The sequence below is a fragment of the Streptomyces sp. NPDC029014 genome (genome assembly GCF_055564695.1).
In genome coordinates this window covers 2,854-60,524 of sequence record NZ_JBVHVT010000052.1, presented here as the reverse complement: position 1 = coordinate 60,524, position 57,671 = coordinate 2,854, and the positions used below count along the sequence as shown (strand labels likewise).

General features: G+C 73.9%; 46 protein-coding genes and 1 pseudogene (1 of these 47 running past the window's edge). 29 read left to right on the top strand and 18 right to left on the bottom strand.

Translation table 11 applies throughout. From position 1 onward, the window contains the following. The 7 genes from ACZ4VL_RS26335 to ACZ4VL_RS26305 all read left to right on the top strand — a co-directional run. Nucleotides 1–655, top strand: the end of a protein-coding gene (locus ACZ4VL_RS26335) for a formimidoylglutamate deiminase (RefSeq protein WP_468204534.1). 779 nt of this gene lie to the left of the window's left edge; only the last 655 of its 1,434 coding nucleotides appear in the window; its start codon lies beyond the left edge, outside the window; the stop codon is at nt 653–655. Nucleotides 656–826: 171 nt separating this feature from the next. Continuing rightward, nucleotides 827–2,005, top strand: coding sequence for an imidazolonepropionase (gene hutI / locus ACZ4VL_RS26330; RefSeq protein WP_468204531.1), 1,179 nt, complete (start codon nt 827–829; stop codon nt 2,003–2,005). 128 nt (nt 2,006–2,133) lie between these two features. After that, a complete protein-coding gene (locus ACZ4VL_RS26325; RefSeq protein WP_468204527.1) occupies nt 2,134–2,823 on the top strand; it encodes an LPXTG cell wall anchor domain-containing protein in 690 nt (229 codons plus the stop codon). 17 nt (nt 2,824–2,840) lie between these two features. Continuing rightward, a complete protein-coding gene (locus tag ACZ4VL_RS26320) occupies nt 2,841–3,875 on the top strand; it encodes a hypothetical protein (protein ID WP_468204525.1) in 1,035 nt (344 codons plus the stop codon). After that, nucleotides 3,872–4,894: a neocarzinostatin apoprotein domain-containing protein gene (locus tag ACZ4VL_RS26315; RefSeq protein WP_468204523.1), complete on the top strand. Its 1,023-nt coding sequence runs from the start codon at nt 3,872–3,874 to the stop codon at nt 4,892–4,894. The genes ACZ4VL_RS26320 and ACZ4VL_RS26315 overlap by 4 nt, the downstream gene beginning before the upstream one ends. Continuing rightward, the gene (locus tag ACZ4VL_RS26310; protein WP_468204520.1) at nt 4,891–6,180 is read left to right on the top strand and encodes a hypothetical protein; all 1,290 of its coding nucleotides are present in this window, start codon (nt 4,891–4,893) and stop codon (nt 6,178–6,180) included. The genes ACZ4VL_RS26315 and ACZ4VL_RS26310 overlap by 4 nt, the downstream gene beginning before the upstream one ends. Before the next feature lie 183 nt (nt 6,181–6,363). Then, nucleotides 6,364–6,795: a hypothetical protein gene (locus tag ACZ4VL_RS26305; protein ID WP_468204518.1), complete on the top strand. Its 432-nt coding sequence runs from the start codon at nt 6,364–6,366 to the stop codon at nt 6,793–6,795. Nucleotides 6,796–6,981: 186 nt separating this feature from the next. On the opposite strand, the gene ACZ4VL_RS26300 is transcribed toward ACZ4VL_RS26305, so the two are convergent. Then, entirely contained in the window at nt 6,982–8,508 is a 1,527-nt protein-coding gene (locus ACZ4VL_RS26300) for a peptide MFS transporter (protein ID WP_468204516.1), read from the bottom strand. A gap of 497 nt (nt 8,509–9,005) precedes the next feature. On the opposite strand from ACZ4VL_RS26300, the gene ACZ4VL_RS26295 reads away from it, so the two are divergent. Together ACZ4VL_RS26295 and ACZ4VL_RS26290 are read left to right on the top strand one after the other, a co-directional pair. Further along, a complete protein-coding gene (locus ACZ4VL_RS26295) occupies nt 9,006–9,683 on the top strand; it encodes a response regulator transcription factor (protein ID WP_361100060.1) in 678 nt (225 codons plus the stop codon). 16 nt (nt 9,684–9,699) lie between these two features. Further along, entirely contained in the window at nt 9,700–10,965 is a 1,266-nt protein-coding gene (locus ACZ4VL_RS26290) for an ATP-binding protein (RefSeq protein WP_468204513.1), read from the top strand. A 99-nt stretch (nt 10,966–11,064) separates the two neighbouring features. On the opposite strand, the gene ACZ4VL_RS26285 is transcribed toward ACZ4VL_RS26290, so the two are convergent. Continuing rightward, nucleotides 11,065–11,589, bottom strand: a complete 525-nt coding sequence (locus tag ACZ4VL_RS26285; protein WP_468204511.1) for a GtrA family protein — start codon at nt 11,587–11,589, stop codon at nt 11,065–11,067. 215 nt (nt 11,590–11,804) lie between these two features. Between ACZ4VL_RS26285 and ACZ4VL_RS26280 the strand changes: the two genes are divergently transcribed. The 4 genes from ACZ4VL_RS26280 to ACZ4VL_RS26265 all read left to right on the top strand — a co-directional run bounded on the left by ACZ4VL_RS26280 (nt 11,805) and on the right by ACZ4VL_RS26265 (nt 16,009). Next, nucleotides 11,805–12,944, top strand: a complete 1,140-nt coding sequence (locus ACZ4VL_RS26280) for a 5-(carboxyamino)imidazole ribonucleotide synthase (protein WP_468204509.1) — start codon at nt 11,805–11,807, stop codon at nt 12,942–12,944. After that, nucleotides 12,941–13,486: a 5-(carboxyamino)imidazole ribonucleotide mutase gene (gene purE / locus ACZ4VL_RS26275; RefSeq protein WP_468204508.1), complete on the top strand. Its 546-nt coding sequence runs from the start codon at nt 12,941–12,943 to the stop codon at nt 13,484–13,486. The genes ACZ4VL_RS26280 and purE overlap by 4 nt, the downstream gene beginning before the upstream one ends. Further along, on the top strand, nt 13,483–14,679 hold the full coding sequence (locus tag ACZ4VL_RS26270; protein WP_468204505.1) for a dipeptidase: 1,197 nt from the start codon (nt 13,483–13,485) through the stop codon (nt 14,677–14,679). Before purE ends, ACZ4VL_RS26270 begins: the two co-directional genes overlap by 4 nt. A gap of 235 nt (nt 14,680–14,914) precedes the next feature. Next, nucleotides 14,915–16,009, top strand: coding sequence for a membrane dipeptidase (locus ACZ4VL_RS26265; RefSeq protein ID WP_468204503.1), 1,095 nt, complete (start codon nt 14,915–14,917; stop codon nt 16,007–16,009). A 51-nt stretch (nt 16,010–16,060) separates the two neighbouring features. Here ACZ4VL_RS26265 and ACZ4VL_RS26260 read toward each other — a convergent pair whose 3' ends face one another. Beyond that, nucleotides 16,061–17,404: a UDP-glucose dehydrogenase family protein gene (locus ACZ4VL_RS26260; protein ID WP_361100081.1), complete on the bottom strand. Its 1,344-nt coding sequence runs from the start codon at nt 17,402–17,404 to the stop codon at nt 16,061–16,063. Between the two features lie 277 nt (nt 17,405–17,681). Between ACZ4VL_RS26260 and ACZ4VL_RS26255 the strand changes: the two genes are divergently transcribed. Both ACZ4VL_RS26255 and manB read left to right on the top strand, forming a co-directional pair. Continuing rightward, a complete protein-coding gene (locus tag ACZ4VL_RS26255; protein WP_468204541.1) occupies nt 17,682–18,788 on the top strand; it encodes an acyl-CoA dehydrogenase family protein in 1,107 nt (368 codons plus the stop codon). Between the two features lie 387 nt (nt 18,789–19,175). Next, complete coding sequence (gene manB / locus ACZ4VL_RS26250) at nt 19,176–20,255, top strand: mannose-1-phosphate guanylyltransferase (RefSeq protein ID WP_468204500.1); 1,080 nt, start codon at nt 19,176–19,178, stop codon at nt 20,253–20,255. A gap of 91 nt (nt 20,256–20,346) precedes the next feature. On the opposite strand, the gene ACZ4VL_RS26245 is transcribed toward manB, so the two are convergent. Then, on the bottom strand, nt 20,347–21,717 hold the full coding sequence (locus tag ACZ4VL_RS26245) for an LCP family protein (protein WP_468204498.1): 1,371 nt from the start codon (nt 21,715–21,717) through the stop codon (nt 20,347–20,349). Between the two features lie 106 nt (nt 21,718–21,823). Between ACZ4VL_RS26245 and ACZ4VL_RS26240 the strand changes: the two genes are divergently transcribed. Continuing rightward, entirely contained in the window at nt 21,824–22,372 is a 549-nt protein-coding gene (locus ACZ4VL_RS26240) for an acyl-CoA thioesterase (RefSeq protein ID WP_404240880.1), read from the top strand. A 37-nt stretch (nt 22,373–22,409) separates the two neighbouring features. Here the strand turns inward: ACZ4VL_RS26240 and ACZ4VL_RS26235 are convergent, their stop codons facing one another. Further along, on the bottom strand, nt 22,410–23,936 hold the full coding sequence (locus ACZ4VL_RS26235) for an LCP family protein (protein WP_468204495.1): 1,527 nt from the start codon (nt 23,934–23,936) through the stop codon (nt 22,410–22,412). Nucleotides 23,937–24,123: 187 nt separating this feature from the next. On the opposite strand from ACZ4VL_RS26235, the gene ACZ4VL_RS26230 reads away from it, so the two are divergent. Continuing rightward, nucleotides 24,124–25,149: a glycosyltransferase family 2 protein gene (locus ACZ4VL_RS26230; protein WP_361100097.1), complete on the top strand. Its 1,026-nt coding sequence runs from the start codon at nt 24,124–24,126 to the stop codon at nt 25,147–25,149. Between the two features lie 153 nt (nt 25,150–25,302). Here the strand turns inward: ACZ4VL_RS26230 and ACZ4VL_RS26225 are convergent, their stop codons facing one another. The 4 genes from ACZ4VL_RS26225 to ACZ4VL_RS26210 form a co-directional block, all read right to left on the bottom strand. Then, nucleotides 25,303–27,015 carry an LCP family protein gene (locus ACZ4VL_RS26225; protein WP_468204492.1) on the bottom strand — a complete coding sequence of 571 codons (1,713 nt, stop codon included), beginning with the start codon at nt 27,013–27,015 and terminating at the stop codon, nt 25,303–25,305. An 89-nt stretch (nt 27,016–27,104) separates the two neighbouring features. Beyond that, complete coding sequence (locus ACZ4VL_RS26220; RefSeq protein WP_468204490.1) at nt 27,105–28,868, bottom strand: LCP family protein; 1,764 nt, start codon at nt 28,866–28,868, stop codon at nt 27,105–27,107. A gap of 224 nt (nt 28,869–29,092) precedes the next feature. Beyond that, nucleotides 29,093–30,331 carry an LCP family protein gene (locus ACZ4VL_RS26215; protein ID WP_468204488.1) on the bottom strand — a complete coding sequence of 413 codons (1,239 nt, stop codon included), beginning with the start codon at nt 30,329–30,331 and terminating at the stop codon, nt 29,093–29,095. Nucleotides 30,332–30,502: 171 nt separating this feature from the next. Beyond that, complete coding sequence (locus tag ACZ4VL_RS26210; RefSeq protein WP_468204485.1) at nt 30,503–31,255, bottom strand: TIGR03089 family protein; 753 nt, start codon at nt 31,253–31,255, stop codon at nt 30,503–30,505. 140 nt (nt 31,256–31,395) lie between these two features. On the opposite strand from ACZ4VL_RS26210, the gene ACZ4VL_RS26205 reads away from it, so the two are divergent. Beyond that, nucleotides 31,396–32,832, top strand: a complete 1,437-nt coding sequence (locus ACZ4VL_RS26205; protein WP_468204482.1) for a peptidoglycan recognition protein family protein — start codon at nt 31,396–31,398, stop codon at nt 32,830–32,832. A 507-nt stretch (nt 32,833–33,339) separates the two neighbouring features. Next, the gene (locus tag ACZ4VL_RS26200) at nt 33,340–34,353 is read left to right on the top strand and encodes a DNA-3-methyladenine glycosylase family protein (protein ID WP_468204479.1); all 1,014 of its coding nucleotides are present in this window, start codon (nt 33,340–33,342) and stop codon (nt 34,351–34,353) included. 230 nt (nt 34,354–34,583) lie between these two features. On the opposite strand, the gene ACZ4VL_RS26195 is transcribed toward ACZ4VL_RS26200, so the two are convergent. The 3 genes from ACZ4VL_RS26195 to ACZ4VL_RS26185 are packed head-to-tail and all read right to left on the bottom strand — an operon-like array spanning nt 34,584 to nt 37,502. Beyond that, nucleotides 34,584–35,909, bottom strand: coding sequence for a coenzyme F420-0:L-glutamate ligase (locus ACZ4VL_RS26195; RefSeq protein WP_468204539.1), 1,326 nt, complete (start codon nt 35,907–35,909; stop codon nt 34,584–34,586). 20 nt (nt 35,910–35,929) lie between these two features. After that, nucleotides 35,930–36,889 carry a 2-phospho-L-lactate transferase gene (gene cofD, locus ACZ4VL_RS26190; protein WP_468204477.1) on the bottom strand — a complete coding sequence of 320 codons (960 nt, stop codon included), beginning with the start codon at nt 36,887–36,889 and terminating at the stop codon, nt 35,930–35,932. Between the two features lie 40 nt (nt 36,890–36,929). Beyond that, nucleotides 36,930–37,502 (bottom strand): cysteine dioxygenase, encoded by a 573-nt coding sequence (locus ACZ4VL_RS26185; protein WP_468204475.1) that lies wholly within the window; start codon nt 37,500–37,502, stop codon nt 36,930–36,932. Nucleotides 37,503–38,139: 637 nt separating this feature from the next. Between ACZ4VL_RS26185 and ACZ4VL_RS26180 the strand changes: the two genes are divergently transcribed. The 3 genes from ACZ4VL_RS26180 (at nt 38,140) to ACZ4VL_RS26170 (ending at nt 43,817) form a co-directional block, all read left to right on the top strand. Continuing rightward, nucleotides 38,140–38,403, top strand: coding sequence for a WhiB family transcriptional regulator (locus ACZ4VL_RS26180; protein WP_003983763.1), 264 nt, complete (start codon nt 38,140–38,142; stop codon nt 38,401–38,403). Between the two features lie 195 nt (nt 38,404–38,598). After that, nucleotides 38,599–42,345 carry a glycosyltransferase family 2 protein gene (locus ACZ4VL_RS26175; protein ID WP_468204472.1) on the top strand — a complete coding sequence of 1,249 codons (3,747 nt, stop codon included), beginning with the start codon at nt 38,599–38,601 and terminating at the stop codon, nt 42,343–42,345. Beyond that, nucleotides 42,342–43,817 carry a DUF5719 family protein gene (locus ACZ4VL_RS26170; protein ID WP_468204469.1) on the top strand — a complete coding sequence of 492 codons (1,476 nt, stop codon included), beginning with the start codon at nt 42,342–42,344 and terminating at the stop codon, nt 43,815–43,817. Before ACZ4VL_RS26175 ends, ACZ4VL_RS26170 begins: the two co-directional genes overlap by 4 nt. A gap of 34 nt (nt 43,818–43,851) precedes the next feature. On the opposite strand, the gene ACZ4VL_RS26165 is transcribed toward ACZ4VL_RS26170, so the two are convergent. After that, nucleotides 43,852–44,331 carry a metallopeptidase family protein gene (locus ACZ4VL_RS26165; protein ID WP_468204466.1) on the bottom strand — a complete coding sequence of 160 codons (480 nt, stop codon included), beginning with the start codon at nt 44,329–44,331 and terminating at the stop codon, nt 43,852–43,854. A 138-nt stretch (nt 44,332–44,469) separates the two neighbouring features. Here ACZ4VL_RS26165 and ACZ4VL_RS26160 point away from each other — a divergent pair, with 138 nt between their 5' ends. Then, nucleotides 44,470–44,850 (top strand): DUF3499 domain-containing protein, encoded by a 381-nt coding sequence (locus ACZ4VL_RS26160; RefSeq protein ID WP_361100133.1) that lies wholly within the window; start codon nt 44,470–44,472, stop codon nt 44,848–44,850. A 160-nt stretch (nt 44,851–45,010) separates the two neighbouring features. Continuing rightward, entirely contained in the window at nt 45,011–46,381 is a 1,371-nt protein-coding gene (locus tag ACZ4VL_RS26155; RefSeq protein ID WP_468204463.1) for a phosphomannomutase/phosphoglucomutase, read from the top strand. Between the two features lie 84 nt (nt 46,382–46,465). On the opposite strand, the gene alc is transcribed toward ACZ4VL_RS26155, so the two are convergent. Beyond that, nucleotides 46,466–47,587: an allantoicase gene (alc, locus tag ACZ4VL_RS26150; RefSeq protein WP_468204460.1), complete on the bottom strand. Its 1,122-nt coding sequence runs from the start codon at nt 47,585–47,587 to the stop codon at nt 46,466–46,468. Nucleotides 47,588–47,589: 2 nt separating this feature from the next. Then, on the bottom strand, nt 47,590–48,930 hold the full coding sequence (gene allB, locus ACZ4VL_RS26145) for an allantoinase AllB (RefSeq protein ID WP_468204459.1): 1,341 nt from the start codon (nt 48,928–48,930) through the stop codon (nt 47,590–47,592). Between the two features lie 329 nt (nt 48,931–49,259). Between allB and ACZ4VL_RS26140 the strand changes: the two genes are divergently transcribed. Both ACZ4VL_RS26140 and ACZ4VL_RS26135 read left to right on the top strand, forming a co-directional pair. Then, entirely contained in the window at nt 49,260–50,063 is an 804-nt protein-coding gene (locus ACZ4VL_RS26140) for an IclR family transcriptional regulator (protein ID WP_468204455.1), read from the top strand. Nucleotides 50,064–50,253: 190 nt separating this feature from the next. Further along, entirely contained in the window at nt 50,254–51,765 is a 1,512-nt protein-coding gene (locus ACZ4VL_RS26135; protein WP_468204453.1) for a hypothetical protein, read from the top strand. 122 nt (nt 51,766–51,887) lie between these two features. On the opposite strand, the pseudogene ACZ4VL_RS26130 reads toward ACZ4VL_RS26135, so the two are convergent. Then, nucleotides 51,888–52,559: pseudogene (locus ACZ4VL_RS26130) on the bottom strand (ABC transporter ATP-binding protein); the annotation flags it as partial. Beyond that, nucleotides 52,556–53,650, bottom strand: coding sequence for an ABC transporter permease (locus tag ACZ4VL_RS26125; protein WP_468204451.1), 1,095 nt, complete (start codon nt 53,648–53,650; stop codon nt 52,556–52,558). The gene ACZ4VL_RS26125 and the pseudogene ACZ4VL_RS26130, both read right to left, overlap by 4 nt. Before the next feature lie 133 nt (nt 53,651–53,783). Here ACZ4VL_RS26125 and ACZ4VL_RS26120 point away from each other — a divergent pair, with 133 nt between their 5' ends. After that, a complete protein-coding gene (locus ACZ4VL_RS26120) occupies nt 53,784–55,043 on the top strand; it encodes a sensor histidine kinase (protein WP_468204448.1) in 1,260 nt (419 codons plus the stop codon). Further along, nucleotides 55,040–55,669: a response regulator gene (locus ACZ4VL_RS26115; RefSeq protein ID WP_468204447.1), complete on the top strand. Its 630-nt coding sequence runs from the start codon at nt 55,040–55,042 to the stop codon at nt 55,667–55,669. Before ACZ4VL_RS26120 ends, ACZ4VL_RS26115 begins: the two co-directional genes overlap by 4 nt. Nucleotides 55,670–55,710: 41 nt before the next feature. On the opposite strand, the gene yczR is transcribed toward ACZ4VL_RS26115, so the two are convergent. Next, nucleotides 55,711–57,198 (bottom strand): MocR-like transcription factor YczR, encoded by a 1,488-nt coding sequence (gene yczR / locus ACZ4VL_RS26110; protein ID WP_468204446.1) that lies wholly within the window; start codon nt 57,196–57,198, stop codon nt 55,711–55,713. 88 nt (nt 57,199–57,286) lie between these two features. On the opposite strand from yczR, the gene ACZ4VL_RS26105 reads away from it, so the two are divergent. After that, nucleotides 57,287–57,574 (top strand): hypothetical protein, encoded by a 288-nt coding sequence (locus ACZ4VL_RS26105; RefSeq protein ID WP_468204445.1) that lies wholly within the window; start codon nt 57,287–57,289, stop codon nt 57,572–57,574. The last annotated feature ends 97 nt before the right edge of the window (nt 57,575–57,671 follow it).

The following is a 57,671-nucleotide window of genomic DNA, read 5'->3' as shown; positions in this document are numbered from 1 at the left end:
CGTCCACCTGTCCGAGCAGACCGCCGAGAACGACGCCTGCCTGGCCGCCCACGGCTGCACCCCCACCCGGCTCCTCGCCGACCACGGGGTGCTCGGCCCGCGCACCACCGGCGTCCACAACACGCACCTCACCGACGAGGACATCGCCCTCCTCGGTGGGACCGCCACCGGCACCTGCATGTGCCCCACCACCGAACGCGACCTCGCCGACGGCATCGGCCCGGCCGGGCGGCTCCAGCAGGCGGGCAGCCCGCTGTCGCTGGGCAGCGACAGCCACGCCGTGATCGACCTGCTGGAGGAGGCGCGCGCGATGGAGCTGAACGAGCGGCTGCGCAGCCGGACGCGGGGGCACTGGACGGCGAACGCACTGCTGACCGCTGCTACGGAGGACGGCCATGCCGCCCTCGGTCTGGCGGACGCCGGCCGGCTGGAGGCCGGCGCGCTCGCCGACTTCACCACCGTCGCGCTGGACACCGTCCGCACCGCCGGGCCGCTGCCGCGGCTCGGCGCCGAGACGGCGGTCTTCGCGGCCTCGGCCGCGGACGTCCGGCACACGGTGGTCGGCGGCCGCCACATCGTCCGCGACGGCGCCCACGCCCTGGTCCCCGACGTCCCGTCCGCGCTGGCCGAAGCGATCGCGGCCGTCCGCGGCTGACGTTCCCCCACCCCGCCCGGACCCCCGCGCTCCAACGCCGGCGAGGCCGGAGAATCCAGCCCGCGCGGCGTTCGAGCGCACCGGGCGCGAAGCGCCCGGAACGGGTCCGGGGCGGCGCCCCGGTTTCGGGAAGGGGCGGGGTGGGGGGAGAGACAACTCCGAGAGGAACCCATGACCACCACCGTCATCACGAACATCGGCAGCCTGGTCACCAACGACCCCGCCCAAGGCGACGGCACCCCCCTCGGCCTCATCGAGAACGCCGCCGTCGTCATCGACGACGACACCATCGCCTGGGTCGGCGAAGCCGCCGCGGCCCCGACCGCGGACACCGCCTTCGACGCGCAGGGCCGGGCCGTCATCCCCGGCTTCGTCGACTCCCACTCCCACCTCGTCTTCGCCGGCGACCGCACCGCCGAGTTCAACGCCCGCATGTCCGGGCGCAGCTACTCCGCCGGCGGCATCCGCACCACCGTCGCCGCCACCCGCGCCGCCTCCGACGCGGAGCTGGAGGCCAACCTGGTGCGCCACCTCGACGAGGCCCGCCGCCAGGGCACGACCACCTTCGAGACCAAGTCCGGCTACGGCCTGACCGTGGCCGACGAGGCCCGCGCCCTGCGGATCGCCGCCGCGCACACCGAGGAGGTCACCTACCTCGGCGCGCACATCGTCTCCCCGGACTACGCCGAGGACCCGGCCGCGTACGTGGACCTGGTCACCGGCGAGATGCTGGAGGCCTGCGCCCCGTACGCCCGCTGGGTCGACGTGTTCTGCGAGAAGGGCGCCTTCGACGGCGACCAGGCCCGGGCGATCCTGACCGCGGGCGCCGCAGCCGGGCTGATCCCGCGCGTCCACGCCAATCAGCTCTCCTACGGCCCCGGCGTACAGCTGGCCGTCGAGCTCGGCGCGGCCTCCGCCGACCACTGCACCCACCTCACCGACGCCGACGTCGATGCCCTGGCCCAGGCCGCGGACACCACCGTCGCCACCCTGCTGCCGGGCGCCGAGTTCTCCACCCGCGCCCAGTGGCCCGACGCCCGCCGGCTGCTCGACGCGGGTGCGACGGTCGCGCTGTCCACGGACTGCAACCCGGGGTCCTCGTACACGAGCTCGATGCCGTTCTGCATCGCGCTCGCCGTCCGGGACATGCGCATGACCCCCGACGAGGCCGTCTGGGCCGCCACCGCCGGCGGCGCCCGCGCGCTGCGCCGCACCGACATCGGCGCGCTCACCCCGGGCGCCCGCGCCGACCTGGCCCTGCTGGACGCCCCGAGCCATGTGCACCTGGCGTACCGGCCCGGCGTCCCGCTGGTGTCGGCGGTCTGGCAGCGCGGGGTCCGCGCGGCCTGATCCGTCGGGCCTGATCCGTCGGGCCTGATCCGCGCGTCCTTTGTCTTCCCCTTGCAGGGTCCCGGGCGTACCTTGTGGCCCCAATCTGATGTGTCGTCAGTAACTTGCGGCCCGAGGGGAAGACGAAGGTGCCCAACCGGATACGCTCCACCGCGCTCGCGCTGGGCGCCGCGCTGGCCGGATCGGCGGCCGTGCTCGCCGCGGCCCCCGTCGCCCACGCCGATGTCGTCGACGTCGCGTACGACTGCAAGACCCCCATCGGGGACAAGTCCGCGGTCTCGCCCATCGACATCAAGGCCGTCAAGCAGGGCGACGGCTACAAGTTGACGATGTCCTTCCAGAAGGGCGTCTCGTCCAGCCCCATCGAGCTCGGCAAGGGGGCGATGAACCCGAGCGCGGTCATCGCGCTCGGCGGCGCGGAGCAGGGCTCCGTACCGGTCTCGGGGGCGGCCAACTCCGAGGCGATCCCGCCCAACACCCCCATCAAGATCACTGATCTGTCGGGCACCTACACCCCGAAGAAGAGCGGCAAGGTCACCTTCACCGCGGGCGTGCTCACCATCAAGGCCATGGGGACCACCACCACCTGCACCCCCGGCAACAACCCGAAGCCCTCCCTCGAACTGGACGTCACGGCCGCCGGCGGGGGATCGGGGTCCGGGTCAGCGGGTGCTGGCGGTAGCGGGGTCGACTCCCTGCCGCAGACCGGCCCCGCCGACTCCGTCACCGCGCTCGGCACGCTCGGCGGCACCGTGCTGCTGTCCGGCACCGCCGGCCTGCTCTGGCTGACCCGGCGCCGCCGGCAGGCCCGCACCTGAACGGAGCACCCCCGGCCATGCCCGTGCTCCCCGCCCGCCGCCGCGGCCCGCTCGCGCCGCTGCTCGTCGCCGCCGCAGCGCTGTACGCCGCGGCGGCGGCCCCGGCGGCGGCCGCGGTGGTCGCCGCAGCCCCGGTGGTCGCGGCCGCCGCCGAGTCCGACTGGACCGCCGCTCCCGCCGGGGGCGCCACCGGCAGCCTCCGCACGGCCTTCTACCTCGCGGGCGCGCCCGGCACCGTCCTGGAGGACCGCCTCGCCCTGGACAACCCCTCCGACCGGGAGCGCACCCTCACCCTGCGCGGGGCCGACGCCCACCACACGGCGGAAGGGGGCCTCGCCGTGCGCCCCACCGACACCACCGCGGGTGCCGGCGCCGCCTCCTGGATCAGCTTCGGCACCGCCGCCACCGTGAAGCTGCCCGCCCGTACCCGAGCGGTCGTCCCCTTCACCGTCACCCTGCCGCCCGCCGCCCTGCCCGGCGACCACCCGGCGGCCGTGGTCGCAGCCGAGGCCGGCGGCCGCGAGGCCGGGGTACGGGTCCACCTGCGCGTCGGCGGCCCGGCCCTGGCCGCGCTGACCGTCGAGGACGTCGCCGTACGCGGCCGGGGCGCCCGGGCCGAGGTCGGCTACACCCTGGTCAACCGCGGCAACGTGACCCTCGCGCCCGGGCTGTCCCTGCGGGCCGAGGGGCTCCTCGGAGCCGTTCCCGGCCGCACGCACCGCGCGCTGCCGGTGGAGCTGCTGCCCGGCCAGCGGGTCCGGCTGTCCGAGCCGTGGCCCGGCGCGCCGCTCCTCGACGACGTCGACCTCACGCTGACCGTCACCGCCCCCGGGGCCGCCCCGGCGAGCGCCCGCGCGTCCGTCCGGCTCGTGCCGGGGGGCACCGCCGGGTGGGTGGGCGCGGCGCTGCTCGTCCTCGGCGGGGCGGCCCTGGTCGCGCTGGCCCTCGTACGCGGGCGGCGGGCCCGGCGGGAGCCGCCGCCCGCGCCCGGGGAACCCGTACGGGCGGCGGGCCGCACTCCGGACCACGAGCTGACGGGAGCAACCACGTGATCGGCACGCTCAGGGCCCGGCTCGCGGCAGGGGCGGCACTGCTGCTGTGCCTCCTCGCACTGGCCCCGACAACCTCCGCGGCCTCCGCTCCCGCCGCCACGGCGGCCGCTGCCGAGCCCGCCGTGGCGCTCTCGCTCCAGGAGGCCGCGAAGGGCGCCGAGATCACCGTCACCGGCACCGGCTGGCGTCCCAAGACCCTCGTGATGCTGCTGCTCTGCGGCCAGAACATGATCGGCGGCACCAACAGCTGCGCCAACGCCGACGGCGCCGCCGTCTCGACCGGCGACGACGGCCGGTTCACGGCCCGACTGGCCGTCGTCGCCCCGCCCAAGCCCTGCCCGTGCGTCGTGAACGTCACCTCGGTCGGCGGGGACCGGGCCACCGTCGCCACCGCCCTGAAGATCACCGATCATCCGGTGGCCGAGCTGCCCGCGGAGCCGGGCAGCCCGCGCCTGGCCATGCTGAGCGGGGCCCGGCTGGCCGGCGAGGACGGGATCCTGACCCGGTTCGGCGCCCCGCCCGGGCGGACGTTCACCGTCACCGTCGGGAACCTCGGGCCCGCCCCCGTCAAGGACCCCGTCTTCCAGCTGGGCACCGCGCACGGCGTGCTCGCTCCGCTGTGGGAGGAGGTCCGGTGGAAGGGCACCATCCCGCCGGGCGGCAAGGCCGAGGTCCGGCTCCCGGTCGGCCTGTCCGCCGGTGCCCACGGCGACTACACGGTCTCCCTCAAGTACGCCGACACGGTCGTGGCCACGCAGCCGTGGCGGGTGTCCCGGCCGTACGGGGTGCTGCTCTTCTGGGCCCTGCTCCTGCTGGTGGTCCCGGCCGGGCTGTTCCGTGCCGGGATGGCCGTCGTGGACCGGGTCCGGCCGCGCGCGGCACCGGCGGCGACGGCTGCCCCGGCCCCCACGGTTCCCGCCACGACCCCCACGACCACCACGGCGGTCCTGCCGTGGTTCACCGCACCACAGGCGTCCGCACCGTCTGAGAACAGTCCGACGACGAAGGGACAGGCGTGAAGACCCAACGGAGGGTGAGTGCGGCCGCGGTAGCGCTGCTGTTCGGCGGGGCGGGCGTCCTGCTGGCGGCCGGCCCCGCCCAGGCGGCCGAGGTCTCGTACAAGGTGGAGTGCATCCCGCCGGCGGGCGGCGGCGGCCCGGTCCAGGGCACCACGACGGTGTCGGTCACGGCGCCGGCCACCGCGAAGGTCGGCGACGAGGTCGAGGTGGTGTGGAAGACCGTCAAGCCCGCCTCGAACAACACCGACCTGATGGACCTGGGCAAGGACACCGTCAAGCCGACCGGCTGGGTGAAGCTCGGCGGCGCGCTCGGCGCGGAGGTGAAGCTGGAGGGCGAGCGGAAGAACCCGCCCATCCCGAAGAACGCCCCCATGGTCATGTCCGACATGAAGGGGAAGGTCAAGCTGACCAAGGCGGGGGACGTGACGATCACCCCCGGCAGGTACGACGTCGACTTCAGCGGCTTCGTCACGCACTGCTCGCCCAAGGAGGCGGCCGGCGTCGCCGCCACCATCAAGGTCACGGACGGCGGCGGCAGCACGAGCGGCGGCTCGACCACCGGCGGTACGGGCGGCACCACCGGCGGCGGCACCACCGGCGGCGGCACCACCGGCGGAGGTACCACCGGCGGCGGCGGAGGCCAGACCGACTTCCCGGGCAAGCCGGTGGAGGTCTCCTTCGACTGCGGCGCGGTCGTCCCCGGCGGCATCAAGACCCCGGTCACCATCAACGCCAAGAAGAACGGCGGCGCCTTCGACCTCACGGTCAAGACCGCCAAGGGCGCCATGGCCAGCCCCATGGCCCTCCCGGCCGGCGCCCTCAAGCCCTCGATGAACATCAAGCTCGGAGGCGCCGACAGCGGCACCGTCAAGGTCACCGGCCCGGCCAACGCGGAGCCGATCCCGGACAAGGCCCCGGTCAGCCTGAGCGACATGACCGGCACGTACACGCCGGGCAAGACCGGCAAGGTGACGCTGAGCCCCGACCAGCTGACCATCGACGTCACGATGAGCCCCGGCTCCACGCCGATCAACGTGCCGTGCAAGGCGGTCAGCAGCGCCGTCTCCCTGGAGCTGGACACCACCGCCCAGCCCGGCGGCTCGGGCTCCCCGACCACCACCGGCGCCACCACCACCGGCACCTCCGGCGGCCTCGCCGACACGGGAGCCGGTGACGAGGGCGGCATCCGGGCCCTGGCCCTGATCGCGGGCACGGTGATCCTCCTCGGCGCCGCGGTCTTCACCTTCACCCCCTGGCGCCGCCTCCGCAGCAGCGGCACCCGCTGACGCCGGCCCCACGGCAGGGGCTGCGCCCGCCCGCCCCACCCGGGCGTGCGGGCGCAGCCCCTCCTTTTCTGTCTGCCCGGACGGCGGCTTCTGCCCGGAGGTGGCCGGATCTCCGGTGGAACATGGCGTGAATTGCATGCGCTACCCCATTGGGTGACAGCGGCTTGTGCGGCGATCAAGGGGGTGGATAGCTTCGCTCCCCTGAAGGCCGGCACGTTATTCGCCCGGCCGTATTTTCGGGCCGGCGTCACCGAATGGGAGAAAATGAAGCTCAAGTTCTTCGTCGTCGCCGCGGCCGCTGCTTCGGCTCTGGGGGTTCTGGGTGCGCCGGCCGCGTCGGCTGCGTCGTCCGGTGACATCAACGGTGGATGCAAGGCCACCGCCGACATGGACGGGGCGGGGCGCCCGAACGTCACGTCCCGCTGCACCGGCCGGTTCCCCTCGGGTGCAGTCCACCGTGCTGTGATCACCTGCGACGTGGTGCAGGGTGCGCGTGAGCACGTCGTCCGCCGGACCCATTACAGCGGCTGGACCTCGACGGGTTCTTCCGCGACGGTCGGTTGCGGCTTCAAGTCTTTCCTGGTCGGATTCTCTTCCGAGACCCGCGGCGCCTGAGCGACGGCCGGTGAATTGAAATTCCGCTCCGGTGAACACGGGGGTGGATTCGGTCGACCTTTCGGGTGGGGCTCCATGTTGCCGCTCGGCGCCTCTGCCCAGAAGGCGTTCCTCTTTCTCCGGTCCGTAAAACGGAACGGCCCGACGCACCTTTCTGGTGTGTCGGGCCGTTCCGTTCGGGAGGGGTTAGTGCACCTCTCCCATTTGTTCCTTGACCTTCTTGCGGTACATGAAGACCGCGAGGGCTGCCAGGCATGCGAGGCTCGCCTCGATCGCGACGGCGCCCGTGCCGTTCAGGTCCACACCGAACACGGCCGGGTCGGACAGGAGGCTGGTGATGGAGTCACCGGCGGTGACCGCCAGGAACCAGACGCCCATCATCTGCGAGGCGTACTTCGCCGGCGCCATCTTCGTGGTGACCGACAGGCCGACGGGGGAGATGCACAGCTCGCCGACCGTCTGGATCAGGTAGATCCCGACCAGCCACATCGGGCTGACCAGCTTGCCGTCCGTGGCCATGGTGACCGGCGCCAGGAAGAAGAAGAACGAGACGCCGATGAAGAACAGGCCGGCGGCGAACTTGCCGACCGTCGACGGCTCCTTGCCCTTGCGGTTCAACCACACCCAGATCCAGGCGAAGACCGGGGCCAGCGCCATGATGAAGACCGGGTTCAGGGACTGGTACCAGGACGAGGGGAACTCGAAACCGAGCAGCGAACCGGAGGCCTTGGTCTCACCGAAGGACTGGACCGTCGAGGCGCCCTGGTCGTAGATCATCCAGAAGACGGCTGCTGCGACGAAGAACCAGATGTAGCCGCTCATCTTCGACTGCTCGGACCGGGTCAGGTCCTTGTCCCGCTTGATGCGGATCAGGACGCCGGCCGGGACGATCAGGCCGATCACGGTCAGCGGGATGGTCGCCCACGCCTTGGTGAACATGCCGGCCATGCCGACGGCGGTGTAGAACAGGCCCACGATCGCAACCGTGATGGCGATCTTGCGGATCCAGGAGGCGCGCTCCTCGGCCGACAGCGGCTTGGGGACGACCGAGCTGACCGGGTTCAGGTGCTTGGTGCCCAGGAGGAAGGCGGCCAGGCCGATACCCATACCGACTGCGGCCATGGCGAAGCCGAGGTGCCAGTTGACCTCCTGGCCGACCGTGCCAATGATCAACGGCGCGAAGAAGGCACCCGCGTTGATGCCCATGTAGAAGATCGTGAAGCCGCCGTCACGGCGCGGGTCGTCCGCGTCCTTGTAGAGCTGGCCGACCATCGTCGAGATGTTGGCCTTCAACAGACCGGAGCCGATCGCGACCAGGGCCAGACCGACGAAGAACGTCGCGCTGCCCGGAAGGGCCAGGACGATGTGGCCGGACATGATCGTCAGGGCCGCGATCGTCACCGTCTTGCGGGGACCCCAGACACGGTCGCCCAGCCACCCGCCCGGCATGGCGAGCAGGTAGACCATGGAGACGTAGATGGAGAACACGGTGATCGCCGTGCCCTCGTCCATCGCGATGCCGCCGCTTTGGCTGCCGTCCTTGGCGTCCGGGCCGCCTGAGAGCAGGTAGACGAGGAGAAGTGCCTTCATGCCGTAGAAGCTGAAGCGCTCCCACATCTCGGTCATGAAGAGCGTGGCCAGGCCACGGGGGTGGCCGAAGAAGGTCTTCTCGGCGGACGGGTCCGCCGTGCCCGTCGTCAGGCTGGAAGCCATGTCGATCCTTGCTTGCTCGGGACGCTGGCTTCGTGAGCCGGTCGGCGCCCGGTGGGGGGTGGCCGGAACCGGCGGCGGGCGTTCCGGCCCCCACGCCCCGGGGTCTCGCACCCGCCGCCGAGGGCGGGGGGCGAGGGAACATCCGCAACCGGGATCCACGCCCTCGCGCGCATCACTTCGCGCGCGGGGCCCGGCCCACAGGTCATTCACTGTCACCCGAGTCGATCTCGAAAGTCGTCAAGACCCTCTGATCAATCCGGACAGAATTGAGACCTTTGGCTCGGATTTCGGCGCAAAGGTCCCGGAGGTAGTGCATCAGGCGTCTCGCCACCATACGACACGACCGTGCAGCATATGAAAGGACTTGAGAGATGGATCACAGGGGGATTGGGAACCGTTTCAGCATTTTCGAAGGCGGCCTTCACGCATAAGGCCAGTTGGAAAGGGGTGTGCGGGGCCGCCCCTGCGGATCGCCGCCGCGGACTACCATCACCCACATGACGCGTGTACTGCTCGCCGAGGACGACGCATCCATTTCGGAACCACTGGCCCGCGCCCTGCGCCGGGAGGGGTACGAGGTCGAGGTCCGGGAAGACGGCCCGACGGCCCTGGACGCGGGACTGCAGGGCGGCGTGGACCTCGTCGTCCTGGATCTGGGCCTGCCGGGGATGGACGGCCTGGAGGTCGCCCGCCGGCTGCGCGCCGAGGGCCACAGCTTCCCCATTCTCGTGCTCACCGCCCGTGCGGACGAGGTCGACACCGTCGTCGGCCTGGACGCCGGGGCCGACGACTACGTGACCAAGCCCTTCCGGCTCGCCGAACTGCTCGCCCGGGTCCGGGCCCTGCTCCGGCGCGGCTCCAACGAGGCGGCCCAGCCCCCCGCCACCCACGGCGTGCGCATCGACGTCGAGTCGCACCGCGCCTGGATGGGGGAGGAGGAGCTCCAGCTCACCGCCAAGGAGTTCGACCTGTTGCGGGTCCTGGTCCGCGACGCCGGCCGGGTCGTCACCCGCGACCAGCTGATGCGCGAGGTCTGGGACACCACCTGGTGGTCCTCCACCAAGACCCTCGACATGCACATCTCCTGGCTGCGCAAGAAGCTGGGCGACGACGCCGCGAACCCGCGCTACATCGCCACCGTCCGCGGCGTCGGCTTCCGCTTCGAGAAGAGCTGAGCGAACCGCCCCAGCCATGCGCCGCCGCCTGATCAACTCCACGCTCGCCGTGGTGCTCGTCGTGATCGCCGTGTTCGGGGTCTCCCTCGTCATCGTGGAGACCCGGACGATCACCAGCAGCGCCCAGGACCGCATCGAGTCCGAGGCGCTGCGCCTCGTCGGCATCGTCGAGGCGAACGTCCTGGAGCACAGACCCGTCGACTCCGAGGCCCTCGCCGAGCAGCTCGACCCCGGCCGGTACGCCCGGATCAGCGTCCCCGGCCAGCCGCCCGTCGAGGTCGGCGAACGCATCCCCGACGACGTCATCCGCGGCACCGCCAAGGGCGAACAGGGCGAGGTCGTGGTCGTCGAGGAGTCCCGGGCCACGGTCACCCGGGAGGTCGTGCGGACGCTGGCGGTGGTTGGCGCCGTCGCCCTGCTGGCGGTGGTGGCGGCCGTGCTGCTCGCCGTACGCCAGGCCAACCGGCTGGCCTCCCCGCTCACCGACCTCGCCGAGACCGCCGAACGGCTCGGGTCGGGCGACCCGCGGCCCCGGCACCGCCGGTACGGGGTCCCCGAACTGGACCGCGTCGCGGACGTGCTGGACTCCAGCGCCGAGCGGATCGCCCGCATGCTGACCGCCGAGCGGCGGCTCGCCGCGGACGCCTCGCACCAGCTGCGCACCCCCCTCACCGCACTGTCGATGCGGCTGGAAGAGATCACGGTCACCGACGACCTGGAGACCGTCCGCGAGGAGGCGACCATCGCCCTCACGCAGGTGGAGCGGCTGACGGACGTGGTGCAGCGGCTGCTGACCAACTCGCGCGACCCGCGGACCGGCTCGGCGGTCCCCTTCGACCTGGACGAGGTCGTCAAGCAGCAGGTGGAGGAGTGGCGGCCGGCCTACCGCAGCGCCGGCCGGGCCATCGTGCGCTCCGGGAGGACGGGCGTACGGGCCTTCGGCACGCCCGGCGCGGTCTCGCAGGTCCTGGCGACGCTCGTGGAGAACGCCCTCATGCACGGCGGCGGCACGGTCGCCCTGCGCACCCGCGTCATCGGGAACCAGGCGGTGCTGGAAGTCACGGACGAGGGACCCGGCGTCCCGCCCGACCTCGGCAACCGGATCTTCGAGCGGGCCATCAGCGGCCGCAACTCCACCGGGATCGGCCTGGCGGTGGCGCGGGACCTCGCGGAGGCCGACGGGGGCCGGCTGGAGCTGCTGCAGGCGCAGCCGCCGGTGTTCGCGCTGTTCCTCAGCCGGACGGAGCCGACGCGCAGGGAGCCGGAGCAGACGGTCCGCTGACCGCGGCGGGGGCCCGCCCGGATTCCCGGCCGGGCCCCCGCCGTGACGTACCCGCCGTGACGTACCCGCCGTCACGTGCCCGCCGTCACGTGCCCGCCGTCACTTGCCCGCGGGCTCCGGCGCCGGCTCGGGGGCGGCAGCCGCAGTTGCGGTTCGACCGCGGGCGGATTCGGGCGCGTGCGCCGCCGGGAGGGCCTTGAACACCCAGGTCCGGTAGGACCAGAAGCGGAAGACGGTGGCGGTGCCGATGCCGATGAACTTGAACAGGTTCGTCGCGAGCCGGCCGTCCCAGCCGAACCCGTACGTCGCCGCGTACAGCACGCCGTTCTCGATCACGAGCCCGATCACGCTGAACGCCAGGAACAGCGGCAGTTCGCGCGAGTTCCCCGAATGGGCGCGGTCCCGATAGGTGAAATACCGGAAACCCATGTAATTGGTGAGGATCGCGACGACGGTGGCTATGACGCTCGCCCGCACCACCTGGAGGTCCGTGGTGTGCCGGATGAGGTTGAAGACACCCAGGTTGACCAGTACGCCCAAGCCCCCGACGGCCCCGAACTTGGCGATCTCGCGCGCGAGCCCGCGTACGCGTTCGAGAGCGGATCCCTGCTCCGGCGTGCTCATCTAATGGTCGGTCCTGTCCGTCGCCGCCCCCGCGCGGGAGCGTCACTCGCTTCTCGGTCGGCCCACCCATGCTAAGTGTCACCCCATCGGGTCGTCTGTGCCTTCCGGCACTGTGCGTTCCTCCAGCGACGCGACGCAGGGCACACGGGAGATTGCTACGAGTACCGGGCGGGCCCGCGTCCGTATGGCGGAAAACCGGCCGATACTCTGGAGGGGTGACGTTCCCGGTAGTCGGCATGGTCGGCGGCGGTCAGCTCGCCCGCATGACCCACGAGGCGGGCATCCCCCTCGGCATCAAGTTCAAGATCCTCAGTGACACCCCGCAGGACTCGGCGGCCCAGGTCGTGAGCGACGTCGTCATCGGCGACTACCGCGACCTGGAGACGCTGCGCGCCTTCGCCCGCGGCTGCGACGTGATCACCTTCGACCACGAGCACGTGCCCACCGAGCACCTGCGGGCCCTGGAAGCGGACGGCGTCCCCGTCCGGCCGGGGCCCGACGCGTTGGTGCACGCCCAGGACAAGGGGGTGATGCGCGCCCGGCTCGACGCGATCGGCGCCCCCAGCCCCCGCCACCGCATCGTCGCGGACCCGGCGGACGTGGCGGCCTTCGCCGAGGAGGTCGGCGGCTTCCCCGTCATCCTCAAGACCGTGCGCGGCGGCTACGACGGCAAGGGCGTGTGGTTCGTCCGCACCCCCGAGGACGCCGAGGCCCCCTTCAAGGCGGGCGTCCCCGTCCTCGCCGAGGAGAAGGTCGACTACGTCCGCGAGCTCGCGGCGAACATCGTCCGCTCCCCGCACGGCCAGGCCGTCGCCTACCCCGTCGTGGAGTCCATCCAGGTCGACGGCGTCTGCGACACCGTGATCGCCCCCGCCCCGAACCTCTCCGAGGAGCTCGCGGGCGAGGCCCAGTCGCTCGCCCTGCGCATCGCCAAGGAGCTCGGCGTGACCGGCCACCTGGCCGTGGAGCTCTTCGAGACCACCGACGGCCGGATCCTCGTCAACGAGCTGGCCATGCGCCCGCACAACAGCGGCCACTGGACCCAGGACGGCGCCGTCACCTCCCAGTTCGCCAACCACGTCCGCGCGGTCCTGGACCTTCCCCTCGGCGACCCGCGCCCCCGCGCCCGCTGGACGGTCATGGCGAACGTCCTCGGCGGCGACTACCCCGACATGTACGCGGGGTACCTGCACTGCATGGCCCACGACCCACAGGTCAAGATCCACATGTACGGCAAGGACGTGAAGCACGGCCGCAAGGTCGGCCACGTCAACACCTACGGCGACGACCTGGACGATGTGCTGGAGCGCGCACGTCACGCTGCCGGCTACCTCAGAGGAACCATCACCGAATGAGCACCCCCAGCACCCAGGGCACCGCCCCCGTCATCGGCATCGTCATGGGCTCGGACTCCGACTGGCCCGTCATGGAGGCCGCCGCCCAGGCCCTCGACGAGTTCGAGATCCCCTACGAGGTCGACGTCGTCTCCGCGCACCGCATGCCCCGCGAGATGGTCGCGTACGGGGAGCAGGCCGCCGGCCGCGGCCTGAAGGCGATCATCGCCGGTGCGGGCGGGGCCGCCCACCTGCCCGGCATGCTCGCCTCGGTGACTCCGCTGCCCGTGATCGGCGTGCCCGTGCCGCTGAAGTACCTCGACGGCATGGACTCCCTGCTGTCGATCGTGCAGATGCCCGCCGGGGTGCCCGTCGCCACCGTCTCCGTCGCCGGGGCCCGCAACGCAGGCCTCCTCGCCGTACGGATGCTCGCCGCCCACGACCCCGAGCTGCTCGGCCGGATGCGCGACTTCCAGCAGGAGCTGAACGACCAGGCCACCGAGAAGGGCAAGCGGCTGCGGGCCAAGGTCGCCGGCGCGGAGTCCTTCGGGTTCGGCAAGTGAGCGCCGCGGCCGCGGACCGGCTCGCCCGGGCCCGCGTCCTGCTCGCCGAACACCCCGTCGTCGACGGACACAACGACCTGCCCTGGGCGCTGCGCCAGCAGGTGCGCTACGACCTGGGGCGCCGCGACCTCGCCGGCGACCAGTCGGACCACCTGCACACCGACATCCCGCGGCTGCGCGCCGGCGGGGTCGGGGCGCAGTTCTGGTCGGTGTACGTCCGCTCCGACTACACGGGCGACCAGGCGGTCAGCGCCACCCTGGAGCAGATCGACGCGGTCGCGCAGCTGATCGACCGTTATCCGGGGGACCTGGTGCGGGCGCGTACGGCGGACGACATGGAGGCGGCCCGCGCCGACGGCCGGATCGCCTCGCTGATGGGCGCCGAGGGCGGCCATTCCATCAACAACTCGCTGGCCACCCTGCGCGCCCTGCACCAGCTGGGCGTGCGGTACATGACCCTCACCCACAACGACACCATCGACTGGGCCGACTCGGCGACCGACGAGGCCCGGCACGGCGGCCTGACGGACTTCGGCCGCGAGGTCGTCCGCGAGATGAACCGGATCGGCATGCTCGTCGACCTCTCGCACGTCGCGGCGACGACGATGCGGGACGCCATCGAGACCTCCACCGCGCCGGTGATCTTCTCGCACTCGTCGGCGCGGGCCGTCTGCGACCACCCGCGCAACGTCCCCGACGACGTGCTGGAGCGGCTGCCCGCCAACGGCGGGGTGGCCATGGCCACGTTCGTGCCCAAGTTCATCCTCCCGGCGGCGGTCGAGTGGACCCTCGCCGCCGACGAGAACCTCCGCGCGCACGGCTTCCACCACCTCGACACCACCCCCGAGGCGATGGCGGTGCACCGGGCCTTCGAGGCCGGTCACCCCCGCCCGGTGGCCACCGCGGCCACGGTGGCCGACCACCTCGACCACATGCGCGAGGTCGCCGGCGTCGACCACATCGGCATCGGCGGCGACTTCGACGGCACGGCCTTCACCCCGGCCGGACTGGACGACGTCGCCGGCTACCCGAACCTCATCGCGGAACTCCTGCACCGCGGCTGGTCGCAGGCCGACCTGGCCAAGCTGACCTGGTCCAACGCGGTACGGGCGCTGCGCGACGCGGAGGCGGTGGCGCGGGAGCTGTCCGCGTCCCGGGGCCCCTCCAACGCGGTGCTGCACCCGCAGCCGTAACCACGCGGCCGCACGGGCGGGCCGCCCGTGCGGCCCGTCGGCACCGGCGGGCCCGTGCCGACGCCCGCCCGGTGGCCCGTCGGCGCTGCGGCGGCAAGGCCGTGCCGACCAGGCCGTGACCTGCGGGTCGGCCCGCGACCTCCACCCGAACGCCACATCCGCCGGGCGACCGGGGCGCCCCGCGTGTCACCGTGGCAGCACCTCCCCCTGCTGCCGCCGAGACCGGAGCGCATCCATGGCCGACCTGCAGGACGAACCGCACGCCGGGAATCCCGCGTACACGCTCGACACGGCCCTGCCGGGCCCCGGCTCCGTCGGGGCCGAGGACCTTCCCGCCGTGGTACCCGCCGGCTCGCTCGAACGGGCCGCCGCGCTGCTGTCCGTCCATCCCGTGGCCGACGGTCACAACACCCTCGTCTGGACCCTGCGCCAGAGCCCGTACCACGACATCGACACCACCGACCTGGGCGTCGACACCGACATCCCCCGGCTGCGCGCCGGCGGGGTCGGCGCGCAGTTCTGGTCGCTGATGATGCCGCTCGACGCCGCCGTCCCGGACCAGGTGGTGTCCGACACCCTCGAACAGATCGACCACGCCCGCGCCTTCGTGGCCCGCTACCCCGACAGCCTCTGCCTGGCGCTGACCGCCGACGACATGGCCGACGCCCGCAACCGCGGCCGGATCGCCTCGTTCCTGGGCCCCGTGACCGGCCGGGCGCTCCTCGGCTCCCTCGGCGCCCTGCACGCCTTCCACGCGCTGGGCGTACGGCTCCTCGCACCGGCGGGGGCGCCCTGGGCACAGGAGGGCCTGACCGCCTTCGGCCACGAGGTGGTCAGGGAGACGAACCGGCTCGCGATGCTGCTGGACCTGACCGGCTGCCCGCCGGTGGTGGCCTGCCAGATCGCCGGCGCCTCCAAGGCCCCCGTGATCGTCTCCCACACCGCGGCGGCCGCGCTGAACGACCACCCGGGCAACGTCACCGACGAGGTGCTGCTCGCGCTCCGCGCCGCGGGCGGCCTCGCGATGGTCACCTTCGACACCGCGCAGACCGGGGACTCCCTGCACGCGGTCGCCGACCACCTGGAGCACCTCCGGGCCGTCGCTGGCCCGCGCTGCGTGGGGCTCGGCGCATCCTTCGGCACCGAGCACGGCACACCGCGCCCGACCGGCCTGACCGACCCCTCCGGCTACCCGAGGCTGGTCGCGGAACTCCTCGACCGGGGCTGGCCGGAGTCCGACCTGTCCCTGCTGACCTGGGGCAACGCCCAGCGGGTGCTGCGCGACGCGGAGTTCACCGCCCGCGCCGCCCAACACCGCAGACCGACCTAGCGCCATGACCCGCAGCGCCGGCGCCCCGGGCCCGCCGGGCGGGCGACCGGGTCAGGCGCGCGGTCGGCCCATGGCCCGGTAGGTCCACCCGGCCGCGCGCCAGTGCGCCGCGTCCAGGGCGTTGCGCCCGTCGAGGAGCAGCCGGTCGGAGACGACCGCGCCGAGCTCCGCCGGGTCGAGGTCGCGGAACTCGCGCCACTCGGTGAGGTGCAGGACCACGTCCGCCCCGCGGGCCGCCTCCACGGCCGAGTCCGCGTAGGCGAGGGTGGGGAAGACGCGGCGGGCGTTGTCCATGCCCTTGGGGTCGTAGACGGTGACCTGGCCGCCCTGGAGGTGGATCTGCCCGGCCACGTTCAGGGCGGGCGAGTCGCGCACGTCGTCGGAGTCCGGCTTGAAGGTGGCGCCGAGCACGGCGACCCGCTTGCCGAGGAACGCGCCGCCGACCGCCTCCCGGGCCAGCTCCACCATGTGGCCGCGGCGCCGCATGTTGATGGAGTCGACCTCGCGCAGGAAGGTCAGCGCCTGGTCGGCGCCGAGCTCGCCGGCGCGCGCCATGAACGCGCGGATGTCCTTGGGCAGGCAGCCGCCGCCGAAGCCGATGCCGGCGCGCAGGAACTTGGCGCCGATGCGCTCGTCGTGGCCGATGGCCTCGGCGAGCTTGACGACGTCGCCGCCGGCGGCCTCGCACACCTCGGCCATCGCGTTGATGAAGGAGATCTTCGTCGCGAGGAAGGAGTTGGCGGCGGTCTTCACGAGCTCGGCCGTCGGGAAGTCGGTCACCACGAGCGGCGACCCCTCCGCCATCGGCGTCGCGTACACCTCGCGCAGCAGCTTCTCGCCGCGGTCGCCCTGGACGCCGACGACGATCCGGTCGGGGTGCAGGGTGTCCTGGACGGCGAAGCCCTCGCGCAGGAACTCCGGGTTCCAGGCGAGCTCGACCTCGTCGCCGGCGGGGGCCAGCTCGGCCAGCTTGGTGGCGAGCCGCTCCGCCGAGCCCACGGGCACGGTGGACTTGCCGACGACGAGCGCGGCCCGGGTCAGGTGCGGGGCGAGGGATTCCACGGCGGAGTCCACGTAGGACATGTCACACGCGTACTCGCCGTGCTTCTGCGGGGTGTTCACGCAGATGAAGTGGACGTCGCCGAAGGCGCCGACCTCCTCCCAGGACTGCGTGAAGCGCAGCCGCCCGGTGGAGCCGGGCAGTCCGGCGACGTGCGCGGAGAGCAGCTCCTCCAGCCCGGGCTCGTACATCGGTACGCGCCCGGCCGCCAGCATCTCGATCTTCTCCGGGACCACGTCGAGTCCGAGCACCTCGAAGCCCAGCTCGGCCATCGCCGCGGCGTGCGTGGCGCCGAGGTAGCCGGTGCCGATCACTGTGATCCTGAGGGGGGCCATGGGTGCTCCAGAGGTGCGGGGCCGTTTGCGGCAACTGAGCATAGTCGGGCCGGTCAGGGGGGACGTTTCCCAGGAGCACCGGGAGGCCTCACCGGTGCCGGCGGCTGTCGTGCAGCTCACGTGCCGCGTACATACCGCTGTGCGGACGCCGGCCACTAAGATTTGGGTTACTTAACGGTAGTTAGCAATGACTGAGCGCACGCTTCAGCTTGGGGAGTGAGAGATCTTGGCGGGTTCTGCCGACTTCGACCTGTACCGCCCGGCCGAGGAGCACGACATGCTCCGAGAGTCCGTCCGCTCGCTCTGCGAGGCCAAGATCCTCCCGTTCGCCGCGGCGGTCGACGAGGAGGCCCGCTTCCCCCAGGAGGCACTGGACGCGCTGGTCGCCAACGACCTGCACGCCGTGCACGTCCCGGAGAACTACGGCGGTGCGGGCGCCGACGCCCTCGCCACCGTCATCGTGATCGAGGAAGTGGCCCGCGTCTGCGCGTCCTCGTCCCTGATCCCGGCCGTGAACAAGCTCGGCTCCCTCCCGGTGATCCTCTCCGGCTCCGAGGAGCTCAAGGCCAAGTACCTCACGCCGCTCGCCAAGGGCGACGCGATGTTCTCGTACTGCCTCTCCGAGCCGGACGCCGGTTCGGACGCGGCCGGCATGAAGACCCGCGCGGTCCGCGACGGCGACTTCTGGGTCCTGAACGGCGTCAAGCGCTGGATCACCAACGCGGGCGTCTCCGACTTCTACACGGTCATGGCCGTGACGGACCCGGAGAAGCGCTCCAAGGGGATCTCCGCCTTCGTGGTCGAGAAGAGCGACGAGGGCGTCTCCTTCGGCGCCCCGGAGAAGAAGCTCGGCATCAAGGGCTCCCCGACCCGCGAGGTCTACCTCGACAACGTCCGGATCCCCGCCGACCGCATGATCGGCGCCGAGGGCACCGGCTTCGCCACCGCCATGAAGACCCTGGACCACACCCGCATCACCATCGCGGCCCAGGCCCTCGGCATCGCGCAGGGCGCCCTCGACTACGCCAAGGGCTACGTCCAGGAGCGCAAGCAGTTCGGCAAGCCGATCGCCGACTTCCAGGGCATCCAGTTCATGCTCGCGGACATGGCCATGAAGGTCTCGGCCGCCCGCGCCCTGACCTACCAGGCCGCCGCCGCCTCCGAGCGCGGCGACGCCGACCTGACCTACCTCGGCGCCGCGGCCAAGTGCTTCGCCTCCGACGTGGCCATGGAGGTCACCACGGACGCCGTCCAGCTCCTCGGCGGCTACGGCTACACCCGTGACTACCCGGTCGAGCGCATGATGCGCGACGCCAAGATCACGCAGATTTATGAAGGAACGAACCAGGTCCAGCGGATCGTCATGGCCCGCAACCTGCCGTAGGACCCCCTCCTCGCGACAGCGGGGGGGGGGGGGGGGGGGGGGGGGGGGGGGGGGGGGGGGGAAGGAGGGGGGGGGGGGGGGGGGGGGGGGGGGGGGGGGGGGGGGGGGGGGGGGGGTCGGCGGGGGGGGGGTGGGGGGGGGGGGGGGGGGGGGGCGGAGGAGGATAGCAAGAAAAAACACCCGCCCCCCCCCCCCCCCCCCCCCCCCCCCCCCCCCCCCCCCCCTCCCCCCCGCTGCGCTGCCCGCGCCCGGCGCGCGGGCGGTAGAAGCCCAGGTGGCGGGCCCGCACGGGGTCCGGTCACGATTCGTGTGCCGCGCGGCGGGCGGCGGGCGGGGATGGGTTAGCTTTGGAGCTTCATAGGCCCGGACCGGGTGGGGAGAAGGAACTTGGAAGCGATCCTGCTGGTCGGCGGGCAGGGGACGCGGCTGCGCCCCGTCACGGTGAACACCCCGAAGCCCATGGTGCGGGCGGCCGGTGTGCCGTTCCTGGCACACCAGATAGCCCGGGCGCGGGCCGCCGGCGTCACACACATCGTGATGGCCACCTGCTACCTGGCCGAGGTCTTCGAGCCGTACTTCGGTGACGGCTCCGACTTCGGCGTGCAGCTGGAGTACGTCGTCGAGGACGAGCCCCTCGGCACCGGCGGGGCCATCCGCAACGCCGCCCGCCGTCTGACGGGCGGGCCCGACGACCCGGTCCTCGTCTTCAACGGCGACATCCTCACCGGCCTCGACATCGCCGGCCTCGTCGACGCCCACCGGGCCGCCTCCGCCGACGTCACCCTGCACCTGGTGCAGGTCGAGGACCCGCGTGCGTTCGGCCTGGTCCCCACCGATCCCGACGGGCGGGTGCTGGCCTTCACCGAGAAGCCGCAGACCCCCGAGGAGATCATCACCGACCAGGTCAACGCCGGCTGCTACGTCTTCCGGCGCAGCGTGATCGACTCCATCCCGGCCGACCGGCCCGTCTCCGTCGAGCGCGAGACCTTCCCCGGCCTCCTCGCCGACGGCGCCCTGCTGCACGGCGTCACCGAGAACACGTACTGGCTGGACCTCGGCAGGCCCGAGTCCTTCGTCCAGGCCTCCGCCGACCTGGTCCGGGGCGTCGTGGCCTCGCCGGCCGTGCCCGGGCCGCGCGGCGAGTCCCTCGTCCTGCCGGGCGCCCGGGTCGAGCCCGGGGCCAAGCTCTCCGGCGGCACCGTCGTCGGTGCCGGGGCCACCGTCGGGGCGGGCGCGGTCGTGACCGGGTCCATCGTCCTCGACGACGCCGTCATCGGGCCGGACACGCAGGTCAGCGCCAGCCTGATCGGCGTCGGCGCCACCGTCGGCCCGCGCACCGTGCTCGACGCCTCGGTCGTCGGCGACGGCGCCGTCATCGGCGCGGACAACGAGCTGCGGGCCGGCGCACGCGTCTGGTGCCGCGCCGAGCTGCCCCCCAAGGCGCTCCGCTTCTCCGCGGACGGCTGAGCCGGCCCGCCCCCGCCCCGTACCGGAAGACGCCGAACGGCCCCTGCTCCACGATGCCGGAGCAGGGGCCGTCGTCGTACGGTCCCCCCGGTCAGTTGCCGGTGACGGTGACCTTCTCGCCGTTCTGGATCTGCTGGACGATCTGCTTGACCTTCGGCTTGTCCCAGAGCAGGTTCCCGCCGCGCTCGCCCGCGATCGGCATGTTCATCGAGGTGCCGCTGCCGCCGCTGATGCCCTTCATCGCGAAGAACATCTCGCCCATGTCCCACAGGCCCATGTCCTTGTCCACGATCAGCGTGTCCAGCCCGGCGCCCAGCACCGGGTACAGCTTGAACGGGTTGAGGACGGTGCCCGGGGTGGCCGCCTGGCTGGCCAGGGCCGCCAGGAACTTCTGCTGGTTCTTCGTCCGGGCCAGGTCGGACTCGGCGAAGGCGTACCGGGTGCGGACGAAGGCCAGGGCCTGCTCGCCGTTGAGGGTCTGCTCGCCGGCCTTGAAGTCGGCGCCGGACTTCTCGTCCTTGAAGCCCTTCTCGATGTTCATGTCGACGCCGCCGAGCGCGTCGACGATGTTCGCGAAGCCCGCGAAGCCGATTTCGGCGTAGTGGTCGATGTGCAGGCCCGTGTTGTGCTCGACGGTGCGGACCAGCAGCTCCGGGCCGTCGTCCGCGTACGCCGCGTTGAGCTTGGTGTGCTTGCCCGTCCCCGGGTACTTCTTGCCGGACTGCGAGCCGACGAAGGAGGGGATCTCCACGTCCGAGTCGCGCGGCAGCGAGATCATGGTGTTCCCGCCGGAGCAGGCCGCCAGGATCATCATCGAGTCGGTGCGCTTGCCCTCGGCGGAGCCCGTGTGGAGCTTCTTCTTCTCCTCGTCGGACATGCCCTCGCGGCTGTCGGAGCCGACGATCAGGTACGTCGTGCAGTCGTCGTCCTTCGGGCGCTCGATGACCTTGGAGAGGTCGACCTCGCGGCGCACCTTGGAGTCGGCCCAGAAGTAGGTGCCGACGGTGGTCGCCACCAGGACCGTGGCCAGGACGATCGAGCCGATCTTGATGCGCCGGCGCCAGTCCGGGGCGGCGGCGGGACCACGGCCGCCGGGCCGGGCCGACGGCGGCTGCCCCGGCCCGCCAGGCGCGCCGGGCCCGCCGGGACCGCCCGGGTGCTGCGGGCTGCGCTGCGGCGAGCCGTAGACCTGGCCGGTGTTGTAGCCGCTGTCGTAGCCGCCGTAGGCGTCCTGGCCGTGGGACTGCTGCTGCGGCACCCCGTACGCGGGCGCCGGCGGCCGGCCCGGCCGCCCCGCCGGGGGCTGAGGGGGCCGCTGGGGCTGCTGCGGCTGCGGGGGCAGTCCCGGCCCGCGTCGCTGGACGTGCGGCATCCGCCGGGCGCCCTCCGGCTGTGCCTGCGCGCTGCCGCGCCCGTACCCGTCCTCGCGGCTGTCACCGCGCCCATCCGGCCACTCGTTCATGCCGCATAGGATGCCCGGTCGCGGGAGGTGCACGACAGTCCGGGCGGAGCTTCGTGCCGGTGCTGTTGCACAGCTGATGCATCCGGGCCGGCTTTAAGGTAGCGGTATGACACAGATACCGGGCGCGACGACGGGTGACCTGCAGGGGAAGCCCACCGCGGCCTCGCGGACCACCCTCAGCCACATCATGACCGCCAACGACACCAATCTCCTGGGCACGGTGCACGGTGGCGTGATCATGAAACTCGTCGACGACGCGGCGGGCGCCGTCGCCGGCCGCCACTCGGGCGGCGCGGCCGTGACCGCCTCCATGGACGAGATGGCGTTCCTCGCCCCGGTCCGCGTGGGTGACCTGGTTCACGTCAAGGCGCAGGTCAACTGGACCGGCCGGTCCTCGATGGAGATCGGCGTCCGGGTCCTGGCCGAGCGGTGGAACGAGTCCACCCCCGCCACCCAGGTCGGCAGCGCCTACCTCGTCTTCACGGCCGTGGACGGCGAGGGCAAGCCGCGCACCGTCCCGCCCGTGGTCCCCGAGACCGACCAGGACAAGCGGCGCTACCAGGAGGCCATGATCCGCCGCACGCACCGGCTCGCCCGGCGCCGGGCGATCATGGCGCTGCGCGAGGAGCGGGCCGCCCAGGGCTTCGACGACTGACCCGGCGGCCCGTGCCGCCCGTCCCCTCCTCCCCGCCCTACTTGGCGCAGACCACCTGGTCGCCGGTGACCACCCCGAACCGTCCCTCGTGCGGGTCCTCCGGCCGGACCGGCACGACCTTCTCGTAGTCCGTTCCGGCGATCACCAGCACGGTGCGGCCCTGCCCCGGCACGGCCCGCAGCTCGCTGCCCGGCAGCGCGGCGGACACCGTACGGGCGGAGCGGTCCCAGCGCGGGTCGTACGCGATCACCGTGCGCCTGACGCCGCGGCCGGCCCCGTTGCCCGGGGTGCCGGTGGTGTCGAAGCCGGTGGCGCGCAGGGCCGCGTCCACCCGGCCGCCCAGCCCGTCGATCCGGGTCCCGTTCTCGACCCGGACCCGGATCCGCTCCGGAGGTACGTCCACGGGCACCGCGGGCGGCTGCTGCGGGCGGGCGGACCGCCCGGGCCCGGGGGCCGGGCCGGGGGTCAGCGGGCGGTCCTGGCGCAGCGCCTCGAAGAGCTCGGCGGCCCTCGGCTCGTCCCACTTCACGGTGGAGCCGATGCCCTTGACCGGGAAGGACGGGTCCCCGACCGGCACGGAGGCGAACTCCGAGGAGGACGGGGAGAAGTCGCGCATGGCCTGGCCGAGGGCCAGCATCTGCTCGGAGCCGAAGCCGGGGTCTGCCCGTACCGAGCCGAGCAGGGTGGAGCTGACCTGCTTGAACTTCACCGGGTTCAGCAGTACCCCGCCGGTGGCGGCCTGTTTGATGAGGGCGGCCATGAACCGCTGCTGGCGCTGCATCCGGCCGAGGTCGGCGGCGCCGTCCACGTGGCGGGAGCGCACGTACTGCAGGGCCTGGCCGCCGCTCAGCCGGTGGGTGCCGGGCAGCAGGTGCAGGCCGGTGTTCCGGTCGTCGAGGACCTTGGCGGTGCAGATCTCCACGCCGCCCATCGCGTCGACCGTCCGCATGAAGCTGGTGAAGTCGACCTCCAGATAGTGGTCGATCTTGACGCGGGTCATGTGCTCGACGGTGCGCACGGTCAGCTGGGGGCCGCCCTCGGCGTAGGCGGCGTTCAGCTTCACCGGGTGCGGGCCGTGCTGCTTCCCCGTGGAGCCGTCGCGGTGCGCGGGCAGCTCGGCGTAGCTGTCGCGGGGCAGGCTGACGACGCTGGCGCGCGCCCGGTCGGCCGAGAGGTGCACCAGCATCACGGTGTCGGTGCAGTGGCAGGGGGCGCCGCCGAGGCGGTACTCGTGCCGGTCCTCGCGGCTGATCCTGTCGCGGCCGTCGGTGCCGACGAGGAGGAAGTTCAGGCCGTGCCCGGCCTGGGGGCGGTTCTTCATGTCCTTGAACGGGTCCACCCGTTCGATCCCGGTGTCCAGACCCGTCATGACCGCGTGCCCGACGGCCCCGGAGCCCAGGACGACCGCCGCCAGGCCGCCCGCCAGCCGTACCCCCCACCGCGGCCGCCCGCCGCGGGGCCGGTCGCCGCGGCGGTCCGGGGCCGGGCCGCGCCGGGTGCGCTGCGGGTGCGGGGGCAGGTGCGCGGGCCGGGCGGGTCGGGGCGGACGGGGTGGCTGGGGCACGGGGACACCTCCGCGGGGGAGCCGGGCCGACAGGGACGGACCAGAGAAAGACGAACCGGACATAATGGTCAGATCGTCAGAACAGTAGGCCCATACGATCAGCCTCGGTCCTGACCGATCAGGCGGCGCGCACCCGTTTCCCCCGTACGCGGTAACGTGACACCGATACCCGACCTTGAAGGACCACATGCCCGCCCAGCAGCCCGCAGTCTCGGTGATCATGCCGGTGCTCAACGAGGAGCGCCACCTGCGCAACTCCGTCCACCACATCCTCGGACAGGAGTACGCCGGTGAGATGGAGGTGGTGATCGCGCTGGGGCCGTCCACGGACCGCACCGACGAGATCGCCGCCGAGCTCGTACGCGAGGACCCCCGCGTCGTCACCGTTCCGAACCCGTCCGGCCGTACCCCGGCCGCCCTCAACGCCGCCATCAAGGCGTCGCGCCACCCGATCGTGGTGCGCGTCGACGGCCACGGCATGCTCTCGCCGAACTACATCGCCACCGCGGTCCGCCTCCTGGAGGAGACCGGTGCGCAGAACGTCGGCGGCATCATGCACGCCGAGGGCGAGAACGCCTGGGAGGAGGCCGTCGCCGCGGCGATGACCTCGAAGCTCGGCGTCGGCAACGCGGCCTTCCACACCGGTGGCGAGGCGGGCCCGGCGGACACGGTCTACCTGGGCGTGTTCCGGCGCGAGGCGCTGGAGCGGGCGGGCGGCTACAACGAGGAGTTCATCCGGGCGCAGGACTGGGAGCTGAACTTCCGCATCCGCGAGGCCGGCGGGCTGATCTGGTTCTCGCCCGAGCTGAAGGTCCAGTACCGCCCGCGGCCCACGGTGCGGGCGCTGGCGAAGCAGTACAAGGACTACGGCCGCTGGCGGCACGTGGTGGCCCGCTATCACGCGGGCTCGATCAACATGCGCTACCTGGCCCCGCCGACCGCCGTCTGCGCGATCGCGGCCGGAGTGGTGGCGGGCGCGGCCGTGACCCCGTGGGCCTTCGCGGTCCCGGCCGGCTACCTCGCGGGGATCGCGCTCGGTTCGATCCCGGCCGGCAAGGGCCTCCCGCTCAAGGCGCGGGCGCAGATCCCGGTGGCCATCGCCACGATGCACATGTCGTGGGGCTTCGGCTTCCTCACCAGCCCGCGCTCGCTCGCGGACAAGGTCATCGCGAGCCGGCGCCCGTCGCCGAGCCCGGACCCCTCGGCGGCCTGAGGCCGCCGACTGCCACCCGCCGTCCGCCGTCCGCTGCCCGGCGATGGCCGCACACGCGAAGGGGCCCGGTGCGGTGGTCGTGCAGACCGCGGCACCGGGCCCCTTCCCCGTTCCTGCGTACGGTGCGCCGGCCGGCGCACCGTACGCCACCGGCTACCAGGTGAAGCCCGGCTGGATCGCCATGCACTCCTTGTCGTTGTCGCCGTTGAGCGGGCGCGCCGAGTCGGGGGCCTTGGTCGGGGCGGGCGGCGGCGGGGTCGGCGCGTTGCCGGTCCGCCAGTCCTTGCCCACGAGCAGGACGATCCCGGAGACGTCGTCCACCTTCTGCACCGCCGAGGCCGGCAGGCCCAGCGCGGTGGCCACGGCCGCCGCGTCACCCGCGAGGTCGGGGCTGGAGAAGCGGACCACGGTGGTGTCCTCGGCCCCGGTCAGGTTGTCGGCGACGGCCTTGGTGAAGCCCTTGCCGGCGAGCACCGAGACGACCTCCAGGGCCCGGCCCTTCACCTTCGCCTGGGCACCGTCCCTGCCGCCGGTGGCGTTGCGCACCGTCACCGCGATCTTCGCGGGCGGGGCGGCCTGGTCGACGGCGGGCTGCGAGGGGGCCGCCGGGGTGCCGCCCGTGGTGCCGGGCGCCGCGGCCGACGAGGACGGGGCCGGGGAGGCCGCGCCGGCGGGGTGCTCGGGGCCCTTGCCGTCGAGCGGGATGTCCTCGCGGACCATCCGGAACAGGTCCTCGGCCTCGCCCGGCTTGGGCTCGACCCGGGCGGAGTCCGAGGGGCTGTAGATCCACGGCATGGTGGTCATCGTGATCCGGCCCGGGGCGACCTTCTTGAGCTCCATGCTCAGGTCGTACAGCTTGTCGATCTTGTTCAGGCCGGGGTCGACGACCATGGCCTTGATGGCCGCCTGCGCCAGGCTGTTGAGCTTCATCGGGTTGCTCAGCTTGGCGTTCTTGCGGAACTCGCGGGCCATCGAGTTCATGTACATGTGCTGGGCGTGGGCGCGGCCGATGTCGGTGCCGTCCTCGAAGCCGTAGCGGGTGCGCAGCCACTGCAGGGCCACCTCGCCCTGGATGACGTTCTCGCCCTTGGGTAGCTTCAGGCCGGAGCCCTTGCCCTCCCTGGTGCGGGAGTGCACGTTCTCCTGGACGCAGACCGGGACGCCGCCGATGGCGTCCGCCATCGTCACCACGCCCTTGAAGTCGATCATCATGAAGTGATCGATCGGGATCTTGGTCAGCTCCTGCCAGGTGGCGACCGTGCAGCCGGGGCCGCCGCGGCTGAGGGACTCGTTGGTCTGCACGAGGCCCCTGCTGGCCTGGTGGACCTTGCCGTTCGGCTCGGTGCACTTGGGCATCTTCAGCAGCGTGTCGCGCGGCATGGACACCACGGACATGTTGGAGCGGTCCGCCGACAGGTGCAGCAGCATCTGCACGTCCGCGAGGGGCGGCCCGTCGAAGGTGTCCTTCGCGCCGCCGAGGGCCTGGTTCTCCGCGCCGTCGCGGGCGTCGGAGCCGATGATGAGGATGTTCAGCGGGGTCTGCCCGAAGGCGTTGGGCTTGGAGCCGCCCAGCTTGCTGTCGCCGAGGTTGAGCGCGTCGGTCTGGATGCTGCCGTTGAGGTGCCGGTAGTAGAGGTAGCCCGCCGCCGCCGTCGTGAGTATGAGGAACGCCAGGACGGAGGCCGTCCAGCGCAGGATGCGCCGCTTGCCGCGCCGGGGCGCGGGCACGCCGGTGCCGGGCGTGCCGGGCGTCCCCTTGCCGGGCGCGCCGCCGGCGGGCACGGCTGGTCCGTCGGAGGGGCCGCCGGATATGTCGTCGGCCGGCCGGGCGGACGCCCCCTCCCCCCGCGTGCTGTCGTTCCTCACAGGTCCCCCCTCGAAATCACTTCATGACTGTGGTGGCGCCGGCCGCGCCGGCGCAGGGCTGATGGCCGGCCCGGGGGCCGGCCGGTCGGCTACTTGGCGCAGACCGCCTTGTCCGCCTCGACGCGCTGGATGTCCTCGGGCGCCTTCTGCGGCGCCGTCATCGAGATCCCCGCCCCCTTGAAGTCCGCGCCGAGCGTCAGCTTCATCGCGGTCCGGGGCCCGGCGTCGGCCGTGCCCATCTTCAGCGCCGTGGACGGCAGGCCCATCATGTCCGCCAGCGCCCGCGCCTGGTCCGCCTGGTTCGGGGCGAACTCCAGCTGCGTGGCGTCCAGCTTGGCGGGCGCGTTACCGAGGTTGCTCGCCTTGGTGACGCCCTTGTTGTTCTGCAGCCAGGTCAGGGTGGTGGAGGCCGAGCCCGAGGGCCCGCCGCCGTTGTAGACGTCCACCCGTACGTCCTTCGCCGCGGCGCGCGGGCCCTGCAGGAGCGCGTCCTGCTTGGCCTTGGCCTCGGCGTTGGCGGCCTGTTCCTTCTTCTCGACCTCGGTGAGCGAGACGTCCCCCCGGATCATCTGGAGCAGGGGGTCGGCCAGCGCGTTGTTGAGGACGACGGTGGCCTTCACCTTCTCGGCCGGGTTGTCGAGCACCGGCAGGGTGGTGAAGGTGACGTTCTTGAGGTTCATGTCCTTCAACTCACCGGCGAGGTTGGTGAGTTTCTCGATGGACCCTATGCCCGAGTCCACGCTCAGCGACTTGGTGGCCGCCTCGGCGAGGGAGAAGAACTTCTTCGGGCTGGTCAGGGTCTCCTTCGACTTCATCTCGCGCAGCATCGAACTCAGGAACTGCTGCTGCGTCTTGATGCGGTCGAGGTCGCTCTCGTTGCCGAAGGCGTGCCGGGTCCGTACGAAGGCCAGGGCCTGCTCGCCCTGCAGCCGGTGCTCGCCGGGGCCCAGCTTCAGCTTGGAGTCCTTGTCGTCGACGCCCTTCTCCAGGCAGACGGGGACGCCGCCGACGGCCGTGCTCAGCACCTTCACCGCGTTGAAGTCGACCATCATGAAGTGGTCGACGGTGATCCCGGTGAGCTCCTTGACCGTGCGCATGGTGCAGCCCGGGTCGCGGCCCTCCTGGCCGAGGCTGGTGTTGAAACGGGTCCCCCGCTGGCCCGGGATCGTCTTCATCGTCCCGTCGGGCTGCTTGGTGGGGCAGGCCGGGATGTTCGTGATCAGGTCGCGGGGGATGGACAGCGCGGTGGCGTTGGAGCGGTCCTTGGAGACGTGGAACAGGATCGTCGTGTCGGCGTGGCCGGGGCTGTCCGCGTCGCCGTAGCCCTCGTTGCCCGAGCCGGAGCGCTTGTCGGTGCCGATGACGAGGATGTTGATCGGCTGGTCCTTCTTGAAGCCGCCCGTGCCCGCGTCGCCGACGTCGGTGACCTTCAGGTTGCCGTTCAGGTGGTTGTAGTACAGGTACGCGCCCAGCGAACCGCCGACCAGCAGGAAGGCGAGCGTGCCACCGGTGACCACCAGCAGCCGCTTGCGGCGGGTGCTGCCCGTGCCGCCCTTGCGGGGCCGACCGCTGCGCCGGCCGGGCGGGGTCTCGCCGCGGCGCGGCCCGGGGACCGCCGGGGACGGCGAGGCCGGGGACTCCGGGGACTCCGCGGGCTCCGGGGACGCAGGCTTCTTGGGGGAGGCCGGTTTGCCGGAACGGGCGCCGGCGGACCTGCGGGGGGAGTTCACCGAGCGCTTCCCTTGCGGAGCGCTTCGGTCCAGTTGCAGTTCGTAATTGCCGGTGCGGGGGTTGAGCACCCACTGGTCTGCGGGGTCGATTTCCTCTGCCCGCCCACGGCTCTGCGCATCCACGGTTGCTCGAATCCTCCGTCGGTGCCTCGCGACGCGCCTCCCCCAAGACGCCCGGTCAACGATCCGGCTGCTGGTGCACGGCCTCTTTGCTGGCCAGGGCACCGGATCGCTCACCTTATCCGTCCCGGTCAACGTCAAACCATGGTGGTGACAAATTCCACTCCCCTTATATCGGGGCAAACCACCTAAGCTCCGCGCTTCGTGCACCGGCTTTTGGCATTGCTTTACCGGCAGTCGGTCATCCCCGCAGTGGTGCCGGTGAAGGTGGGGACGGGTGTGGGGGCCGTTCCGGTTCCGGTCGGCGACGGCTCGGCACTGCCGGCCCCGGCCCGTACGCCGTCCGGCTCCCGACCGTCGGCCTCCCGGCCGTCCGTCTTTCGGCCGTCCGCCTCCGTGGGCGGTGCCACCGTCAGCGGCGCGTCCGCGCGCAGCCGCTGGAACAGCCGGGCCGCATCGGGCTGCACCAGCTCGTCCCGGTTCCGGTTGGCCGCGTACGGACGGCGCGGTACCGTCAGGAACTTCACCTGCTCGGTCGGTATGTCCCGCATGCCCCGGACGAGTTCGTACAGCCCGCGCAGCGAGGCCAGCCCGGGGTCCGTGGTCACCGAGGACGTCGCCGCGTCCAACAGCGGGTACAGCCGACCCGGGTTCAGCAACACCCCGTTGCTCTGCACCTTCTTCACCAGCGAGCCGAGGAACTGCTGCTGGCGGTCCATCCGTTCGGTGTCGCTGCCGTCGCCCTGCCCGTAGCGGGCGCGCACGAAGCCGAGCGCCTGCTCGCCCCGCAGGGTCTGCCGGCCCGCGGGGAGGTGCAGCCGCGCCTCCGCGTCGTTCATCGGCTGTTTGAGGCAGACCTCCACCCCGCCGACCGCGTCCACCATCTTCTTGAACCCGCCGAAGTCCACCACCATGTGGTGATCGATCCGGATTCCGGTCAGCTTCTCCACCGTACGGATCGTGCAGGCGGCCCCGCCCCACTGGAAGGCCCAGTTGAACTGCACGAACTGCGCCGCGGTGCGGGAGCCGCCCGCCGTCAGACAGCTCGGGACGTCCGTCATCAGGTCCCGCGGGATCGAGACCGCCGTCGCGCTGCGCCGGTCCGCGGGCAGATGCAGCAGGATCACGGTGTCCGAGCGCTGCCCGCCCCCGTCACGCCCGTAGCGGGAGTTGTCCGCGCCCGCGCGCGAGTCCGAGCCGATCAGCAGGATGTTCTGGGAGCCGCCCGCGATCGCCGTCGGACGCTCCCGCTCGAAGCGCTCCAGCTCGGACGCGGCCGAGGTGTCCTCGGTGATGTTCGCGTCGAGCTTGCGGTACAGCCACCAGCCCGCCCCCGCCCCGGCCAGCACCAGCAGCGAGACCCCGGCCGCGGTCCAGCGCAGCAGCCGGCGCCGACGGTCGCGCGGAGGCTCCGGGGAGCCTCCTGCCGCCCCGGTGGCGTCGGGTATGCCTGCGCTGTCCGTCACTCGCGTACCGTCCTCACCGCGTGTTCAGGAGGCCGTACAGGTGTACGCACGGCCTGAGCCGATCCTGCCCCCGCGGCCGGGAGGCGGCCCGGGGGCGGCCCCTTGTCCAGACCCGAACGGGTGAAAGATCGGCCCCCTCGCGGCAGTGCCCGGGCGGTCGGCGCGGGATGCTCACCGCACGGTGTGGGTGACCCGCTCCGCCTCGGTGCGCTGGGCCAGGCCCTCCGCCGGCAGCCGGTCCAGGTGGCGGCACAGCACCACGGACCCGCCTGCGGCCAGAGCCGCGAACAGTCCCGCCGACAGCCCGTCCCACGTGTCGTAGCCCAGCCCGGACAGCACCCGTGACCCCGGCTCCAGCCCGAGCTTCGCCGCGTCCTCGCGGGCCCGTCCGACCAGCCCCGCGTACGACAGCTCCTCGCCGCCGACCACCAGCCCCGGCCCCTCCGGGTCGACGGGGACGAACGGGGCGAACCGGTCGCCCTGCCCCGGCACCTCCACCGCGTAGTCCGCGAAGCCGGCCGGCGGCTGCGGGAACCGCCCGCCCAGCGGCCGCAGCGCGAGCGCGACCCGCTCGCCCGAACAGGAGGCCGCTTCCTCCAGGGTGTCGGGGCCGCTCACCACCAGGTCGGCGCCCGCCGGATCCCCGCCCACCTCGGCGACCACCCCGACCGAGGCGCACGCCAGCAGCCACACGGCGCTCTGCCAGTGCGCGGGCAGCAGCAGCGCGAGCCGGTCGCCGGGCTCGGCGCCGAGGTCGCCCTGGAGCAGGTTGGCGGTCTTGGCCACCCAATTGGCGAAGGTGGCGACGGACAATTCCACGCGTTCGCCCGTGGCGTCGTCGTAGAAGGTGACGAGGGGGCGGCCCGGATCGGCGGCGAGCGCGGATCGCAGCAGGTCGGCAGGGGTGCGGTCAGAGGCGTTCACCCGCCCCAGCGTACGCGGGGCCCCTCGCCCGTACGGCGGCCCGCGGCTCACCCGTCCGGGGGAGCCGCACCCGGCAGCGAGCAGACGGACCGTCAGTTCTGCGATGGCGGTTCGTGGTGCGCGTGCCCAACATCGCTTGCATGCGTGGATTCCTTGCTTCCGCGGTCGGCGTCGCGACCGCCGCCGCCCTCGCCCTGCCGCTCGCCCTGCCCACTCCGGCCCTGGCCGAGTCGTCCCCCGCGGCCCCCGCCGGCTCCACCCAGTCTTTGCCGCTCGCCCCCCTCGGGCCCGCGGCCGACCGCTCGCCCGGCAATCCCGGCATGAGCACCTCACCGCGCCTGCCCGAAGCCAGGGGCCTGGCCGCCCGTGAGGTCGAGAGGTTCTCGCTGGTCGGCGTCGTCTGGGACGACGCCGGCAGCCAGCTTCACGGCCGCGTCCAGGTCCGCACCCGCTCCGCACGCACCGGCACCTGGTCCGACTGGCAGGACGTCGAGACCCACAACAGCGAGCACGCCCCCGACCTCGGCGCGGTCGAACGCGGCAGCGGCCGGCTCCGCGGCAGCACCGCCCCGCTGTGGGTCGGCGACTCCGACGGGATCGAGGTACGCGTCCAGGCGGAGCCAGGTGCCCCGCCCGCCGCGACGCGCTCCAGGAGCGCCGCCCGCCTCCCCTCGGGCCTGCGCATCGAACTCGTCGACCCGGGCGCGGGGGCCCCGTCGCTCCCCGGCGACGGCAAGAACACCACGAGCGGCACGGGCACCACGGGCACCACAGGGACCACGGGAACCCCCGTCGACGACGACAAGGGCGACCCCGTGGCCCTGCCCGGCATGTCGATGGCCACGGCGGAGGCCTCCTCCGCCAACGTGCCGCTGGCCCCCCTCGGCGCCAAGGAGATCGCCCCCCTCAACCGGCAGGACACCATCGCCGACGCGGTCATCGCCGTCGACGGCGCCCTCAGCAGCCCCCCGTACATCGGCCCGCGCCCGGGCATCGTCACCCGGCTGGGCTGGGGCGCGGACGAATCGCTGCGCGAGAAGGAGTTCGCGTACACGAGCACCGTCAAGGCGGCCTTCGTCCACCACACCGCCTCCGGCAACAACTACGACTGCAAGGACGCCCCGGCGTTGCTGCGCAGCCTGTACCGCTACCACGTGGTCAGCGCCGGCTGGCGGGACTTCGGCTACAACTTCGCCGTCGACAAGTGCGGCACCGTGTACGAGGGCCGCGCCGGCGGAGTCGCCAGGCCGGTCCTCGGCGCGCACACCATGGGGTTCAACACCGACAGCATGGGCATCGCGGTGCTCGGCACCTTCACGACCACCGCCCCGCCGGCGGCCGCGGTGCAGTCGGTGGCCGCGCTCACGGCCTGGAAGCTGGGACTGTTCAACCGGGACCCGCGGGCCACGGTCACGCTGAAGTCGGGCGGCGGGAACCTGTACGCCAAGGGCAGCAGCGTGAAGATGAACGTGATCTCCGGGCACCGGGACGGCTTCGCCACGGAATGCCCCGGCAAGCTCCTGTACGGCCAGCTCCCGCCGACCCGCACCACCTCGGCCAGACTCCAGGGCCGCTGACCCGCCCCGCCCCGCGGCCCCGGACCGCGGGGGCCCGCCTCCCCGCGCGCCGCGGGGCACCTCTGGCTGCGCCGCCCCCGCACGGGCCGCGGGTACCCGACCGCGCGGTGCGCGTCTGCGGGTCGTGCGTGGCTGTTCGCGCAGTTCCCCGCGGCGCGCCTGTGTGTGCGGGTCGTGGGTGGTTGATCGCGCAGTTCCCCGCGCCCCTGGGGGGCACCCGTCGTGCGGCGGCGTCGGATGTGTGAGGGCATCACAGGAAACGTGCCGCCCGCAGTACCGGCGCCGCGCGGGACGATGCCCCAGGGGCGCGGGGAACTGCGCGCTCAGCCAGGTACGACCTGCAGTCGAGCACTGTCCCCGGGCCGCAGCATGCCCTTGCCCCGGGGCGCCGTGCCGGCCCTCGCAAGGCCGCTGCCGGGCGGGGCGACGCTTCAGGGGCGCGGGGAACTGCGCGCTCAGCCACCCGCGGCCCGCGGGGTGCCCCGGCGGCGGCGATACGCTCATGGCATGGCCGGCCGCTTCGATCCCCTCACCCGTGCCGCCGTACGCGGCGGCCGCACGGACGTCCCCGCGCCCGGCGGCCCCCCGGCTTCGGCCGCGGCCCTCCACCGGGCATGGGCCCCGGAAGGCCCCGTGGACCTCGGCCTCACCCTCGGCCCGCTGCGCCGCGGCCCCCACGACCCGACCTTCCGCGTCACCGCCGACGGCTCCGTCTGGCGCGCCAGCCGCACCCCCCTCGGCCCCGCCACACTGCGCGTCGCCGCGGACCGCACCACCGGCACGGTCCGGGCCGAGGCCTGGGGCCCCGGCGCCGAGTGGATGCTCGACGGCCTGCCCGCCCTCCTCGGGGCCGACGACGACCCGTCGGCCTTCGTCCCGCGTCACCGCCTGCTGCACGCCAGCCACCGCAGCCGCCCCGGCCTCCGCCTGACCCGTACCGGGCTGGTGCTGGAGTCGCTGATCCCGACCGTCCTGGAGCAGAAGGTCACCAGCGACGAGGCCTACCGTTCCTGGCGCCGCCTGGTGCGCCGGTACGGGGAACCCGCGCCCGGCCCGCAGACCGCCGCTGACGCTGGCCTGTACGTCATGCCGGACGCCCGGACCTGGGCGATGATCCCGTCCTGGGACTGGCACCGGGCCGGGGTCGACGCCAAGCGCTCGGGGACCATCGTCCGGGCCGTGCGGGTGGCGGCCCGGATGGAGGAGGCCGCCGCCATGCCGCCGGGGCGGGCCGCCGCCCGGCTGGAGGCGGTGCCCGGCATCGGCCCGTGGACCTCGGCGGAGACCCTCCAGCGCAGCAACGGCGACCCGGACGCCGTCACCACCGGCGACCTGCACCTGCCCGGCATCATCGGCTACGCCCTGGCCGGCGACCGGGACGCCGATGACGCCACCATGCTCGAACTGCTCGCCCCGTACGCAGGTCAGCGCCACCGCGCGGCCCGTCTGATCCTCCTGGCCGGCCGCACCCCACCCCGCCGCGCCCCCAGGATGTACCGCAACGACATCGCCCACCTCTGACGGGCGTCCAAGGGGGCGGGGAACTGCGCGCTCGGCCACATGCGACCCGCACCTGAGGGCCCTGTCCGAGAGCGCGCCCGCGCCTGCGGGGCGGTGGCCGCGCGGGGCGATGCTTCAGGCGGCGCGGGGAACTGCGCGCCCAGCCCCCCGCGGCCCGCGCCCAGCCCCCCGCGGGCCCGCGGTCGGGCCCCCGGGCCCGCATCCCCGCGCCGTGCGGGGGCCACGGCGGGTCAGCGGATCGTGAGGAAGGGGTCCGCGGGGCGAGGGGCCCGCTCGCGCGGCGCCTGCGCCGCATGCCCGACGGCCACGGCCCCCATGGGGTCCCAGTCCTCCGGGAGCCCCAGCACCTTGCGCACCACGTCCCGGCAGAACATCGTCGACGACACCCACGCCGACCCCAGCCCCTCCCCGGCCAGCGCGACCAGGAAGTTCTGTACGCCGGCGCCGGTCGCGACCACGAACATCTCCCGCTCGGCCGCGTCCCGCCGGGCGTGCCCGTAGGTGTGCGCGCCGTCCATCACCATGCACGGCACCACCAGGTACGGCGCGTTCCGCAGCACGTCGCCGCGCCGCACCCGCTTCGCGATCGACTCCTCGCTCTTGCCGTCGCGCCGCAGGTCCTCGATCCAGGCGTCCCGCATCGCGTCGAGCAGTTCGCGCCGCGCGCCCTCGGATTCCACCAGGACGAACCGCCACGGCGTCGTGTGGTGCGGCGCCGGGGCGGTCACGGCCGCGGCGACGGCCCGCCGGACCGCGGCCGGGTCCACCGGTTCGGCGGTGAAGGCCCGTACGGTGCGGCGCTGCGTGACCGCCTCCCGTACCGCCTCCGAGGTGCCGAGGCGGAACAGGTCCTCGGCGGCGGGCCGCACCAGCTGCGCGGCGGTGGCGCCTTCGCCGAGGAGGTGCCCGAGCCCGCGTACGACGGCCACCGGCAGCCCCTCGGCCTTGCCCTTGACGAGGTCGCCGGCGGCGGCCAGTTCGTCGGCGGTGGCGACGACGGTCGCGCTGAGCGGGTTGCCGTGCGCGTCGGTGCCGCCGCGCAGGTCGTCGAGGACGCGTACGCCGGCGGAGCCGATGGCCACGTCGGTCAGGCCGGCCCGCCAGGGCCGCCCGAAGGTGTCGGTGACGATGACGCCGACATCGACGGAGAGCAGTTCCCGCAGCCCGGCGCGGATCGCGGCGGCGGAGGCGTCGGGGTCCTCGGGCAGCAGCAGTACGGTGCCGGGTTCGGTGTTGGAGGCGTCGACGCCGGCGGCGGCCATGACCAGGCCCTGCCGGTTCTCGACTATCCGCAGCGGGCCGCGGCGCGCGACGACCCGTACGGTCTCGGCGTCTATGGCCTCCTCGCGCGAGTCGGCCCGGACGATCCGGCCCTCCGCCTTGGAGACGATCTTCGAGGTGACGAGCAGGACGTCGCCGTCCCGCAGTCCGGGCGCCGTGTCCGCGACGAGTCGGGCGAGGTCGTCGCCGGGCCGGACCTCCGGCATCCCGGCGAGGGCCCACACCTCGTACGAGGGCGAGGGCGACGGTGAGGTCGACGGCGCGGGCACGGGCATCGGCGACGGCGAGGACGCGGTCACCTGGCCGCCTCCGCGAGGGCCAGTGCGGCGCGGGCCATCTCGGCGGTCGCGTCGAGGTCGGTCATCATCAGCGGCACCGCGCGGCAGGCGATCCCGGCGGCCTCCACCTCGGCGACGGCGTCCGCGTCGGCGGTGTCGACGAGCCAGCCGTCGAGGAGGTCGGAGCCGTAGTGCCGGGCGACGGCGGCGGCGGTGGCTTCGACGCCGACCGCGGCCAGCACCTTGTCGGCCATGCCGCGCACGGGGGCGCCGCCGACGATGGGGGAGAGGCCGACGACGGGTGCCGCGGCGGCGGCGACGGCCTCGCGGATGCCGGGTACGGCGAGGATGGTGCCGACGGAGACGACCGGGTTGGACGGCGGGAAGAGGATGACGTCGGCCTCGGCGAGGGCCTCCAGGACGCCCGGTGCGGGTTTGGCCTGTTCGGCGCCGACGGGTACGACGGCCTCGGCGTCGAGGGAGGCGCGCAGCCGGACCCAGTACTCCTGGAAGTGGATGACGCGGCGCTCGCCGGTGCTGGCGTCGGTGACGGCGACGTGGGTCTCGACCCGGTCGTCGGACATGGGCAGCAGCCGGACGCCGGGCTGCCAGCGGTCGCAGAGGGCTTCGGTGACGGCGCTCAGCGGGTAGCCGGCGTCGATCATCTGGGTACGGACGATGTGGGTGGCGAAGTCGCGGTCTCCGAGGCCGAACCAGGAGGGTCCGACCCCGTAGGCGGCGAGTTCTTCCTTGACGGTGAAGGACTCGTCGGCGCGGCCCCAGCCCTGCTCCTCGTTGATGCCGCCGCCGAGGGTGTACATGACGGTGTCGAGGTCGGGGCACACCTTGAGCCCGAACAGGTGGATGTCGTCACCGGTGTTGCCGATGACGGTGATCTCCGCGTCGGGGACCGCCGACTTCAGTCCGCGGAGGAAACGGGCGCCGCCGATGCCGCCGGCCAGAACAACAATGCGCATGCGGACAGTCTGTCAGCCGCGGTCCGCCGGGCGTGCTCCGTCAGACGGAGAGGGCCTCGGGCCGGGCGGGGGAGCAGTGGTGCATGGGCATCTCGGTCAGGCCGGGGAAGTAGACGTGCAGGCTGACCGCGCCGTCGAGGCCGTCGTTGACGACCTCGTGGTCGTAGCCGGGGGCGAAGACGCGCTGGGCGCCGGCCCGGAGGGTGAGGGCGCCGCGGGGGCTGTGCTCGGTGAGCGTGCCGTCGAGGACGGTCAGGACGCCGGAGGAGGCGCCGTGGTCGTGCCGGCCGCTGCCCTGTCCGGGGACCCAGCTGAGGAGCCACACCTCGTAGCCGGGGCCGGTGCGCAGCCGGTGGTACCAGCGGGTGGTGGCGTCGTAGCGGACGAGGTGCTGCCAGCTCGCGCGGTCCTCGGCGATGGAGCGGGCGAGGCCGACGAACTCGGAGAGGGTGGAGGGGTGTTCGCGGGCGGGCTGGAGCAGGTGCTGGACGGCGAGGATGTCGCCGGCGATCTGGAGGTCGCTCTCCGTGACCGGGGGGCGGTCGTCCGCGGTCGCGGCAGCGGTGGCCGCGGCGGGAACGGAAGCGGTAGCGGTGGGTGCGGGGATGCGCATTGCGGGGTCCTCGGGAGATGTCAGGGGTGCTGGCGGTTGCTGCGGGGGTGGCCGGAGCTCAGGGGAGCCGGGGCTCCGAGGGCATCAACAGCTGCAACAGCAACAGCGGACCTGGGCAGCGCGCAGGAACCCACGAACGGGGGTCCGGGTGGCGGCTGCGGTCTCTGACATGGGGACAAGGAGACCGGCTCGGGGGCCGGACTGTCAACCCAATGACCGGTTTGGCGGAAAAGGTTCATCTGATCCGGTTAACACGGTCGGAGAAAGGTTTGTGCACCCCGTGACCGGGGAGATGGCGCTCCAGGTCCCGCTGTCGCCCTGTTCAAACGTGCGATGCCAACTCGTGATCGGAATGTGATCTGCGCCGCTTCTATGGCCGGATTGCAACCGGTCCATGGGGCGTCGCGTCGGTTGCGGGTGAAGTGGGCGCAGTCGGACGCCAGTGGCATGTGTCACGATTTTTGGCGATTTGATCACTTTCTGCATAGCCTTGGTTCCGCAGAGTGAATAAGGGCCCCAATAGCAGATCCCAGCTTGACTGGGCTGGAGCCCCCCACTTGTAATTTCACTCGTGTCGTTACGTAGCGATGAGTAACGACGCCACCACGGGGATGCACAGACAGAGCGAGGGGCGCACATGACCGAGCTGTTTCAGGAACTGCTGGTCGAGGAAGCGGACGAAGAGCTCGGATGGCAGGAGCGCGCCCTGTGCGCTCAGACCGACCCCGAGTCCTTCTTTCCCGAGAAGGGCGGCTCCACCCGCGAGGCCAAGAAGGTCTGCCTCGCCTGCGAAGTCCGCTCCGAATGCCTTGAGTACGCCCTCGCCAACGACGAGCGATTCGGCATCTGGGGCGGCCTGTCCGAACGCGAGCGCCGCCGCCTGAAGAAGGCCGCCGTCTGACCGCCCCCACCGCACGGAAAACAACACCAAGAGCACACCACACGGTCCGCCTCCTGCACCTTCCCCGCAGGAGGCGGACCGGCGTGTTCCCAGCCGTTAGTGTGGGGCGCTGTCCAGCAGCCTCCGAGGGCACACCACCCCCGGACCCTCCTCCCGCGCCCGGGGGGACCCCCAGGCCGGAGGGCCAGTAGAGCGATGTCCCTGCACAGCCAGTCGACGGCCTCCTACCAGGCTGACGCCACCCCCCAGTTCCCCCGGCACGTCGTCACCGCGGTCCTCGTCGCTCACGACGGAGCACGCTGGCTCCCCAAGACCCTCGCCGGACTCCTCGGCCAGGAACGCCCCGCGCAGAACCACGTCGCCGCCGACACCGGCAGTGCCGACGACTCGTCCCGCCTGCTGACCGAGGCCCTCGGCGACGGCCGAGTCCTGCACCTCGCCCGCCGCACCGGATTCGGCACCGCCGTCGACGAGGCCGCCCGCTCCGCCGGCACCCTCACCCCCGAGGACCTCCCCTACCTCAAGCGACCCAGCGGCTGGGACCCCGTCAGCCGCACCTGGCGCGACGACACCTACGACCTCCCCGAGCTCCCCCACGGCGAACCCGTCCAGTGGCTCTGGCTGCTCCACGACGACAGCGCCCCCGAGCCCGACGCCCTCACCGAACTGCTGCGCGTCGCCGAGGAGAACCCCGACGCCGCCGTCATCGGCCCCAAACTGCGCGGCTGGTACGACAACAAGCAGCTCCTCGAAGCCGGCGTCACCATCGCCCGCAGCGGCCGCCGCTGGACCGGCCTCGACCGCCGCGAACAGGACCAGGGCCAGCACGACCAGGTCCGCCACGTCCTGTCCGTCTCCACCGCCGGCATGCTCGTGCGCCGCGACGTCTACGACGACCTCGGCGGCTTCGACCGCCGCCTGCCCCTCATGCGCGACGACGTCGACCTGTGCTGGCGCGTCCAGAGCGCCGGCCACACCGTCCTCGTCGCCCCCGACGCCGTCCTGCGGCACGCCGAGGCCGCCGCCCGCGAGCGCCGCACCGTCGACTGCGCCGGCCGCAGCGCCGTCGGCCCGCACCGCGTCGACAAGGCCGGCGCCGTCTACACGATGCTCGCCAACAGCTCCGGCCGGGCCCTGCCGTACGTCCTGCTGCGCCTGGTCGCCGGCACCGTGCTGCGCACCCTCGGCTACCTCGTCGGCAAGGCCCCCGGCCAGGCCGTCGACGAGTTCACCGGCCTCCTCGCCACCCTGCTGCGCCCCGGCCGCCTCCTCGGCGCCCGCCGCCGGCGCGGCCGCCCCGCCGTCCCCGCCAGGGAACTGCGCCCCCTGTTCCCGCCGCCCGGCGCCACCGTGCGCGCCGGCGCCGAACAGCTCGCCGGATACCTCGGCTCCGGACGCGACACCGACGGCGCCGCCGCCGGCCGGCACGGCGGAGCCGTCGAATCCGGCCCCGGCGGCGAGGACGCCGACTACCTCCACGTCGAACAGTTCGCGCGCCTGAAGCGGATCGCCCGCAACCCCGCGCCCGTCCTCTTCGCCCTCCTCCTGCTCGTCTCCGTCATCGCCTGCCGCGGCCTCCTCGGCGGCGGCTCCCTCATGGGCGGCGCCCTGCTGCCCGCCCCCGACAGCGGCCTCGACCTCTGGCACCGCTACACCCGCGACTGGCAGCCCGTCGGCGTCGGGTCCACCGCCGGCGCACCCCCGTACCTCGCCGTCCTCGGAGCCCTCTCCACCCTGCTCCTCGGCTCCACCGACGCCGCCCTGACCCTGCTGCTGGTCTGCTCGGTCCCGCTCGCCGGACTCACCGCCTACTTCGCCTCCCGGCCGCTCGTCGACTCCCGGTTGCTGCGCGCCTGGGCCGCCGTCGCCTACGCCTTCCTGCCCGCCGTCACGGGAGCCCTCGCCGGCGGCCGCCTCGGCACCGCCGTCCTCGCGGTCCTGCTCCCGCTCATCGCCCGCTCCGCCGTCACCGCCTTCGGCCTCGCCGACCCCGCGCCCACCGGTGCAGCCGGCTCCGGCACCGCGGCCCCCGCGCAGCGCGGCGGCCGGCGCGCGGTGTGGACGTACACCCTCCTGCTGACCCTGGCCACTGCCTTCACCCCGGTCATCTGGCTGCTGGCCGCCGTCCTCGCCGCCGCCGCGGCGGTCCGCCGGCGCACCGAGTGGAAGGCGTACGGGCTGCGGCTGCTCGCCTCCCTCGCCGTCCCGCTCCTCGTCCTCGCCCCCTGGTCCCTGGGCCTGCTCCTGCACCCGGGCCGGCTCCTGGACGAGGCCGGCCTCCCCGGCGCCGCCGGCCGGGCCACCGCCCTCGACCTCGTCGGCCTCAGCCCCGGCGGCCCCCGCGCCGCCGGCGGTCTGCTGCTCCTCGGCGTCGTCCTCGCCGCCCTGGCCGCCCTGCTGCGCACCGAGCGGCGGCTCGCCGTCCGCGCCGCCTGGGCCGCCGCCCTGGCCGCGCTGGCCCTGGCCGTCGTCCTCAACCGCACGGGCTGGGCCGGACCCGCCGTCCTCGTGTACGGGCTCGCCCTGCTCGCCGCCGCCGCCGTCGGCGCGGACGGGGCCAAGGAGCGCGTCGCCGCCAGCAGCTTCGGCTGGCGCCAGCCCGCAGCCGCGCTGGTCGCCCTCGCGGCCGCCGCCGGCCCGCTGCTGGGCGCGGCCGGCTGGATGGTCTCCGGGGCCGCCGGCCCGCTGGAGCGGCGCAACCCGGTCCAGGTCCCCGCCTTCGTCGCCGAAGAGGGCAGCACCCGCGACCAGGCCCGCACCCTCGTCCTCGGCGGCAGCTCGCCCGCCACCGTCTCCTACGCCCTCGTCCGCGGCTCGGGCGGCAGCCTCGGCGACGCCGAACTCGCCGCCGGGGCCGGCAGCACCCCCGCCCTCGACAAGGTCGTCTCCAGCCTCGTCGCCGGCTCCGGCGCCGACCAGAGCGACCAGCTCAGCGGGTACGGCATCCGCTACGTCCTGGTCCGCGACGGCGCCCCGCAGCAGATGCGGAAGGTCCTCGACACCACCCCCGGCCTGAGCCGGCTCAGCCAGCTCGACGGCAGCGCCCTGTGGCGGGTGGACCGGCAGGTCGCCCGCGCCGTCATCGTCTCCGGCAAGCCGGGCGAGGCCCCCATCCCGGTGGCCTCCGGCCCCGTCGAGGCCCACACCAGGGTCCCGGCGGGCGAGGCGGGCCGCGTCCTGCGCATCGCCGACCGTGCCGCGCCCGGCTGGCGGGCCACCCTCGACGGCAAGCCGCTCAAGGCCAGGACCCTCGACGGCTGGGCCCAGGGCTTCGAACTGCCCGCCGCCGGCGGCCGCCTCGACCTCGTCCACGAGGACTCCTTCCCCCGGACCGCCTGGCACTGGGCCCAGGGCGGGCTCGCCCTGCTGCTGCTCGTGATGGCCCTGCCCGGCCGCCGGGCCAGCCTCGACGACGACCTGCCCGACGAGGAGGCCGCCGCCGACCGGCCCGCCCCCGGTGAGGCCGGCGAGGGCCGCCGGGCCCGCCGCCTGCGCGCCGAGGCCGACGGGGCGGCCGCCCCGCCCGCCGCCGGCACCGCGGCCGAGCCCGCCGGCGCCGTGGCCGACCCGTACGCGGCGATCCCGGCGCAGCCCGGGTACGGGGAGGACGCCTACGCCTACCAGTCGTACGGGGACCAGTCGTACGGCGACCAACCGCGCGGCGACCAGGGCCACGGCGACCAGGGCTACGCCTACGGGCAGCCGGACCGGCCGCAGCAGCCGTACGTCCCCGCCCAGGCCACCGACTACGAGCAGTACCCGTACCAGCAGGGCTACGACCCCCAGGGCTACGAACCCCACCAGGCCTACCCCCAACAGCCCCAGCAGCCCCACCAGCCCCACCAGCCCCACGCCCAGCCGTACCCGCACCCGTACGAGCAGCAGCCGTACGACGCCTACGGACAGCACGACCAGCGTCCCGACGGGAGCCACCAGCAGTGAAGCAGCGCGCCCCCCTGACGCTGGCGGCCGCCGCCGCGGCCCTCGCCGCCTTCGCCGGCCTCGCCCACCTCACCGCGCCCGCCGCCCCGACCGCCGACGACCGCACCACGGCCGCGGCCCGGATGCCCGTCGAGCGGTCCGCGCTGGTCTGCCCCGCGCCCAGCAGCTCCGACATCGCCGAGACCACGTACACGGCGATCACCCCCGGTGCGGCCGGCGGCGGCAGGGGCTCGGCCCGGCTGCTCGGCGCCACCAAGGAGGCCAAGCCCGTCCTGGAGCTGAAGGAGCGCGGCAAGCCGGCCGGGGCGACCGCCTCCGGCGCCGAGGCCCCCGGCCTGGCCGGCATCGCCGACGGCGCCCTCGCCCCCGGCTGGACGGCGCAGCAGACCACCAAGGTGTCGGTGGGCCGGGCCCGCGGCCTGCTCGGCGTCGGCTGCACCACCCCCGGCACCGACTTCTGGTTCCCGGGCGCGAGCACCGCCAAGGGGCGCGAGGACTACCTGCACCTCACCAATCCGGACGACACCGCGGCCGTGATCGACATCAAGATGTTCGGGCCCGACGGGGCGGTCAAGGACGAGACCGGCGTCAGCGAGAACATCCGCATCGACCCCCGCTCCACCAAGGCGGTCTCGCTGGCCTCCCTCGCCCCCGGCAAGGAGCTCGCCGACGTCACCGCGCACGTGACCACCCGCGCCGGCCGCGTCGGAGCCTCCCTGCAGGCGGGCGAGGAGAACGTCGGGGCGGACTGGCTGGCGGCCTCCGCCGACCCGGCCGCCGCCCAGGTGCTGCCGGGCATCCCGGCGGACGCCACCTCCGTGAAGCTGGTCGCGTTCGCACCCGGCGAGGAGGACGCCGACCTCACCGTGAAGCTGGCCGGCCCGAACGGCCCGATCAGCCCGGCCGGCAACGAGCAGCTGCACCTCAAGGCCGGCATGACGGCCGGCGTGGACCTCAAGGACGTCACCCGCGGCGAGGCCGGCTCGCTGCTGCTGGCCCCGGCCGACCCGAGGAAGGCCGTACCGGTGGTCGCGGCGCTGCACGTGGTCCGCGGCAGCGGCGCCAAGCAGGAGATGGCCTTCGTCCCGGCCACCGCACCGGTGGGGGCGCGGGCGACCGTCGCCGACAACCGGGCCGACGAGAACGCGAGCGTGCTGTCGCTGACCGCGGTCGGCGCCGACGCGAAGGTGAAGGTCACGGCCTCGCCGGGAACCGAGGCGGGCGAGCCGGCCACCAAGGAGGTCACCGTCAAGGCGGGCAGCACGCAGACCGTCTCCCTGGCCCCCGGCGGGGCGAAGGGCGCCTACGCGCTGACCGTCGAGACCCTCTCCGGCGGCCCGGTCCACGCGGCCCGCACCCTGACGCTGCCCCACGAGGGCATCGTGATGTTCACCGTCCAGACCCTGTCCGACGACCGCGGCATGGTCCCGGTGCCGAAGGCCGTGCAGGACCTCACGGTCCTCACCCGGTAGCCGACCCGGTAGCCGGGCGCGGTACGGTCCGGCGTCAGTCCTGGCCGTACCGCGGGTCCACCGTCTCCGGGGACAGCCCCAGCAGTTCCGCCACCTGCTCGACCACGACCTCGTGGACCAGCACCGCCCGGTCGTCCCGCGTCTTCGACCGGATCTCCACCGGCCGCCGGAACACCACGATCCGCGCCGGCCGGTCCGGGCCCGACGGCTCCGACAGCGCACCCAGCGGCACCGCCTCGTCGTTCCAGCCGCCGTCCGGCCCGCCGGGCGGCCCCGGCACGTCCGCGACCAGGAACTCCACGTCCGCCAGCTGCGGCCAGCGCCGCTCCAGCCGCTCCACCGACTCCTGTACGAGGTCGCCGAAGAGCTCGGCCCGGCTGGCGGCCAGCGGCACCTGGGGCGGCGCCACCGGACCCCGCATCCCCCGCCCGTGCCGGTCGCGGCGGCGGACGCGCGGCTCGGCGGGGGGTTCGGCGGGGTGCGGTGCGCGGGGCGGCACGGGGCTGTCGGTCACCCCCGCAGCGTAGCCCCGAAACGGGCTCCGACCGGGGCGTTTCGAGGCCCGCCGGGCCCCTTCGGGGAGGCGACACGGGGGAGTGACGGGCGGGAGAGTCGTCGCGGCCCGGTCAAGAGTGCGGTACCGTCCAACGTCGTGAGCCTTGTACGTCGCTGTTCGCGCACCGCGTGCGGCCGCCCTGCCGTCGCGACCCTGACGTACGTCTACGCCGACTCGACCGCAGTTCTCGGCCCGCTCGCCACCTACGCCGAACCCCACTGCTACGACCTGTGCGCCGAGCACTCCGAGCGCCTGACCGCACCCCGCGGCTGGGACGTCGTGCGCCTGACCGACGGGTCGGGCCCGTCCCGCCCGAGCGGCGACGACCTCGAAGCGCTGGCCAACGCCGTCCGCGAGGCGGCCCGCCCGCACGACCGCGCCGCCGAGGCCGGCCGCGGCGGCGCCCAGGGCGGCCCGGGGTCCGGCGGCGAGACCCGCCGAGGGCACCTGCGGGTGCTGCGCTCCCCCGACTCCTGACGGGCACCGCCCCTCGCGCCGCCCCGGACCGCGTACGCCCCCCGGACCGCCACGCCCCCGGACCCGGGTGTCCCGTGGCCACCGCGGCCCGATCGGCCGGTTGCCTGCACGGTAGGTTTGGGCCCACCGCACGGGTACCTTCCAGGAGGGCAGGCAGTCAGTGGCCGCAGATTTCTCGAACATCGTCAAGGCGTACGACGTACGCGGCGTCGTGCCCGACGAGTGGGACGAATCGCTGGCCGAGCTGTTCGGTGCCGCCTTCGTCGAGATCACCGGCGCCACCGCGATCGTCGTCGGCCACGACATGCGGCCCTCCTCGCCCGGCCTGTCCGCCGCCTTCGCGCGCGGCGCGGCCGCCCGCGGCACCGACGTCACCCTCATCGGGCTCTGCTCCACCGACCAGCTGTACTACGCCTCCGGCAAGCTCGACCTGCCCGGCGCGATGTTCACCGCCTCCCACAACCCGGCCCGCTACAACGGCATCAAGCTCTGCCGCGCCGGCGCCGCCCCCGTCGGCCAGGACACCGGCCTCGCGACCATCCGGGAACTCGTCGAGAAGTGGTCCGACGAAGGCCTCCCCGCGGCCCCCGGGGACACCGTCCCCGGCACCGTCACCGAGCAGGACACCCTCGTCGGCTACGCCGAACACCTCAAGTCGCTCGTCGACCTCGGCGGGATCCGCCCCCTGAAGGTCGTCGTGGACGCGGGCAACGGCATGGGCGGCCACACCGTCCCCACCGTCTTCGACGGCCTGCCGCTGGAGCTCGTACCCCTGTACTTCGAGCTCGACGGCACCTTCCCGAACCACGAGGCCAACCCCCTCGACCCGAAGAACATCGTCGACCTCCAGGCCCGCGTGCGCGCCGAGGGCGCCGACCTCGGCCTCGCCTTCGACGGCGACGCCGACCGCTGCTTCGTCGTCGACGAGCGCGGCGAGGGCGTCTCCCCCTCCGCGATCACCGCGCTCGTCGCGGCCCGCGAGCTCGCCCGCAACGGCGGCACCGGCACGGTGATCCACAACCTGATCACCTCCTGGTCCGTCCCCGAGGTCGTCCGCGAACACGGCGGCACCCCCGTGCGCACCCGCGTCGGCCACTCCTTCATCAAGGAGGAGATGGCCCGCACCGGCGCCATCTTCGGCGGCGAGCACTCGGCGCACTACTACTTCAAGGACTTCTGGAACGCCGACACCGGCATGCTCGCCGCGCTCCACGTCCTCGCCGCCCTCGGCGGCCAGGAGGGCCCCCTCTCCGCCCTCGTCGCCTCCTACGACCGGTACACCGGCTCCGGAGAGATCAACTCCACCGTCGCCGACCAGGCCGACCGCATCGCCGCCGTCAAGGCCGCGTACGGCAGCGCCGACGGCACCACCCTCGACGAGCTGGACGGCCTCACCGTCACCTCCGCCGACTGGTGGTTCAACCTGCGCCCCTCCAACACCGAGCCGCTGCTGCGCCTCAACGTCGAGGCCCGCGACCCCGAGACCCTCACCCGGATCCGCGACGAGGTCCTCGCCCTGGTCCGCGCCTGAGCACCGCGCCACCGGGGGGGGGGGGGGGGGGGGGGGGGGGGGGGGGGGGGGGGGGGCTCCCCCCCCCCCCCCCCCCCGCCCCGATCAGCCGCCCAGTTCCTGGTGGCGGGCGGCGAGCGCGGCCGTGCCGGCCTCCGTCAGGGAGCCGTACAGGCGCAGCCGGGAGAAGCCGCCGTCGGGGAAGATGTCGATGCGGACGTGGGTGCCGACCGCCGGGGTGTCCAGTACGAAGCGGTGGTTGGTGTCGGGCTGCAGGCGGGTGCGCGGCAGGAACTCGGTCCACTCCCCGTCCTCGCCCGTCCTGACCGACAGGGAGGCCCAGCCGGCCGAGTTGCCCTTGAGGTAGGCGGTGTCGATCTCGACGGCGCGGATCTCGGACTCGGCGACCAGCTGGTAGCGGATCCAGTCGTTGCCGTCGTCGCGGCGGCGGGCGGTCTCCCAGCCGTCGTCCATCTTGCGGGAGCGGCCCGGGTTGATGGTGTTGGTCGGCGGGGAGTAGAAGCGGTTGGACGCGTCCTGGACGGCGCCGCCGTTCTCCAGGGCGACGACGTCGAAGGAGCCCAGGGCCCGCAGCCACTTCGGGTCCGGGAGGACCTCGCCGTGGACGCGGAGGCGGGCGATGCCGCCGTCCGGGTGCTGGTTGACGCGCAGGTGCGTGAAGCGCTGTTCGGCGTTCACCTCGAAGCCGTTGGCGGCGTGGCCGCCGACCGGGGTGCGCGGGACGAGGGTGGTCCACTTGACGTCGTCGCCGAGGAGTTCCTCGGGGGTGGGGGCGAGCGCGCCCTCCCAGTTGGTGCCCTCGACGGAGACGGCCTGCGGCATGTTGCCGCGGAAGTGGGCGGTGTCGACGACGATGCCGCGGATCACGCCGGGCGCGCCCAGGCGTACGAGGGCCCAGTCGTGGTCCTCCGCGGTGGGCCAGGGCCGTTCGGCGCAGACGCCGCGGCGGCGGCGGGTCTCCCAACCGTCCATGACCTTGCCCTTGTGCCCGAAGTCCTCGGGGTCGAAGTGCGCGGGCTCGGAGACCAGCAGGTTCTCGCGCTGGGCGAAGAACTCGTCGTTGGCGGCGATGACACCGGCGCCCAGCTCACGGGCGGCGAGGTTCGCGTACTGGGTGAACGGGAACTCGGCCGTGCGGTAGTCGGCGTACGGGTCGCCGCCCCCGTACGGGTTCGCGTTGCCGGTGAAGGAGGGGATCGCTGCCACGGTCAGTTCTGCCTTTCGAGGAGGAGGCCGGTGGGCTCGGACGGAGTGCCGCGGTCGGCGATCTTCCGCCCGCGCAGCCAGGTGGACTTCACGACGCCGTGCAGGGTCCTGCCCGCGTACGCCGTGACCTGGTTGCGGTGGTGGAGCTCGGCCGGGTCCACGGTGAACGTTTCTTCGGGGGCCAGGACCGCGAAGTCGGCGTCGCGGCCGACCTCGATGGCGCCCTTGCGGTCCAGGCCCGCCAGGCGGGCGGGGGCGGCGGACATCCAGCGGACGACGTCCTCCAGGGTGCGGCCGCGGCGGCGGGCCTCGGTCCAGACGGCGGGCAGGCCCAGTTGGAGGGAGGAGATGCCGCCCCAGGCGGTGGAGAAGTCGGCGGTCTTGAGGTCCGCGGTGGAGGGCGAGTGGTCGGAGACGATGCAGTCGATGGTGCCGTCGGCGAGCGCGCCCCACAGCAGGTCCTGGTTGGCGGCCTCGCGGATGGGCGGGCAGCACTTGAACTCGCTGGCGCCGTCGGGCACTTCCTCGGCCGTCAGGGTCAGGTAGTGCGGGCAGGACTCGACGGTGATCGCGACGCCTTCGGCCTTGGCGGCGGCGATCAGCGGGAGCGCGTCGCTCGACGACAGGTGCAGGACGTGGACGCGGGCGTTCAGCCGGCGGGCCTGGGCGATCAGGTTCCCGATCGCGGTGTTCTCGGCGTCGCGCGGTCGGGAGGCGAGGAAGTCGGCGTACTTCGGGCCGGGCACGACCGGCGCGGAGTCGAGGTGGTGGGGGTCCTCGGCGTGCACGATCATCAGGCCGCCGAAGCCGCTGATCTCGGCGAGGGAGGCCGCCAGCCGGTCCTGGTCGAGCTCCGGGAACTCCTCGACGCCGGAAGGGGACAGGAAGCACTTGAAGCCGAACACCCCGGCGTCGTGCAGTGGGCGCAGGTCCTTGACGTTGTCGGGGAGGGCGCCGCCCCAGAAGCCGACGTCCACGTGGGCCTTCGCGCGGGCCACGTCCTGCTTGACGCGCAGGTTGGCGACGGTGGTGGTGGGCGGCAGCGAGTTCAGCGGCATGTCGAGGAGGGTGGTGATGCCGCCGGCCGCGGCGGCGCGGGTGGCCGTCCAGAAGCCCTCCCACTCGGTGCGGCCGGGGTCGTTCGCGTGGACGTGGGTGTCGACCAGGCCGGGGAGCAGGACGTCGTCCCCGAAGTCCTCGACGCGGGCGCCGGCCGGGGTCTCGGCGTCGTACGGGAGGACGGCGGCGATCTTTCCGGCGGCGACGGCGACCGAGGCGGCGCGCGTCCCCCCGGGGGTGATGACGCGAGTCGAGCGCAGTACCAGTTCCACGTCGTCGGACACGCCGGAACCTCCCCATCTACTTCCACAGAGCGAAATTCAACGTTCTGTTGACGGAGTCTTCATGTCGATCCGGGGCCAGTCAAGAGTGTCCGGACGGTGCACCGACACATCAGACCGGCAGTTGGATGTTTCCACGAGATGGAATTAGGATTTCGCCATACAGAATGTAGCTATCGCCGCGGCGGGCCGGCCCGGTAACTTCCCGAGCACCTCCGCCACCCGGACAAACCCGCTCTGACCGGCGAGGACGGCACCGCCCCGACACTGGGGCCGATGCCGGCCGCCCGGTAGGCTGCTTCCTTGCCTGCCTGCACCGAAAGGACCGCGCCGTGCCGACGTCCAGCGCCAGCACCACCGACGCTTCCGCCAAGTCCACCGCCGGCGGCGGTGGCGTCCAGTCCCTCGAGCGCGCCTTCGATCTGCTCGAACGCATGGCCGACGCGGGTGGCGAGGTCGGGCTCAGCGAGCTGTCCACCGCCAGCGGCCTGCCCCTGCCGACCATCCACCGTCTCATGCGCACGCTCGTCGCGTGCGGCTACGTCCGGCAGCAGCCCAACCGGCGGTACGCGCTCGGCCCCCGCCTGATCCGCCTCGGCGAGTCCGCCTCCCGCCTGCTGGGGACCTGGGCGCGGCCCTACCTGGCACGGCTGGTGGAGGAGACCGGCGAGACGGCCAACATGGCCCTGCTCGACGGGGACGAGATCGTCTACGTCGCCCAGGTGCCCTCCAAGCACTCCATGCGCATGTTCACGGAGGTCGGCCGCCGGGTGCTGCCGCACTCCACCGGCGTCGGCAAGGCCCTGCTCGCCCACACCCCGGCCGACGAGGTACGGGCCCTGCTCGCGCGCACCGGCATGCCGGCCGCGACCGAGAAGACCATCACCACGCCCGAGGGCTTCCTCGACGCCCTGGAGCAGGTCCGCAAGCTGGGCTACGCGGTCGACGACAACGAGCAGGAAATAGGAGTCCGCTGCCTGGCCGTGTCGGTGCCGAACTCGCCGACCCCCGCCGCGATCTCCATCTCGGGTCCGGCCGGCCGGGTCACCGAGGACCTGACCGCGTCGATCGTGCCGATCCTGCAGAACGTGGCGGCCGAACTGTCCGTGGCCCTGCAGAGCCAGAACCCCGCCTGACCCCACGAGCAGGATCCGTCCCCGCCGACACCTGCGGCGGGGCGCGGTGCCGGGATGCCGCGGATCACCCGGGGCGGGGGCCCGGGGGCGAGGCGTTGGGCCGGGTGCCGGTGCTCCCGTGGCGGGGGCGGGCCGCCCGGGGCAGCGTGGTGCGCACTGCCCGCGTCCCCGAGGTCACCGAGGTCCGCCCATGGCCCGCGACTCCGTCACGGCGCCCCTGCCGGGGCGCGCCCTGCACCCGCCGCCCGCGGACCCGGCGGCGCGCCGCCGGGACCTGGCCCGGCTGGCGCCCGTCGCCGCGGCCTACGCCCTCGTCCAGCTGCTCCTCGCCGTGCCCGGCACCGGCCTCGGCTGGGACGAGACCGTGTACGTCAGCCAGGTCGCCCGGGACGCCCCCGCCGCTTTCTTCAGCGCCCCGCGCGCCCGCGGGATCAGCTGGCTCGCCGCCCCCGTCGCCGCGTCCACGTCCTCCGTCCTCGCCCTGCGCATCTACCTGGCCCTGCTGTCGACGGCCGCCCTGCTGCTCGCGCTGTGGGTGTGGCGCCGGCTGCTGCCCGTCCCGGTGCTCGCCCTCGCCGGCCTGCTGTTCGCCGGGCTGTGGCCGACCCTGACGTACGGGCCGCAGGCCATGCCCAACCTCTGGGTGGCCTTCGCGGCGCTGACCGCCGTCGGCTGCTTCCTGCGCGCCGCCGCCGACCGGCGGGACCGCCGTGCCCTCGCCGGGGCGGGGGTCGCCGTGGCGTTCGCCGCGCTGATGCGGCCCGCCGACGCCTTCTGGCTGGTCCTGCCCCTGGTGTGCGCCGCGGTGGCCGTTCCGGGCCGGCGGCGGCCGGCCCTGCCCGCCGTCCTCGCGGCCGGTGCCCTGGCCGGCTGGGCCCCGTGGCTGGTCGAGGCGCAGCGGGACCACGGGGGCGTACTGGTCAGACTGCACCGGGCCGCCGAGATCCAGGGCGGGCTCGGCTGGCACCCGGCGTTCGGGGACCATCTGCGGGCCCTCGCCGGGCGGACCCTGTGCCGTCCGTGCGACGTGCCCTGGGACCAGCCGGTCACCGGACTGTGGTGGCTCGCCCTGCCCCTGCTGACCGCCGGCGGGCTGGCCGCCGCGTACCGGACGGACCTGCTGCGGCCGGTCCTCGCGGCCACCGCGGCCGGGCTGTCCCTGGCCACGCCCTACCTGCTGATGGTGGGGTACGCCGCCCCGCGCTTCCTGCTCCCCGCGTACGCCCTGCTCGCGCTGCCCGCCGCGCTGTGCCTGGCCCGGCTGCTGCGCGCGGCCCGCGGCCGTCCGGCCGTCCGCGGCCTGCTGTGCCTGGTGCTGGCCGGGCACCTCGCGCTCCAGCTGCTCCTCACGGCCGCGGTGGCGGACCGCAGCCGGGCCGCGCGGACGGCCTTCGCCGCCGTGGCGGCCGAGCTGCACCGCCGGGGCGTCCGGCCGCCGTGCGTCGTCAGCGGCGTCGAGGCGGTCCGGGTCGCGTACCGCGCCGGCTGCGCCTCGCGCCAGGTGTACGGCGGCCACGACGGCAGCATCAGCGCCGCGGGCCTCGCCGCCCTCGCGGCCCGGCAGCCCGCCGCGGTGCTGGTCGCGGACGGCGCCGCTGCACCGCCGTGGGCCCGGGGCTGGCGGCCGTACCCGCTGCCCGGCCTGCCCGGGGAGCGGCCGTGGCGCGTCTACCTCGCGCCGTCGGCCCGGCCCGCCGGCTGAACGGCAGTCCTGGCAACCCCGGCGACCCCCGCTGCCCCGGCAGCCCCGGCAACCTCGGCAGCCCCAGCCGCCCCCGGTGCCCCGGCCGCGGGGTCGGCACCGCCCGGGGCGCCGGCCCGCGGGGCGGCCTCCGTGAGGCGGCCGTCCGTCATCGTCGCCGTGCGGTCCATCCGCTCCAGGTGGGCCCGGTCGTGGGTGACCAGCACCGTCGCCGTGCCCCGCTCCCGGGTGAGGGTGACCAGCAGGTCGAGGACGGCCGCGCCGCGCTCGTGGTCCAGGGCGCTGGTGGGCTCGTCGACGAGCAGCACCACCGGCTCGTTCATCAGGGCCCGCGCGATGTTCACCCGCTGCCGCTGGCCCCCGGAGAGCTGGTGCGGCCGTTTGTCCGCCTTGTCGGCCATGCCGACGGCGTCCAGCAGCTCCAGGGCCCGGCGGCGCAGCACCTTCGAGGGACGGCCGGACAGGTGTGCCATGACCTGGAGCTGCTCGGCCGCGGTGAGCGAGGCCAGCAGGTTGGACTGCTGGAAGACGATGCCGATCTTCTCCCGGCGCAGGGCCGCCTTCTCGGCCGGACCGAGCACCGTGGTGTCCTGCCCGGCCACCTCCACCCGGCCCGAGTCGGGGGTGACGAGGGTGGCGGCGACCGCGAGCAGGCTGGACTTGCCGGAGCCGGACGGCCCGACCACGGCCGTCAGGGTGCCGGCGGCCACCTCCAGGCGGACCTCGTCGAGGGCGGTCAGCCGGCCCTCACCGTCCGGATAGGTGAGCGTGACGTCGTGGACGAGGAGGGTCATCGGGCGCTCCCGAGCGCGATCAGGGGGTCGACGGCGGTGATCCGCCGGATGGACAGGGCCGCGCCCAGCGCACCGAGCACGATCATGATCGCGGCGGGGGCCAGGACGGTGGCGGCGTCGAGGACGAAGGGCACGTCGCCGCCGCTGATCAGCGCGCCGATGCCGGCCGCGAGCGCCGTGCCGAGCCCGGTGCCGATCGCCAGCATGACCACCGCCTGGCCGAGGGCGTCGCGCAGCAGGTAGGGGGTGGATGCGCCCAGTGCCTTCAGGACGGCGATGTCACCGGCGCGCTGGATGGTCCAGACGGTGAAGAAGGCCCCTATGACGAGGGCGGAGATCGCGAAGAGGAAGCCGCGCATCAGCTGGAGGGAGCCGTTCTCGGCCTGGTAGGACCCTATGGCGCCGAGGGCCTCCTCGATGGTCTGCGCCCGGGTGCCGGCGGCCCGGTCGCCGGTGGTGAGGCCGGCGCCGGTGGCGTCGGGTGCGTCGAGGGCGACGACGGTCGCGGTCGTGTCGAGGGACGTGCCGGGGTTGCCGATGCGCTGCCAGTCGTCCAGGTCCGCCCAGACGACCGGGGTGTGGCTGTAGGCGGCGGTGCCGGAGACGGCGGCCACGGTCAGTTCGAGCGGGCCGATCTTCAGCCGGGAGCCGGCGGTGAGGCCTCCGAGCTCCTTGGCAGCCTTCTCGGCGAGCACCACCCGGCCCTGGCCGAGGCCGGTGGCGGTCGGTGCGAGCGGGCCGGCCGGGTCCACGCCGAAGACGGAGACGGCGGCGGTGCGCTCGCCCGCGGCGGCGTTGGTGGTGCGGATGCCGAGCGGCTGCGCCGACCTCACCCCGGGCTGCGCCCTCCAGGCCCGCCAGGCCTTCTCGGACACCTGTGAGTTGGTGAACGACACCTTCTGGTCCCCGGGGGGCTCGGCGAAGGCCAGGTGCGTGGCCGGCAGGCCGGTGACGGCCGAGATGTTCTCCCGGGCCAGGCCGGCGGTGAGCCCGGACAACAGGCCGACCAGCAGGGTGATCAGCAGGACCACCGAACCCATGAGTGCGAAGCGGCCCCTTGCGAACCGCAGGTCTCTCCAAGCGACGAACATGCCCCCACCTTGGTCTCCCGCATCTCCGCCGGGCATCGCGCCACGGGAGCGATCCTCGTATCGAAGGACGCATCCCGACATCAAACTTTCGATTGACCGGGCCCGCCCCGGACCCCCTTACGCTGGTCGGGCCATGACCGCGTCACCCCTCCGCCCCCTCACCCCCGTCTCCCGCGTCCTGCGGCTGTGCCTGCACGCCCTGCTGCTGGCCCTGCTCGTGCTCGCCGCGGGGCGGGCCGTCGCCCACTCCCTGCCCTCGGCGGGCGCGGTGGTCGCCGTCTGCGCCGTGCTGGCCGCCCTGTACGGGGCCGGGGCGCGCTCCCCCGCCGTCCGCGGGTCGGCCGCGGCCGCCGGGGGGTGGCTCGCGGCGCTCGGCGCGGTGTGGGCGGCGCTGCTGGTGCTGTCCCCCGACGGGCTGTGGATCGCGTTCCCGCTGTACTTCCTGGAGCTGCACCTGCTGCGGCTGCGCTGGGGCGTGGCCGCCGTGGCCGTGACCGCCGGCGCGGCCATCGCCTCGTTCCTCGGCCACAGCGGCACCGTGACGCCGGGCGCCTTCCTCGGGCCGCTGCTCGGCGCCGCCGTGGCCGTGGCGACCGTCCTCGGCTACCAGGCGCTGTACCGGGAGAGCGAACGCCGCCGCGAGCTGATCGAGGAGCTCATCGCCACCCGGGCCGAGCTGGCAGCGGCCGAACGCGACGCCGGGACCGTGGCGGAGCGGGAGCGGCTGGCCCGGGAGATCCACGACACCCTGGCCCAGGGGCTGTCCTCCATCCAGCTGCTGCTGCGGGCCGCCGAGCGGGCCCTGCCCGAGCGGGATCCGCGGCTGGCCCCGGCCCTGGAGCACATCGGCCGGGCGCGGGAGGCCGCCCAGGACAACCTCGCCGAGGCCCGCCGGTTCGTCCGCGCCCTGACCCCGCCGGACCTGGAGCACGGCTCGCTGGCCGCGGCACTGGAGCGGCTGTGCGCCGGGGTGCCGCAGGCCCGGTTCTCGGTCAGCGGCACCCCGCGGGAGCTGCCCACCCCGTACGAGGTGGCGCTGCTGCGGATCGCGCAGTCGGCCCTGGCCAACGTGGTGCGGCACGCGGGGGCCGGGCGCGCCGGGATCACCCTGACCTTCATGGACGGCTCCGTGACGCTCGACGTCGTGGACGACGGGACCGGCTTCGAACCGGCGAGCGCCCCTTCCGGCGAAGGCGGCTTCGGACTGCCGGCGATGCGGGCGCGGGCCGAGACGCTGGGCGGGCTGTTCACCGTGGAGTCCGCGCCGGGCCAGGGCACCGCCGTGGCCGTCACCCTGCCGCTGCCCGCGTGCGCCCGCGACGCCGCGGACGCTGCCGCGGGCGGCGCCGTCGGCGCCGCCGGCGCCGCCGACCACCTGGAGGCTTCCCGATGACGATCCGACTGCTGCTGGCCGACGACCACCCGGTGGTGCGGGCCGGGCTGCGCGCCGTGCTGGACACGGAACCGGACTTCTCGGTGGTCGCGGAGGCGGCGACCGCCGAGCGGGCGGTGGAGCTGACCGCCGCCGGGGCCGTGGACGTGGTCCTGATGGACCTCCAGTTCGGCGCGGGCATGCACGGCTCGGCGGCCACCGCACAGATCACCGCCCGGCCCGGGGCGCCCCGGGTGCTGGTGCTGACCACGTACGACACGGACGCGGACATCCTCGCGGCGGTCGAGGCCGGCGCGTCGGGCTACCTCCTCAAGGACGCCCCGCCGGAGGAGCTGGCCGCGGCCGTGCGCACGGCCGCGGCGGGCCAGTCGGCGCTGGCCCCGGCGGTGGCGCTGCGCCTGATGGACCGGATGCGGACGCCGGCGGAGGCGCTGACGAAGCGGGAGCTGGAGGTGCTCCAGCTGGTGGCCGACGGCCTGTCGAACCAGCAGATATCGAAGCGGCTCTTCCTCAGCCAGGCCACGGTCAAGTCCCACCTGGTGCACGTCTACGCCAAGCTCGGCGTGGACTCGCGTACGGCGGCGGTGGCCGCGGCCGCCACCCGCCGCCTCATCCGCACCCCGTAGCCGCGCGAGCCACGCGAGCCACGGGCCGCCGCTGGCCGCCGCTAGGCCACCCAGTGGGGCCGCTCCACCGACGGGGCCAGCGGCGCGCCGTCGTAGCAGGCCGCGGCGAGGCGGCGTATCCCCTCCTCCAGGCGGTCCGCCGGCAGCGTGTACGGGATCCGGATCCGGTGCTCGAAGGTGCCCGGGTCCACGCCGAAGCGGGCCCCGCGCCCGATGTGCACCCCGGCGGCCGCGGCCCGCTCCGCCAGCGCGGAGCCCACCGGCCCGCCCAGGTCCACCCACAGCGACAGCCCGCCCGGCGGAACCCGCCAGGACCACTCCGGGGTGTGCCGTCGCAGCGCCCGTACGAGTGCCTCGCGGCGGTCCCGCAGCTGCGCGAGGCGGGCCGGCAGGACCCGCTCGGCGCTCTCCAGCAGCGGCAGGGCGACGAGCTGGTCGAGCACGGAGCCGGTCAGGTCGGCCGCCACCCGCACCGCGGCCAGCTCGGTGACCAGCTTCTCCGTGGCCCGGATCCAGCCCACCCGCAGCCCGCCCCAGTGCGTCTTGCTGAGCGAGCCGATCGTCACGACGTGGTCCGCCGCGCCCCGCGGCGCCAGGGAGGCCAGCGGCTGCGGGGTCGGGACGTCGAGGGCGATGTCGGCGATCGTCTCGTCGACCACCAGCCAGGTGCCGGTCCGGCGGGTCGCCGACAGCAGCCGCAGCCGCTCCTCGGGCGGCATCAGCGCGCCGGTCGGATTGTGGAAGTCGGGGATCGCGTACGCCAGCCTCGGCACGGTCTGGCGCAGCGTGGACTCGGCGTTCTCCATGTCCCAGCCGGCGTCGGAGACCACGACGGGCACGGTGCGCAGTCGGGCGTGCCGCAGGGCGTCGAGGACGTTCGCGTAGGTCGGGTTCTCCGTCACGACGCGGTCTCCCGCGTGGCAGAGCAGGCTCGCGACCAGGACGAAGGCGTGCTGCGCCCCGGCCGTGACGAGTATCTGCTCGGGGCGGGTGGCCAGGCCCCGCCGGGTGAACCGGTCGGCGACGGCGCGGCGCAGCTCGGGCAGCCCGAAGGGGTGGTAGCCGGGGTCGTGGGCGAGGGCGGGCAGTCGGGCGGCCGCCTGGGCGAGGGCCTCGGCGAGGCTCTCCTGCGGGGCGCCCATGGCGGCGACGGCGAGGTCGATGCCGTCGGCCCGGTCGGCGGGCTGGGCGCCGGTCGCGCTCAGCAGGTGGGCGCCGACCGGGCCGTGGCCGTCGGGCAGTTCGGTCCAGGTGCCGGAGCCCCGCCGGCTGCGGCAGTAGCCGCTCTCGCGGAGCAGGTCGTAGGCGGCGGTGACGGTGGCCCGGCTGGCGCCGAGCGCCTCGGCGAGCTCGCGTTCGGCCGGCAGCCGGACGTGCAGGGGGACGCGGCCGTCGAGGACCAGGCTGCGGACGGCCTCGGCGAGCGACCGGTAGCCGGGTCGGCCCCGCACCTCGGCGGGGAGCAGCGCCGCGAGGGCGCGGCTGCCGATCGTCCTGTCCGCCGTTCGGACCACTCCCCCGTTTGCCATGCCAACCTCCCCCGATTGGCTCTGCCTGCCAGGCCAATCAGGGTCCAGACTCGCGGCATTGGCCCCCGATTGGCAAGGAGAATGCCCGATGCCCGCTGTCCGGACCCCGCTCGCCGCCCAGGCCACCCCGCCGTCCGTCCTCACGGACCGGGACGAGCGGGCCCTGGTGGCCGCCGCCGAGAACCGGATCTGCGAGCCGCTGCGGCTCGGCGCCGTGGTCGCCTCGCTGCGCCGGACCCTGTGGCGCACGCTCGCCCGGCCGCCGCACACGACGGGCCCGGTGCAGGGGCGAGAATCGCTGCCATGCCGACCGACTCCCGCTCCGATTCCCTCCCCGACCGCTCCGCCGCGTCCGGGCGGTCCTCCGGCCCGGTGATCGCCGGGCTGCTGCTCGCGGCCGGGGGGGGGGGGGGGGGGGGGGGGGGAGCCCCAGACACACCGTTCCCCCCCCAAGGGACCCCCAGCTCCCGACA

Bases quoted from the DNA above. Each gene is read 5' to 3' on its own strand.
- hutI (WP_468204531.1), top strand. From the start codon at position 827: ATGACCACCACCGTCATCACGAACATCGGCAGCCTGGTCACCAACGAC.
- ACZ4VL_RS26320 (WP_468204525.1), top strand. From the start codon at position 2,841: ATGCCCGTGCTCCCCGCCCGCCGCCGCGGCCCGCTCGCGCCGCTGCTC.
- ACZ4VL_RS26300 (WP_468204516.1), bottom strand. From the start codon at position 8,508: ATGGCTTCCAGCCTGACGACGGGCACGGCGGACCCGTCCGCCGAGAAG.
- ACZ4VL_RS26295 (WP_361100060.1), top strand. From the start codon at position 9,006: ATGACGCGTGTACTGCTCGCCGAGGACGACGCATCCATTTCGGAACCA.
- ACZ4VL_RS26290 (WP_468204513.1), top strand. From the start codon at position 9,700: ATGCGCCGCCGCCTGATCAACTCCACGCTCGCCGTGGTGCTCGTCGTG.
- ACZ4VL_RS26285 (WP_468204511.1), bottom strand. From the start codon at position 11,589: ATGAGCACGCCGGAGCAGGGATCCGCTCTCGAACGCGTACGCGGGCTC.
- purE (WP_468204508.1), top strand. From the start codon at position 12,941: ATGAGCACCCCCAGCACCCAGGGCACCGCCCCCGTCATCGGCATCGTC.
- ACZ4VL_RS26265 (WP_468204503.1), top strand. From the start codon at position 14,915: ATGGCCGACCTGCAGGACGAACCGCACGCCGGGAATCCCGCGTACACG.
- ACZ4VL_RS26260 (WP_361100081.1), bottom strand. From the start codon at position 17,404: ATGGCCCCCCTCAGGATCACAGTGATCGGCACCGGCTACCTCGGCGCC.
- ACZ4VL_RS26255 (WP_468204541.1), top strand. From the start codon at position 17,682: ATGCTCCGAGAGTCCGTCCGCTCGCTCTGCGAGGCCAAGATCCTCCCG.
- ACZ4VL_RS26245 (WP_468204498.1), bottom strand. From the start codon at position 21,717: ATGAACGAGTGGCCGGATGGGCGCGGTGACAGCCGCGAGGACGGGTAC.
- ACZ4VL_RS26240 (WP_404240880.1), top strand. From the start codon at position 21,824: ATGACACAGATACCGGGCGCGACGACGGGTGACCTGCAGGGGAAGCCC.
- ACZ4VL_RS26230 (WP_361100097.1), top strand. From the start codon at position 24,124: ATGCCCGCCCAGCAGCCCGCAGTCTCGGTGATCATGCCGGTGCTCAAC.
- ACZ4VL_RS26205 (WP_468204482.1), top strand. From the start codon at position 31,396: ATGCGTGGATTCCTTGCTTCCGCGGTCGGCGTCGCGACCGCCGCCGCC.
- ACZ4VL_RS26200 (WP_468204479.1), top strand. From the start codon at position 33,340: ATGGCCGGCCGCTTCGATCCCCTCACCCGTGCCGCCGTACGCGGCGGC.
- ACZ4VL_RS26195 (WP_468204539.1), bottom strand. From the start codon at position 35,909: ATGCCCGTGCCCGCGCCGTCGACCTCACCGTCGCCCTCGCCCTCGTAC.
- cofD (WP_468204477.1), bottom strand. From the start codon at position 36,889: ATGCGCATTGTTGTTCTGGCCGGCGGCATCGGCGGCGCCCGTTTCCTC.
- ACZ4VL_RS26185 (WP_468204475.1), bottom strand. From the start codon at position 37,502: ATGCGCATCCCCGCACCCACCGCTACCGCTTCCGTTCCCGCCGCGGCC.
- ACZ4VL_RS26180 (WP_003983763.1), top strand. From the start codon at position 38,140: ATGACCGAGCTGTTTCAGGAACTGCTGGTCGAGGAAGCGGACGAAGAG.
- ACZ4VL_RS26175 (WP_468204472.1), top strand. From the start codon at position 38,599: ATGTCCCTGCACAGCCAGTCGACGGCCTCCTACCAGGCTGACGCCACC.
- ACZ4VL_RS26135 (WP_468204453.1), top strand. From the start codon at position 50,254: ATGGCCCGCGACTCCGTCACGGCGCCCCTGCCGGGGCGCGCCCTGCAC.
- ACZ4VL_RS26125 (WP_468204451.1), bottom strand. From the start codon at position 53,650: ATGTTCGTCGCTTGGAGAGACCTGCGGTTCGCAAGGGGCCGCTTCGCA.
- ACZ4VL_RS26120 (WP_468204448.1), top strand. From the start codon at position 53,784: ATGACCGCGTCACCCCTCCGCCCCCTCACCCCCGTCTCCCGCGTCCTG.
- ACZ4VL_RS26115 (WP_468204447.1), top strand. From the start codon at position 55,040: ATGACGATCCGACTGCTGCTGGCCGACGACCACCCGGTGGTGCGGGCC.
- yczR (WP_468204446.1), bottom strand. From the start codon at position 57,198: ATGGCAAACGGGGGAGTGGTCCGAACGGCGGACAGGACGATCGGCAGC.
- ACZ4VL_RS26105 (WP_468204445.1), top strand. From the start codon at position 57,287: ATGCCCGCTGTCCGGACCCCGCTCGCCGCCCAGGCCACCCCGCCGTCC.